This is a genomic window from Streptacidiphilus sp. EB103A (assembly GCF_041261405.1).
Lineage (GTDB): Bacteria > Actinomycetota > Actinomycetes > Streptomycetales > Streptomycetaceae > Streptacidiphilus.
This window is the reverse complement of sequence record NZ_JBGCAQ010000006.1, coordinates 284,207-341,172: the sequence shown is the minus strand read 5'-3', so window position 1 is coordinate 341,172 and position 56,966 is coordinate 284,207. Positions and strand designations below refer to the sequence as shown.

Annotated in this window: 48 protein-coding genes (2 of these 48 running past the window's edge); 9 read left to right on the top strand and 39 right to left on the bottom strand. The window is 71.5% G+C overall.

Translation table 11 applies throughout. The features are described from left to right. The 7 genes from ABH941_RS12625 to ABH941_RS12595 form a co-directional block, all read right to left on the bottom strand. A protein-coding gene (locus ABH941_RS12625) for a class II aldolase/adducin family protein (protein ID WP_370129006.1) crosses the window boundary here: on the bottom strand, nucleotides 1-753 show its 5' portion. The gene continues 39 nt to the left of window position 1, outside the view; the window shows 753 of its 792 coding nt (coding positions 1-753); it begins with the start codon at nucleotides 751-753; its stop codon lies beyond the left edge, outside the window. A 195-nt stretch (nucleotides 754-948) separates the two neighbouring features. Next, on the bottom strand, nucleotides 949-2,553 hold the full coding sequence (gene guaA / locus ABH941_RS12620; protein WP_370129005.1) for a glutamine-hydrolyzing GMP synthase: 1,605 nt from the start codon (nucleotides 2,551-2,553) through the stop codon (nucleotides 949-951). Nucleotides 2,554-2,659: 106 nt separating this feature from the next. Beyond that, complete coding sequence (locus ABH941_RS12615) at nucleotides 2,660-2,950, bottom strand: chorismate mutase (protein ID WP_370129003.1); 291 nt, start codon at nucleotides 2,948-2,950, stop codon at nucleotides 2,660-2,662. Nucleotides 2,951-3,964: 1,014 nt separating this feature from the next. Beyond that, on the bottom strand, nucleotides 3,965-4,591 hold the full coding sequence (locus ABH941_RS12610; protein ID WP_370129002.1) for a TMEM175 family protein: 627 nt from the start codon (nucleotides 4,589-4,591) through the stop codon (nucleotides 3,965-3,967). Nucleotides 4,592-4,706: 115 nt separating this feature from the next. Continuing rightward, on the bottom strand, nucleotides 4,707-5,738 hold the full coding sequence (locus tag ABH941_RS12605) for a glycosyltransferase family 2 protein (RefSeq protein ID WP_370129001.1): 1,032 nt from the start codon (nucleotides 5,736-5,738) through the stop codon (nucleotides 4,707-4,709). Between the two features lie 126 nt (nucleotides 5,739-5,864). After that, complete coding sequence (locus tag ABH941_RS12600) at nucleotides 5,865-6,323, bottom strand: NUDIX domain-containing protein (RefSeq protein WP_370129000.1); 459 nt, start codon at nucleotides 6,321-6,323, stop codon at nucleotides 5,865-5,867. An 8-nt stretch (nucleotides 6,324-6,331) separates the two neighbouring features. After that, the gene (locus ABH941_RS12595; RefSeq protein WP_370128999.1) at nucleotides 6,332-7,027 is read right to left on the bottom strand and encodes an HAD family hydrolase; all 696 of its coding nucleotides are present in this window, start codon (nucleotides 7,025-7,027) and stop codon (nucleotides 6,332-6,334) included. Between the two features lie 360 nt (nucleotides 7,028-7,387). Here ABH941_RS12595 and ABH941_RS12590 point away from each other — a divergent pair, with 360 nt between their 5' ends. The 3 genes from ABH941_RS12590 to ABH941_RS12580 are packed head-to-tail and all read left to right on the top strand — an operon-like array spanning nucleotide 7,388 to nucleotide 11,054. Continuing rightward, nucleotides 7,388-8,278, top strand: coding sequence for a hypothetical protein (locus ABH941_RS12590; RefSeq protein WP_370128998.1), 891 nt, complete (start codon nucleotides 7,388-7,390; stop codon nucleotides 8,276-8,278). 9 nt (nucleotides 8,279-8,287) lie between these two features. Further along, nucleotides 8,288-9,706: a glycosyltransferase family 2 protein gene (locus ABH941_RS12585; protein WP_370128997.1), complete on the top strand. Its 1,419-nt coding sequence runs from the start codon at nucleotides 8,288-8,290 to the stop codon at nucleotides 9,704-9,706. Nucleotides 9,707-9,734: 28 nt separating this feature from the next. Further along, the gene (locus tag ABH941_RS12580) at nucleotides 9,735-11,054 is read left to right on the top strand and encodes a hypothetical protein (RefSeq protein WP_370128996.1); all 1,320 of its coding nucleotides are present in this window, start codon (nucleotides 9,735-9,737) and stop codon (nucleotides 11,052-11,054) included. An 8-nt stretch (nucleotides 11,055-11,062) separates the two neighbouring features. Here ABH941_RS12580 and ABH941_RS12575 read toward each other — a convergent pair whose 3' ends face one another. The 3 genes from ABH941_RS12575 to ABH941_RS12565 all read right to left on the bottom strand — a co-directional run bounded on the left by ABH941_RS12575 (nucleotide 11,063) and on the right by ABH941_RS12565 (nucleotide 16,773). Beyond that, entirely contained in the window at nucleotides 11,063-13,153 is a 2,091-nt protein-coding gene (locus tag ABH941_RS12575; RefSeq protein WP_370128995.1) for a hypothetical protein, read from the bottom strand. A 147-nt stretch (nucleotides 13,154-13,300) separates the two neighbouring features. Then, a complete protein-coding gene (locus ABH941_RS12570) occupies nucleotides 13,301-15,103 on the bottom strand; it encodes a GMC family oxidoreductase N-terminal domain-containing protein (protein ID WP_370128994.1) in 1,803 nt (600 codons plus the stop codon). Between the two features lie 50 nt (nucleotides 15,104-15,153). Continuing rightward, nucleotides 15,154-16,773, bottom strand: a complete 1,620-nt coding sequence (locus ABH941_RS12565; protein WP_370128993.1) for a succinic semialdehyde dehydrogenase — start codon at nucleotides 16,771-16,773, stop codon at nucleotides 15,154-15,156. 247 nt (nucleotides 16,774-17,020) lie between these two features. Here ABH941_RS12565 and ABH941_RS12560 point away from each other — a divergent pair, with 247 nt between their 5' ends. Beyond that, complete coding sequence (locus ABH941_RS12560) at nucleotides 17,021-18,322, top strand: glycoside hydrolase family 26 protein (protein WP_370128992.1); 1,302 nt, start codon at nucleotides 17,021-17,023, stop codon at nucleotides 18,320-18,322. 1 nt (nucleotide 18,323) lies between these two features. Here the strand turns inward: ABH941_RS12560 and ABH941_RS12555 are convergent, their stop codons facing one another. The 9 genes from ABH941_RS12555 to ABH941_RS12515 form a co-directional block, all read right to left on the bottom strand. After that, nucleotides 18,324-19,706: an NAD(P)/FAD-dependent oxidoreductase gene (locus tag ABH941_RS12555; protein WP_370128991.1), complete on the bottom strand. Its 1,383-nt coding sequence runs from the start codon at nucleotides 19,704-19,706 to the stop codon at nucleotides 18,324-18,326. A gap of 104 nt (nucleotides 19,707-19,810) precedes the next feature. Beyond that, entirely contained in the window at nucleotides 19,811-21,616 is a 1,806-nt protein-coding gene (locus ABH941_RS12550; RefSeq protein WP_370128989.1) for a serine/threonine-protein kinase, read from the bottom strand. A 182-nt stretch (nucleotides 21,617-21,798) separates the two neighbouring features. Beyond that, nucleotides 21,799-23,145: a hypothetical protein gene (locus ABH941_RS12545; protein ID WP_370128988.1), complete on the bottom strand. Its 1,347-nt coding sequence runs from the start codon at nucleotides 23,143-23,145 to the stop codon at nucleotides 21,799-21,801. A gap of 91 nt (nucleotides 23,146-23,236) precedes the next feature. Next, nucleotides 23,237-24,916 carry a serine/threonine-protein kinase gene (locus tag ABH941_RS12540; protein WP_370128987.1) on the bottom strand — a complete coding sequence of 560 codons (1,680 nt, stop codon included), beginning with the start codon at nucleotides 24,914-24,916 and terminating at the stop codon, nucleotides 23,237-23,239. A gap of 80 nt (nucleotides 24,917-24,996) precedes the next feature. Beyond that, nucleotides 24,997-26,706 carry a glycerol-3-phosphate dehydrogenase/oxidase gene (locus tag ABH941_RS12535; protein WP_370128986.1) on the bottom strand — a complete coding sequence of 570 codons (1,710 nt, stop codon included), beginning with the start codon at nucleotides 26,704-26,706 and terminating at the stop codon, nucleotides 24,997-24,999. A gap of 130 nt (nucleotides 26,707-26,836) precedes the next feature. Beyond that, entirely contained in the window at nucleotides 26,837-27,961 is a 1,125-nt protein-coding gene (locus ABH941_RS12530) for a GuaB3 family IMP dehydrogenase-related protein (protein WP_134004010.1), read from the bottom strand. 94 nt (nucleotides 27,962-28,055) lie between these two features. Beyond that, nucleotides 28,056-29,558, bottom strand: a complete 1,503-nt coding sequence (gene guaB / locus ABH941_RS12525; RefSeq protein WP_370128985.1) for an IMP dehydrogenase — start codon at nucleotides 29,556-29,558, stop codon at nucleotides 28,056-28,058. 228 nt (nucleotides 29,559-29,786) lie between these two features. Beyond that, nucleotides 29,787-30,425, bottom strand: coding sequence for an RNA polymerase sigma factor ShbA (gene shbA, locus ABH941_RS12520; protein WP_370128984.1), 639 nt, complete (start codon nucleotides 30,423-30,425; stop codon nucleotides 29,787-29,789). Nucleotides 30,426-30,683: 258 nt separating this feature from the next. Next, complete coding sequence (locus ABH941_RS12515) at nucleotides 30,684-31,295, bottom strand: response regulator transcription factor (protein ID WP_030251459.1); 612 nt, start codon at nucleotides 31,293-31,295, stop codon at nucleotides 30,684-30,686. Between the two features lie 508 nt (nucleotides 31,296-31,803). Here ABH941_RS12515 and ABH941_RS12510 point away from each other — a divergent pair. After that, entirely contained in the window at nucleotides 31,804-32,175 is a 372-nt protein-coding gene (locus tag ABH941_RS12510; protein ID WP_370128983.1) for a WhiB family transcriptional regulator, read from the top strand. 59 nt (nucleotides 32,176-32,234) lie between these two features. Here the strand turns inward: ABH941_RS12510 and ABH941_RS12505 are convergent, their stop codons facing one another. The 3 genes from ABH941_RS12505 to groES form a co-directional block, all read right to left on the bottom strand. After that, nucleotides 32,235-33,233: a LysR family transcriptional regulator gene (locus ABH941_RS12505; RefSeq protein ID WP_370128982.1), complete on the bottom strand. Its 999-nt coding sequence runs from the start codon at nucleotides 33,231-33,233 to the stop codon at nucleotides 32,235-32,237. A gap of 151 nt (nucleotides 33,234-33,384) precedes the next feature. Then, entirely contained in the window at nucleotides 33,385-35,016 is a 1,632-nt protein-coding gene (gene groL, locus ABH941_RS12500; protein WP_370128981.1) for a chaperonin GroEL, read from the bottom strand. A gap of 134 nt (nucleotides 35,017-35,150) precedes the next feature. Continuing rightward, complete coding sequence (gene groES, locus ABH941_RS12495; RefSeq protein WP_134003998.1) at nucleotides 35,151-35,459, bottom strand: co-chaperone GroES; 309 nt, start codon at nucleotides 35,457-35,459, stop codon at nucleotides 35,151-35,153. 190 nt (nucleotides 35,460-35,649) lie between these two features. Between groES and ABH941_RS12490 the strand changes: the two genes are divergently transcribed. Then, on the top strand, nucleotides 35,650-36,852 hold the full coding sequence (locus ABH941_RS12490; protein WP_370128979.1) for a methyltransferase domain-containing protein: 1,203 nt from the start codon (nucleotides 35,650-35,652) through the stop codon (nucleotides 36,850-36,852). Here ABH941_RS12490 and ABH941_RS12485 read toward each other — a convergent pair. The 4 genes from ABH941_RS12485 to tsaB form a co-directional block, all read right to left on the bottom strand. Beyond that, a complete protein-coding gene (locus ABH941_RS12485; protein WP_370128978.1) occupies nucleotides 36,849-37,742 on the bottom strand; it encodes a polysaccharide deacetylase family protein in 894 nt (297 codons plus the stop codon). The two genes, ABH941_RS12490 and ABH941_RS12485, sit on opposite strands and share 4 nt — an antisense overlap. Before the next feature lie 105 nt (nucleotides 37,743-37,847). Then, a complete protein-coding gene (gene tsaD, locus ABH941_RS12480; protein WP_370128977.1) occupies nucleotides 37,848-38,930 on the bottom strand; it encodes a tRNA (adenosine(37)-N6)-threonylcarbamoyltransferase complex transferase subunit TsaD in 1,083 nt (360 codons plus the stop codon). After that, complete coding sequence (gene rimI / locus ABH941_RS12475) at nucleotides 38,923-39,438, bottom strand: ribosomal protein S18-alanine N-acetyltransferase (RefSeq protein ID WP_370128976.1); 516 nt, start codon at nucleotides 39,436-39,438, stop codon at nucleotides 38,923-38,925. The genes tsaD and rimI overlap by 8 nt, the downstream gene beginning before the upstream one ends. Further along, nucleotides 39,435-40,121 (bottom strand): tRNA (adenosine(37)-N6)-threonylcarbamoyltransferase complex dimerization subunit type 1 TsaB, encoded by a 687-nt coding sequence (tsaB, locus tag ABH941_RS12470; RefSeq protein ID WP_370128975.1) that lies wholly within the window; start codon nucleotides 40,119-40,121, stop codon nucleotides 39,435-39,437. Before tsaB ends, rimI begins: the two co-directional genes overlap by 4 nt. A 76-nt stretch (nucleotides 40,122-40,197) precedes the next feature. On the opposite strand from tsaB, the gene ABH941_RS12465 reads away from it, so the two are divergent. Then, a complete protein-coding gene (locus tag ABH941_RS12465; protein WP_370128974.1) occupies nucleotides 40,198-40,767 on the top strand; it encodes a hypothetical protein in 570 nt (189 codons plus the stop codon). 15 nt (nucleotides 40,768-40,782) lie between these two features. On the opposite strand, the gene ABH941_RS12460 is transcribed toward ABH941_RS12465, so the two are convergent. The 7 genes from ABH941_RS12460 to ABH941_RS12430 form a co-directional block, all read right to left on the bottom strand. Beyond that, the gene (locus ABH941_RS12460; protein ID WP_370128973.1) at nucleotides 40,783-40,962 is read right to left on the bottom strand and encodes a hypothetical protein; all 180 of its coding nucleotides are present in this window, start codon (nucleotides 40,960-40,962) and stop codon (nucleotides 40,783-40,785) included. A 95-nt stretch (nucleotides 40,963-41,057) separates the two neighbouring features. Beyond that, nucleotides 41,058-41,576 carry a tRNA (adenosine(37)-N6)-threonylcarbamoyltransferase complex ATPase subunit type 1 TsaE gene (gene tsaE / locus ABH941_RS12455; RefSeq protein WP_370128972.1) on the bottom strand — a complete coding sequence of 173 codons (519 nt, stop codon included), beginning with the start codon at nucleotides 41,574-41,576 and terminating at the stop codon, nucleotides 41,058-41,060. A 43-nt stretch (nucleotides 41,577-41,619) separates the two neighbouring features. Beyond that, nucleotides 41,620-43,062 carry an alpha/beta fold hydrolase gene (locus ABH941_RS12450; protein ID WP_370128971.1) on the bottom strand — a complete coding sequence of 481 codons (1,443 nt, stop codon included), beginning with the start codon at nucleotides 43,060-43,062 and terminating at the stop codon, nucleotides 41,620-41,622. Then, on the bottom strand, nucleotides 43,059-44,249 hold the full coding sequence (gene alr, locus ABH941_RS12445) for an alanine racemase (RefSeq protein ID WP_370128970.1): 1,191 nt from the start codon (nucleotides 44,247-44,249) through the stop codon (nucleotides 43,059-43,061). The genes ABH941_RS12450 and alr overlap by 4 nt, the downstream gene beginning before the upstream one ends. Nucleotides 44,250-44,315: 66 nt before the next feature. After that, on the bottom strand, nucleotides 44,316-44,813 hold the full coding sequence (locus ABH941_RS12440) for a L,D-transpeptidase (protein ID WP_370128969.1): 498 nt from the start codon (nucleotides 44,811-44,813) through the stop codon (nucleotides 44,316-44,318). A 111-nt stretch (nucleotides 44,814-44,924) separates the two neighbouring features. After that, nucleotides 44,925-46,448, bottom strand: a complete 1,524-nt coding sequence (locus ABH941_RS12435; RefSeq protein WP_370128968.1) for an NAD(P)H-hydrate dehydratase — start codon at nucleotides 46,446-46,448, stop codon at nucleotides 44,925-44,927. A 37-nt stretch (nucleotides 46,449-46,485) separates the two neighbouring features. Further along, nucleotides 46,486-46,854, bottom strand: a complete 369-nt coding sequence (locus tag ABH941_RS12430; RefSeq protein ID WP_370128967.1) for a holo-ACP synthase — start codon at nucleotides 46,852-46,854, stop codon at nucleotides 46,486-46,488. A gap of 82 nt (nucleotides 46,855-46,936) precedes the next feature. Here ABH941_RS12430 and ABH941_RS12425 point away from each other — a divergent pair, with 82 nt between their 5' ends. After that, nucleotides 46,937-50,152, top strand: a complete 3,216-nt coding sequence (locus tag ABH941_RS12425) for a BTAD domain-containing putative transcriptional regulator (protein ID WP_370128965.1) — start codon at nucleotides 46,937-46,939, stop codon at nucleotides 50,150-50,152. 16 nt (nucleotides 50,153-50,168) lie between these two features. Here ABH941_RS12425 and ABH941_RS12420 read toward each other — a convergent pair whose 3' ends face one another. After that, on the bottom strand, nucleotides 50,169-50,975 hold the full coding sequence (locus tag ABH941_RS12420; protein ID WP_370128964.1) for an ABC transporter permease: 807 nt from the start codon (nucleotides 50,973-50,975) through the stop codon (nucleotides 50,169-50,171). A gap of 2 nt (nucleotides 50,976-50,977) precedes the next feature. Then, on the bottom strand, nucleotides 50,978-51,985 hold the full coding sequence (locus ABH941_RS12415; RefSeq protein ID WP_370128963.1) for an ATP-binding cassette domain-containing protein: 1,008 nt from the start codon (nucleotides 51,983-51,985) through the stop codon (nucleotides 50,978-50,980). Between the two features lie 139 nt (nucleotides 51,986-52,124). Here ABH941_RS12415 and coaA point away from each other — a divergent pair, with 139 nt between their 5' ends. Beyond that, nucleotides 52,125-53,105, top strand: coding sequence for a type I pantothenate kinase (gene coaA / locus ABH941_RS12410; protein WP_370128961.1), 981 nt, complete (start codon nucleotides 52,125-52,127; stop codon nucleotides 53,103-53,105). A 73-nt stretch (nucleotides 53,106-53,178) separates the two neighbouring features. On the opposite strand, the gene glmM is transcribed toward coaA, so the two are convergent. The 4 genes from glmM to ABH941_RS12390 form a co-directional block, all read right to left on the bottom strand. Then, nucleotides 53,179-54,540, bottom strand: a complete 1,362-nt coding sequence (glmM, locus tag ABH941_RS12405) for a phosphoglucosamine mutase (RefSeq protein ID WP_134003968.1) — start codon at nucleotides 54,538-54,540, stop codon at nucleotides 53,179-53,181. Between the two features lie 165 nt (nucleotides 54,541-54,705). After that, entirely contained in the window at nucleotides 54,706-55,206 is a 501-nt protein-coding gene (gene rpsI, locus ABH941_RS12400) for a 30S ribosomal protein S9 (protein ID WP_030251518.1), read from the bottom strand. A 43-nt stretch (nucleotides 55,207-55,249) separates the two neighbouring features. After that, nucleotides 55,250-55,693 (bottom strand): 50S ribosomal protein L13, encoded by a 444-nt coding sequence (rplM, locus tag ABH941_RS12395; protein ID WP_030251521.1) that lies wholly within the window; start codon nucleotides 55,691-55,693, stop codon nucleotides 55,250-55,252. 274 nt (nucleotides 55,694-55,967) lie between these two features. Further along, nucleotides 55,968-56,966, bottom strand: partial view of an ABC-F family ATP-binding cassette domain-containing protein gene (locus ABH941_RS12390; protein WP_370128960.1) — the 3' portion only. 687 nt of this gene lie beyond the right edge of the window; the window shows 999 of its 1,686 coding nt (coding positions 688-1,686); its start codon lies beyond the right edge, outside the window; its stop codon occupies nucleotides 55,968-55,970.

The following is a 56,966-nucleotide window of genomic DNA, read 5'->3' as shown; positions in this document are numbered from 1 at the left end:
GACCAGCGGCTGGTAGTTGATCCAGGCCACCAGGTCGTTGCCGAGCTGGTCCCGGGTGATCACCGCGTTCTCATGGTCCACCAGAACCGGCTTGCCCGCCGCTCTGGCCATCAACTGCACCTGGCAGGACCGCTCCATGGTGATGAACCACCAGGCGGCCGCGTCCACCGAGTCGCCCACGGTCAGCAGCCCGTGGTTGCGCAGGATGACGGCCTTGTGGCCGGCCAGCGCGGCGGCTATCCGGCGGCCCTCCTCCCGGTCCAGGACGACGCCCGTGTAGTCGTCGAACAGCGCGTGGTTCTCGTAGAAGGCGCAGACGTCCTGGGTGATCGGCTCCAGCAGCTCGCCCAGCGCGGACAGCGTCTTGCCGTGGATGGAGTGGCTGTGCGCCGCCGCGACCACCTCCGGACGGGCGGCGTGCACCTGCGAGTGGATCGCGAAGGCGGCGGCGTTCACATGGTGGCGGCCCTGCACGACCTGTCCGTCGTGGTTCACCAGGATCAGATCGCTGACCGTGATCCGCTTGAACGACATCCCGAACGGGTTCACCCAGAAGTGGTCGGTCCACTCGGGATCGCGAGCGGTGATGTGCCCGGCCACGCCCTCCTCGAAGCCGAACTTCCCGAACAGCCGCAGCGCCACCACCAGCCGCTCCTTGCGGTGCTGCCGCTCCTCCTCGACGGTCTCGAACTTCTGCGGCAGCGCGAACTGCAACTGGTCCAGGGGCACGGGGGACGGAGGCGGGTTGGTCATCGCGGGCTCTCCTAGCGGGGTGGATTCCTCGCAGGGAAGCTACCCCCCGGTAGGTGGAATGACCAGGGCCTTCGTCCGACAACCTGATGCGGGATCAGCCGGCCGGGAACACCCAACCGGGATGCCCGAAAACAACCCTGCCGCCACCCGAACGAATGTCGAGTGGCGGCAGCGTTGACGATGCGTTCGAGTGGGCTACTCCCACTCGATGGTGCCCGGGGGCTTGCTGGTCACGTCCAGTACGACCCGGTTCACGTCCGGGACCTCGTTGGTGATCCGCGTCGAGATCTTGGCCAGCACCTCGTAGGGGACCCGGGACCAATCGGCCGTCATGGCGTCCTCGGAGGAGACCGGGCGCAGCACGATCGGGTGGCCGTAGGTGCGGCCGTCGCCCTGCACGCCGACCGAGCGGACGTCGGCGAGCAGCACCACCGGGCACTGCCAGATCGAGCGGTCCAGGCCGGCCGCGGTCAGCTCGGCGCGGGCGATGGCGTCGGCCTCGCGGAGCAGGTCCAGCCGGTCCTTGGTGACCTCGCCGACGATGCGGATGCCGAGCCCCGGACCGGGGAAGGGCTGCCGCTGGACGATCTCCTCGGGCAGGCCGAGCTCGGCGCCGACCATCCGGACCTCGTCCTTGAACAGCTTGCGCAGCGGCTCGACCAGCTGGAACTGCAGGTCCTCGGGGAGGCCGCCGACATTGTGGTGCGACTTGATGTTGGCGGTGCCGGTGCCGCCGCCGGACTCCACCACGTCCGGGTAGAGGGTGCCCTGGACCAGGAACTCCACCGACTCGCCGGAGGCGCCGGCCTCGGCCACGATCTCGCTGGCGGCCTGCTCGAAGACCCGGATGAACTCCCGGCCGATGATCTTGCGCTTCTGCTCCGGGTCGGACACCCCGGCCAGCGCGGTCAGAAAGCGCTCCTCGGCGTCGACGACCTTCAGCTGCACGCCGGTGGCCGCCACGAAGTCCTTCTCGACCTGCTCGGACTCGCCCTTGCGCATCAGCCCGTGGTCGACGTACACGCAGGTCAGCTGATTGCCGACGGCCTTCTGCACCAGCGCGGCGGCGACCGCGGAGTCCACGCCGCCGGAGAGCCCGCAGATGGCGCGCTTGTCGCCGACCTGGGCGCGGATCAGCGCGACCTGCTCGTCCACCACATTGGTCGTGGTCCAGGACGGGGCGATGCCGGCGCCGCGGTAGAGGAAGTGCTCCAGGATCTGCTGGCCGTGCGTGGTGTGCAGCACCTCGGGGTGGTACTGCACGCCGTAGAGCTTACGGGCGTCGTCCTCGAACGCGGCGACCGGGACCACCTCGGTGGAGGCGGTGACGGTGAACCCGGGAGGAGCGGCGGAGCAGGCGTCGCCGTGCGACATCCACACCGACTGCTCGGCCGGGGTCCCCTCGAACAGGGTCGACCCGGGACGGGAGACGGTCAGCCCGGTCCGGCCGTACTCACGGGCGCCGCTGTTGTCGACGGTGCCGCCGAGCGCCACGGCCATCAGCTGGAAGCCGTAGCACATGCCGAAGACCGGCACCCCGGCCTCGAAGATCGCCAGCTCCAGCACCGGGGCGCCCTCGGCGTACACCGAGGAGGGCCCGCCGGAGAGGATGATCGCCGCGGGCCTCCTGGCCAGCATCTCGGCGACCGGCATGCTCGACGGGACGATCTCGCTGTAGACCCGGGCCTCGCGGACCCGGCGCGCGATGAGCTGGGCGTACTGGGCGCCGAAGTCGACGACGAGCACGGTGTCCTGCGTTTGCGGGGTCGTCGACTGATGGTCGGGGGTCGCGATTGCCACAGGGCGGCCTTCCGGCGGTGCGATGGGGGGAATCCCATCCTACCGTCGCCCGCGCACCCCTCTGCTCAGCCGTCGCCCCGCGCTCCCCCGACCCCGGCGTGACCCCTCAGGCCCGGCCCCGGCACAGCTCCAGCAACTGCATCGCGACCTCGGTACCCTGCGGGCCCAGCGCGGCACGGTAACGGGCCAGGATCTCCAGCTCGCGGTTGAGCGCGAGCCGCGGGCCGCCGGTGGTGATCCGGGCGGACTGGACCTCGGCGGACACGCCCATCCGCTGCCGGACCAGTTCGATGATGCGCTGGTCCAGCTCGTCGATGCGCCCGCGCGCCTCGGCGATCACCGCCTGGGCCTGCTCGGCAGTGAGTTCCCCGGTGCTGGTGGTGGTGATGCGGTCCATGAACTGTTCTCCCTCGGATACGACGGCGGGGGGCCGAGCATGGCGCCGGGGAGACGACAGGCGCCCCGGGCCGATGGCCCGGGGCGCCTGTGTGATGTCTGGCTGTCCTGATGTCAGACGGCATCACCATGGCGACCGGGGCTTCCGGTGCCATAGCTAAAGTTGAACGCCGCGCAGAACATGGCGGTCATCATAGCGGCTTCACTCGTTCGCCGGGTACCAGAAACCGTGACCCCTCATCAGGAGAATCGTTGTTCCCCATGACCGTACGGGGTTCACGTCCCGGCCAGTGACGTGCTCCCAGCCCCCTTCCGGGGGACGTGTACGGCGAGCAGGACCACGCGTGGAGTGTCACAACAGTCCGCCGACGCGATGAGACTCGCCCTTACCGGTGTGTCGTGGGACCTCGCGCCGACGCCTCGACCGGGCAGCAGGGGACAGCCGCCCGGTCATGACTGAAGTGATCTGTTGTGAAGGGGCGGTCGGCACCGGGGACGCTCGGCTCCGACCGCCCCGGATCAGTCCCCGTCCCCGGCGCACATCCCACTGCGCACCCCCTCGCGCTTCCCCTCGCAGAGCGTAACGTCGGCACCGCACCGCCCTCAGGGGCACCGACGCACGTCGGTTCACAGAAAACGACTATGCCGATGTGTGCCGAACCAGTTGCGCAACACCGGCCATATCCCCCACGATGCTGGTGAGGGGGTGGCATTGAGGCAGCGGATCGGCACTGGGGAACACCGCCTCCAGCAGGCCGGGAAACCGCTCCGAACGGACTCTCGCCAGTCACTCACAGTAGTTGAATCGGCCCCGTGGGCCAACCACCCACCTCGCCGTCCCTGCCCAGAGGCGCATGCCCGATGCGCGCGCCCCCTGCCCAGGTGAACCCAGAACCAACTGACAAACGGCACCCCTCCCCCGGTGCCGTTCCCGCAGCACCGGCGCTGCCCTGACGCCGGTTGCCGCAGATTGAGGGCCCCGTCTTCCCCCGCGGGGCCCTCGGTCGTTGCCCGGCTACTCCGCCGCCGAGTCCGTATCGGGCCTGGTCGGCACATGCAGCTGGTTGAAGGCGTAGTAGATCGCGACGACTCCATGGAGCGCGAGGGTCAACAGCGCGTTCACGAAGGAGAAGCCCACCAGGATCGGGTACACCACCGTCCCCAGCGCGAACCGCACCCGCGTCGCCTTGGCCCGCACCTCATCCACCCGCGCATCGAACAGATGCCCGGTCCGGGTCAGCCACCACCACAACGTCGTGAACGTCAACGCATGCACCACCATGAACCCGCCATAGAGCGCCACCGCCAACCGCGCCTCCTTCGGCTGGGTCAGATAACTCGACACCACCGACGTGGCCCACGGCAACGCCGAAACCCCCATCAACAGCAACAGGTTCAGGAACACCAGTGTCCGGTCCACCCTGGCGACAAAACTGAAGACCTGGTGGTGGTTGGCCCACATGATGCCAATGACGAGGAAACTGACCACATAGGCGTCGTACTGCGGCCACAGATGGGCCAGTTGATACGCGAGGCTCTTCCCGGAATCCTGCGACGGCGTCTTGACGTCCAGGATCAGCAACGTGATGGCAATCGCGAACACCCCGTCGCTGAACGCCTCCACCCGCCCCGACTCGTTCATACCCTCCCCCTCCGGTCTGGGGGCATCGTGCCATGTCGGCGACGACAATCACCCAGCCTCTGCGGCCCCGTCACCGGAACGCACGTCGCCCTGAGGCGAAGCGCTCGGCGTCCCCTTAGCGGCCCCCGCCGCGGAGTCGGCGGCGCGCTGCCACGTAGAAGCGGTGCAGGCGGTGGACTGCTATGAAGGCGCGCATGCGGTTCGCCAGGGTGAGGCGGTACTTGATGCGGAGGGGGCCCTTGAGGCCGGTGAGGTGTTCGGTGCCGATCGCCTGCAGTAGGCGGGTGACGTGCTGCTGGTAGGCCACTCGGTACGCCGCGTCGCCGTCCGCCACCAGCCAGAAGAACTTCGGGATCTCCTCGACCAGGGTGTTGGCGTCGTAGGAGCGCAGGTAGTCGCGGTACTCCGGCTCGGGGTGGGCGAGCAGCCACTCCCGGACCAGCTCGATCGAGCGGACCCGGTCGACCAGACTCCTGGGGTCGGTCATCTGGGTGATCGACACCTCGCCGGTCTCGCGCACGCGCCAGTGGTAGATCGGCTCGGACAGCACGTCCACCGAGGCGGCGAGGAAGTGCAGCGGGACGCTGACCGGGGCGTCCTCGTACAGGATGCCCTCGGGGTAGAGGACGCCGGCGGCGTCGAAGAAGCTGCGGCGGTAGACCTTGTTCCACGCGGTGCGGTCGGTGACCAGCGCCGGGGTCGCGGTGATGTGGGTCTTGAGCCGGGTCTCCTTGAACGGCTTGATGTGGACGCCGGACGGGGAGTACCCCTCCGAGTTGAACCGCAGTGCGTTGCCGGTGACGAAGTCCGAGCCGGTCTCGTCCAGCGTGCCGACCATCAGCTGGTAGGCGTTGGGCGGCAGGGTGTCGTCGCTGTCCACGAACGTCAGGTACTCGGTGTCGGCGCCGATGTGCCGCCAGCCGGTGTTGCGGGCCGCCCCGAGGCCCTTGTTCTCCTGCTGGACCAGCCGGAACCGCGGGTCCTTCGCGACGAAGGCCTCGGCGATCGCCGCGCTGGAGTCGGTCGAGCCGTCGTCGACCAGGACGCACTCGAAGTCCCCGAAGGTCTGGGCGGCGATCGAGTCGAGGCACTCCTCGAGGTAGCGCTCGACGTTGTAGATCGGGACGACGACGGAGAGACGGGGCATCGGCTGCGCGAGCCTTTCGTTCAGGGACGTGTTGCCAGTCACAGAATATGGACGATCGAGATGGCGTGTTCCCCTATTCCAGCACGACGGGTGGTTACGCCGCGATGGCGGAGCAATGTGCCTCTGTCACCCCGCGCCGGCGCCGCGGCCGAAGAGCGCAAGGGTCCCGGCGAGCTGGGAGTGCTGCGGCTGGGGCAGCGAGTCCAGGGTGAACCAGCCGAGGGCGTCGAACTTGTGGGGCTCGCCGATGGAGACCCGGTCCGGGTCGACCCGGACGGCGAACAGCACCGCGACCCAGTGCGAGACCGGCTCGCCGCGCAGGATGTTGCGCACGCCCAGGGTCTCGACGGCCAGGGCCTCCGCCAGGTACTCCTCGCGGACCTCGCGCCGCACCGCCGCCTCGAAGGACTCCCCGTGCTCCAGCGCCCCGGCGCCGGTGTCCCAGGTCCCCGGCTCGTCCCGCGCGCCCTCACTGCGCCGGGCCAGCAGGATCCGTCCCCGGCCGTCGTGGCAGACGAAGACACAGGACACCACGGGCTCGGTGAGCGCCCGCTCGGCCGGGCGTTCGGATGGGGTTCCAGTCATCACAACTCTCAGAAGTGGTCGAGGAGTTCGCGGAAGAAACGCAGGTGCAGCACTCCGCCGTCGGCGGGGTCCAGCTCGCTGTGCTCCAGCGCCCAGGTGTGCTCGTGGGGGATGAAGACGGCGCCCATGCCCGCCTGGCGGGCCGGCAGGATGTCCGACTTCGGCGAGTTGCCGATCATCCAGCTGTCGGCGGGCGCGAGCGCGTGCGTCTCCAGGAAGTCCCGGTAGGTCCGACTGTCCTTCTCCTGGACGATCTCGATGGCCCGGAAGTGGTGCGCCAGCCGTGAGGCGTCGATCTTGCGCCGCTGTTCCTGCGGGTCGCCCTTGGTGAGCATCAGCAGGCTGTGCCGACTGCCGAGGTCCGCGAGCGTCTCCGGGACATCCGAGATCAGCTCCACCCGGTGGTCGACCAGGACGGCGGCCAGGCTCTCGATCTCCGCGCGCTCCCCCGCCGTGGCCGGCCGACCCCGCAGCGCCTGGACGCAGTCGGCCAGACTGCGCAGCAGCATCCGGCTGCCGTACCCGTGGGCGACGGCGTTGGCCGCCTGGATCTCGTCCAGGACGGCACGCAACTGGAGCTGGTCCAGCGTGGGGTGCCGGAGCCAGCTCAGGGAGTCGGCGATGACCCGCTCGAACAGGACGTTGTTCTCCCAGAGGGTGTCGTCCGCGTCAAAGACGAGTGTCTGATGGTCATCACGCCGCATCGAAGCCCCCGGGGTGTGTCGGTCCTGGCGCGACCCTAACCGGCGTGCCGCCGGCCCTGCCCAAATTTTCGAGGGCCCGGGCATGACACCGCCCGCGCCGTCGGTTCATCCGTCGGTGCGGGCGGGTTCTGATCGGAAACCTAGCGGCCAGTGATCCCAACCAAAGCCGCTTCCAGCAAATGTGACCTACGTCGCTCAACTGGAGAGGCGGCTTTGGCCGGCGAGCACGCACGGGAGCCTGGGTGACAGTTGTGAAAACCTTGGCTCTAGAGTTTGAGCCTAGGTCTATTGTGCGACTCGCGCCGAGTGCGGTGTCCACGTACCTGCGCCAGCCGATCGGCCCGACCAGGGGGAAAGCTCATGAGTACCGATTCACATCTGTCCCCACGCCCGGCCGACGTGCCGACCCTCTACCGGGCAGCCTCCTATGTGGCCATCGGGTGGGCGGCGATTCTTCTGGTTCGTGCACTCTACAACTGCTTTGCGGTGGTCGGGCCGGGACAGTTCCTGCTGGGGATCGTCTACTACGGCTCCCACGGCGGCAGCGGTCAGGCCGAGACCTCCAGCTTCGACTACGCGATCCTCTACGCCGTCGGCGGCCTGTTCATCCTTCGCGGCAGCCACTGGGCGCGCGGGCTGGTCTGCGGAGTCGCGGCGGTCGAGGGCTACAACCGGCTGCGCAGCCTCACCGGGGCGTTGTTCGACCCCGCACAGCGTCCCTGGTTCACCGGGCAGCTCACGGGTCAACTGCTGCTGGCGACGCTGATCGTGGGAGTCCTGGTCACCATCGCCCTGGTGATCATGCTGTCGCGGCGGGTCGGCGCGCACGTCCCGTGGCAGCCGCCGCCGAGCCCGTGGACGGCGGCCGCGCAGGCCGCCATGTATCCGACGCAGCAGGGAGCACCGCAGTACGCCCCGCAGCCCGTCCCCCAGCAGCAGGCGCCGCAGCAGCACTACTACCCGCAGCAGGCGGCTCCGCAGGGGTACGCGCCGAGCGCCGCTCCGCAGCAGGCATACCAGCAACTGCCGCAGCCACAGGGGCAGCCGCCGCAGGGACCGACCCTCCCGCCCTATGTCGCACCGCCCGCGGCAGCCACTCCGCCCCCCACCCAGCTGTCCACCCCGCAGCCGCAGCAGCCTCCGCAGCAACAGCCGAAGCCGGCCGAGCCGAGCGACGCCGTTCCCCTGTCCGACGAGGCCACCACCCGGTTCCGGGCGGTACCGCCGAAGCCGACGTCTCCCACGTCGTAGAGCCGATCCATGTCCAGACAGAGCAGCAAGCTGGCCCGCCGCATCGACTACTGGCGCCCCGGCATCGTCCCCTTCGCTCTTCCGTTCACCCTGCTGACGGGATGGGGGCTGTGGACGTACCGGCCCAACGGCACCCCGCTCGGCTGGATCCTCACCATCGTCTGGTCGCTGCCGGCCATCGGTGTGCTGGTGGGGCTTCAGGGAGCGGTGCTGATCCGCCGACGGCACCGGCGCAGGCATGAGATGGCTCCGCCGGCCGAGGTCTCGAACGACCTGCTGATCGTGCTGGTGCCGACCATCGGACGGCATGACACCTACCCGGCGCTGGAACGCTCGGTGCAGTCCTATGTGGAGCACCTCCCGCTCTACTTCACCCAGTTACGCATTGACGTGCTCACCGAGGAGGGCTGCGAGGCCGAGGAGCGGATCGACCGGCTGGCGGCGACCGACCCGCTGATCCGCGTGGTCAGCGTCCCCCGGAGCTACCGCACCGCCAACGGGACCCGTTTCAAGGCGCGGGCGAACCACTACTCCCACGAGCTGCGGATCGAGGAGGGCGAGGCACGCGACGAGGTGTGGGTCCTGCACATGGACGACGACACCGGCGTGGGCCCCGACACCGCGGCGGCCCTGGCCCAGTTCATCAACCGCCAGCGCCGGGCCACGCCGGACGAGGTCAAGCACATGGCGCAGGGCATCCTCACCTATCCGCGCGAGCACGCGGCGAACCGCTTCACCTGGTTCGCCGACTCGGTGCGCCCCGCCGACGACATCGCCCGCTTCCGGGCGCTCACCGGAACCGGCACCCCCATCGCCGGAGTGCACGGCGAACTGCTGGTGCTCAGAGCCTCGGTGGAGGCCACCATCGGCTGGGACTTCGGCCCCAAAGCCATCGTCGAGGACGCACAGCTGGCGCTGACCTTCTGCAGCCGCTACCCGGGCCGCAGCGACTGGTTCAACGGCCGCTGCTACGGGGCCTCCCCGGCGACCGTGCGCGACTTCGTCAAGCAGCGCGAGCGCTGGTCCTGGGGGCTGGTCGCGCTGTGCTTCAACCGGACCATCCCGCTGCGGCACCGCTGGTTCCTCGCGGTGTGCGTGGCGACCTGGATCCTGGGACCGCTGCAGCACATCGGCATGATCCTGGCGTTCGCCTGGCTCAGCGGAAGCATGAACACCTCGCCCGTGGCGCAGTCGATCGTGCTGCTCTGGGCGCTGAACTTCGCCTATGTCATCTGGACCTACTGGGAGGGGCTGCGGCTCAACAGCCTGGTCTCGCGCGGCGGGCACCGTCACTGGTGGGAGCCGGTGGCCGTGGTCGCCCTGATACCGGTCTTCTCGGTGCTCGAAGGACTGGGCGGGTTCCGCGGCTTCCTGAAGTTCATCCGCGGCGAGGAGAACCAGTTCGTCGTCATCGCCAAACCGGTCTGACCGGTTCCGAATCGTGGAGGAACACCGCATGCCCGCTTCCGAGCAGGAGAAGCCGGCGCCGATCGAGCTGGTCTTCGCCGACGGAGAGGTGAGTCCGGCCCCGCCGCGCTCCCGGCGCGGCTGGCTCGTGGTGCTCCCCTGCACCGTGCTGGCGACGGTCATCGCGGTCCCGGTCGCCGTCGGGGTGCAGCCCCTGCACTGGACTGCCGGTGCGCTGCTGCCCCACGGGTCCTCCTCCGCGACGCCCACCGCCCGCCCCACGCCGCTCAAGCAGTTCGCGGACCCGGTGCTGAACGCGGCGCAGAGCGCCCCGCCGGTGTCCAGCGCGTCAGCCGGGCAGAAGGTACCCCGGGTGGCGAAGCCGTGGCACGCGGGAATGCCGCAGTGGGGGGTGCAGGTCTACTGGGAGGACATGAGCACGGACAGCGAGTCGGAGGTCCGCGGCAAGGCCCGCCGGGTCAGCAACTACCTGGTGTCGCTGGGCGCCAACTCGGTGGCGCTCTCGTTCCCGCTGTACGTCGACTCGATCGACTCCGACAGCGTGCACCCCGAGGCCAAGACCCCCAGCCCCGCGCGGCTGAAGCTCGCCCTGGACGCCTTCAAGGCCGCCGGAATGCGGATCACCCTGCGTCCGATCATCGACGAGCGCAGCCTGCTCCCGCAGTGGCGCGGAGCCCTGGAACCCGCAAGCCGCCAGGCCTGGTTCACCTCCTACGGCAAGCTGTTGGACCAGTACGCGGACCTGGCGCGCACGGAGGGGGCGGCCACCCTGGTGGTCGGCACCGAGTTGGTCTCGCTCGAGAACAGCTCGCAGTGGAGCTCCCTGCTCTCGTCCCTGCACGGCCGGTTTCCGGGGCAGCTGACCTACGACACCAACTGGGACAACTTCGTCACCAAGGACGTGAAGCTGCCGGTCGACCAGGTCGACGTCGACGCCTACCCCCCGGTCAAGGCGCCCGACAGCGCCTCGGTGAGCACCATCGTCAACGGCTGGCAGAAGTGGCTCGACCGCAAGAGCACCGGGCCGATGTCGGGCACCGTGCTGGCGGAGGCCGGCGTGGGAGCGCAGAACGGCGCGTTCGCCAGCCCCGGCGACTACTACCGGTACGGCACGGTCAACGCCGCCGTGCAGGCCACCTGGTACCGCGCGGTGTGCGAGGTGGTCCAGGAGCGGAAGATGGCGGGGGTGTACTGGTGGTCGCTCAACTTCCACGTCGACCCGCGGACCCCGCCCGCGGAGACCAGCTCACGCCTCGACTTCGCCGGCCGCCCGCTCACCGAGCAGGCGATCAAGCAGTGCTTCTCCTCCTCCTACGCGGGCCCGGGAACGGCGGGGTCGAAGGGCTGAGGGCCCCGCTACGAGGCCGCCTTCACTGACTTCGCCGCCTTCGCCGCCTGCCGGAGCTGCTGCTCCAGCCAGGGGGCGATCAGCGCTCGGCCCGCCGCGCTGATCCGGGTGCCGTCGACCGTTCCGTAGAAGGCGATCCCCTGGGGCGTGGCCTGTCGGCAGGCCCCGGCCGGGCACAGTTCGGCGTTGAGGTCCAGGAGCCGGACGACGCCCTTGTGCGCGTCGGTGAACTCCTGGATCCGCTGGTTGTAGCAGGCGGTCCCGATCGGCTCGGCCGCGCTGTTGTCCAGGCGCTCGTTCGCGAGCAGCACCGGCACGCCGGGATCCGACCGGTGGACCACGGCGACGGCCTGGCTCAGCAGGCCGAGGTACTCCGCGCGGTAGGCGGCGGTGCAGGTGTTCGCCGCCGGGTTCGTTCCCGCGTGCTGTGCCGCGTCCCGGCCGAGGTGCAGTACCACCAGGTCGGGGTGGGTCGAATGGAGCGCGCTCTGCCACTGCTGCTGCCAGCCCGGGCAGTCCATCAGACCGCAGTCCTCGGCGGCCGAGGAGCCGTTGCGTACACCGCTACGACCGGAGAACGGGGCGCCGCTGTGGTTCAGGGCCAGGGCGAGGTCCCCCGTCAGCTGGTCGCCCAGACCGAGGACCAGTTGCCTTCCGTCGGGGCGCAGCGCCGCCGCCGCGTGTGCGGGGAGCTTCCAGGAGCCCAGGCCGAGCAGCAGGCAGGCGGCGAGCAGCAGCGGAAGCGCCCGCAGCGGGCTCCAACTCCGCAGCGCCAGGCGCCAGGTGGGGTAGTACACGCACAGGGTCAGCAGCCAGCCGAGCCCGGTGCCCACGATCAGCAGGCCGTACCAGGGCAGCCCGGGCCAGCCCCGATGGAGCAGCCAGGTCATCAGCGCGCCGACCAGGGTGAGCAGATAGCCCATCCGACCTATCTCGACCAGCAGCGGCCGGCGCAGCCAGGCCGCGAGCAGGCCGCCGCCGAGCGTCAGCAGCAGCGCCGGGACCGCGACGATCAGCGCGTGCAGCGCCAGGCCGCGCAGGTCCGCGCCGTCGTACAGGCGGTGCAGGGGAACGGCGTCCGGCCTCAGGCCGAGACTCCGGAGCAGCGGCGACAGGGCGTCCGGCCTCCCGGCGAACCAGCCGACCACGGCGGCGAGGACCACCAGGAGTTCGGCCGAGGTCCAGAGGGCGGTACGGGCGCCGCCGGTCCGCGCGGGCGCTGCCTGCCGACGGCGCAGGACCAGGAGCACGACGCAGGCGGCAGCGGCCCCCGCGGTGAGATCGATCAGACGCTCGCCGACCGCCAGGCCGAGCGCGGACCGGAGGAAGCCGGGCAGCGAGGCCGACGGCAGCAGCGACACCGCGGCTGCGGGGGCGGCGGTGAGCAGGAGCAGCAGGGCTCCCAGCGCGGTGACGGAGCGCCGGACCAGCACGGCCAGCAGTGTCAGCAGCAGCGGCCACAGCAGCGCGTACTGTCCGACGACGCTGAGCGGCCAGAGCACCGCGAAGGGCCAGGGCGCGTGCGAGCTGCCCAGGGTGAGCGACGGCAGCACCCGGTCGGTGGAGTACCCGGCCCAGTCGGACACCTGGAAGAGCGCGCCCGGAAGCTGCCGCTGCAGCGCGGTGGCGGCGTCCAGTCCGCCGGCCAGCCAGACGGTGCCGAGCAGGGCGCCGAGCAGCAGCGGGAGCGCGGCCCCGTACTGCTTGAGCAGAAGGAGCAGTTTGCGCCCGGGGGAAAGTGATCCCGGAGTGGTCAGTCGCTGGAGCGCGGAGAGCGAGATCGTGAAGGCGCAGAGGACGAGGAGGACGTCGACCACCGGAACGGAACCTGGCAGCGGAGCGGTGGAATTGGCGGCGATCAGCCCGAGGTAGGCGACGCCCAGGAGTCCGTGACCGACGCTGGGGGGCAGCGTCGGCGAGGTGGCCGCGGGAGCCGGGGGCGCCGCTGGTTCCGGGAGTGCTGCTGGTTCCGGGAGCGCCTGGAGTTCCGCAGTGTCTGCGTCGACGGCCGTCGTCGCCTCGGCGTCCTCTTCGTAGGCGACGCCATCACGCTGCATGGTCGATACAGGTCGCGTCCGGGGGTCCGCGGAGTCGGCCATCTGCACGATCTTCATCCTGGTCGTCGGCTGCCGGCTTCGGAGCGTGCCTTTTGCGCGCTCGGCATGTGATTCGAACGCGTCTCGTTATACCAAACGGATGTGTTGGCTCTGAGTCGGACCTGTGATTGTGAACGAACCCTTACTCCGCTACTCCCCCGTGGTTTCCCGCACCGGGGGCACCACCGGCACCGCCAGCAGCGGCAGCCGCAGCTCCGCGAAGGCCCCCGCGGGCACCGCCGGGGCCTTCGGCGCCACCGCGGCGACCCGGCGGTAGGGCTCGCCCTGCTCCGGGCGGGGGTCGGCCTCGCCCTTGTTGGGCCACATCGACACCGCACGCTCCGCCTGCGCCGTGATCGTCAGCGAGGGATTCACCCCGAGGTTCGCGGAGACGGTGGAGCCGTCCGCGACGCTGATGCCCGGGTAGCCGTACAGCCGCTGGTAGGGATCGATGACGCCGCGCTCCGGCGAGTCCCCGATCACGCAGCCGCCGAGGAAGTGCGCGGTCAGGGTGCGGCCGAGCAGATCGCTGACGCCGCTCCCGGCGACGCCGCGGATCTCGGCCGCGACGGCGCGCGCCGACTCCTCAGCCGCCGGAATCCACTTGGGATTGGGCGCGCCGTGACCCTGACGCGACGTCAACTGCCCCTTGCCCAGCCCGGACTTCTTCCGGGACACGATGATGGAGTTGTCCAGCGACTGCATCACCAGGCCGATGATGACCCGCTCGGACCAGCGCCGCTTGTTCAGCATCTGCACCGTCAGGTGCGGCTTGGTGACCGCGATCCTGGCGAACCGCAGCAGCGGAACCCGGCTGCCGCCCGGCACCTGCATGACGGACAGCAGGCTCATCGCGTTGGAGCCCTTGCCGTAGCGCACCGGTTCGATGTGGGTGTGCTGGTCCGGGTGCACCGACGAGGTGATGGCGACGCCCTGGGTGAAGTCCGCCCTGCGGCCCAGGCGCCGGTCCGTGGTCATCGAGCCCACCAGCGCCTCGGAGTTGGTGCGGGTCAGCTCGCCCAGCTTCGCCGAGATCCGCGGGAGGTGGCCCTCGTCGCGCATCTCGTGCAGCAGCTTCTGGGTGCCGAAGGTCCCGGCCGAGATGACGACCTTCCGCGCCCGAATCGTCCTGAAGCCGTTCCGGGCCGGGTTCTTGGACCGTGAATCGGTGGCCCGGACGTCGACGGCGTATCCCTCTCCGTCCTCGCGGATCCGGGTGACCGTGGTCATCGGCAGGATCTGCGCGCCGTTCTTCTCCGCCAGGAACAGGTAGTTCTCGGTGAGGGTGTTCTTCGCGCCGTGCCGGCAGCCGGTCATGCACTCACCGCACTCGGTGCAGGACCGGCGGCGCGGGCCCTCCCCGCCGAAGTAGGGGTCCTCGACCTCGGTGCCGGGGGCGACCTTCGCGCCCTCGCCGCCCACGTCCTGGCCGTCGCCGAAGAACACCCCGACCGGCGCCAGATGGAAGGTGTCGCCGTAGCCGAGCTTCTCGGCGGAGGCCTTGAGCGCCACGTCCGAGGGGGTGACAGTGGGGTTGGTGCGCACCCCCAGCATCCGCTTCGCCTGGTCGTAGAAGGGGGCCAGCTCCGCCGCCCAGTCGGTGATGGACTTCCACTGCGGGTCCTGGAAGAACGCCTCCGGCGGGACGTAGAGGGTGTTGGCGTAGTTCAGCGAACCCCCGCCGACCCCCGCGCCGGCGAGCACCATCACCTCCTTCAGCACGTGGAAGCGCTGGATGCCGTACATCCCCAGGGCCGGGGCCCAGAGGTAGTTCCTGGTGTCCCAGGAGTTCTTGGGCAGCGTGGCCGGGGTGAAGCGGCGACCGGCCTCCAGCACCGCGACCGAGTAGCCCTTCTCGGTCAGCCGCAGGGCGGAGACCGATCCCCCGAACCCGGAGCCGACGACGACCACGTCGTAGTCGAAACCCGGCTCAACCGCTTCATCCGTCGCCATTGACGTAACTCCCAAATCCTGAGGCACCGTTGGTGAACTGACAGCAGCGCCTACTTGAGCCGCAGCGCCTTCATCGCCGCCAGCGCGCGGGCCTGGAACTTCGCGTATCCCTCGTCGTCCATGCCGAAGGAGGGCGACATGCTGATCAGCTTCTGCACCGCGATGGTCTGCGGCTCGGTGTACTTGAGGATCCCCTCGGAGCCGTGCCGGCGGCCGATGCCGCTGTCGCCCATGCCGCCCATCGGTGCGGCCACACTGGCATACGCCGGCGCGTAGCCCTCGTTGACGTTCACCGTGCCGGAGTGCAGCCGCTGCGCGACGGCGACGGCGCGCCTGGTGCTACGGCTCCAGACACTGGAGTTCAGACCGTACGGCGTGCCGTTGGCGCGCTCGACCGCCTCGTCCTCGCTGCCGAAGCGGTAGACCGAGACGATCGGGCCGAAGGTCTCCTCGGTGCACACGGCGCTGTCCTCGGTGACCCCGTCCAGGATCGTCGGCTCGAAGAACAGCGGACCGAGGTCCGGCCGGGCCAGGCCGCCGGCCAGCACCTTCGCGCCGTTCTTGACGGCCTCCTCGACATGCCGGGTGACCGTGTCCAACTGCCGCTGGGCGACCAGCGAGCCCATGTCGGCGCCCCAGGCCAGGGTGTTGCCCAGGCGCATCGCCCGGGTGCGGGCGGCGAACTTCTCCAGGAAGGCGTCGGCGATCTCGGCGGCGACATACAGCCGCTCGATGGAGATGCAGAGCTGGCCGGCGGAGGAGAAGCAGGCGCGGACCGCGCCCTCGGCCGCCTTGTCCAGGTCGGCGTCGGCCAGCACCAGCATGGCGTTCTTGCCGCCGAGCTCCATGGAGGCGCCGATCAGCCGGGCGGCGGCGCGCTGGGCGACGTCCCGTCCGGTCCGGGTGGAGCCGGTGAAGGAGACGTAGTCGGCGTGGGCGACCACCTCGGGGCCGACGACCGGGCCGTCCCCGACCACGATCTGCCACAGCTCGGCGGGCAGCCCGGCCTCGATCATCAGCTCGCGGGTGCGCAGCGCGGTGAGCGCGGTCTGGGTGTCGGGCTTGGTCACCACGGCGTTGCCGGCCACGAAGGCGGGGATCGCATCGCCGACGAACAGCGCCAGCGGGTAGTTCCAGGGCGAGATCTGACCGATGACGCCCTTGGGCTGACGCACCTCGCGGACCTGGGTGAGAACGGGGTACACCCCGCCGCGACGGCGCGGCCTGAGGTACTTGGCGGCCGCGCGCCCGTAGTGGCGGGCCTCCACCGCAGCGGCGCTGACCTCCTCGAACGCGTGCGCCCGGGTCTTACCGGTCTCCGACTGCACCAGGTCCAGCAGCTCGGCCTGGGCGGCGAAGAGCAGGTCGTGGAACCTCAGCAGCACCGCCGCGCGCTCCCGCAGCGGACGCAGCGCCCACGCCGCCTGGGCCACCCGGGCCCGGGCGAAGGCGTCGGCGACGGCCTCGGGAGAGGACTCGGGGAGCTCCGCGAGCACCTCCCCGGTGAACGGGCTGAAGCTCTGCGCCACCGCGGGCTCGGCGCCCGTCGTAATGCCCTTGACCAGCCGGGCGACCAGCTCCGGCGTCACAGCGTCGGCTGCGGTACGAGGCCCGGCCTCCGCGACGGGGTTGCGCTCACCGGCGGCACTGCTGGTGCTGATGTCAGTCATGACGTGCAGCGTAGGCCGTTTCCAGCCGGTTGGATACCCGTCGGTAACAGAAATGGATCTGCACCAGAGCAATCGAATACGCAAGCGGGGCGGCATTTCTGACCGCAGTCAGTCACCTACGATCTCTGTGAGACCGACCTGTGCGGAACCGACCGGGAAACCGGCGTCGTCCGATTCTGAGGGAGCAGAGCACGTGAGGCGTACTGGTGGTATAGGCCGGCGTTCAGTCCTTGCCGGAGGCGGGGCCATGGTGGGCGGAGCACTGGTCGGCGCCTACACCCTGTCCACGCCGAGCAGCGCTTCCGCGATCGCCGTCGAGACCGAGCTCTCCAAGCGCGACCCGCATGCGACGAACTCGGCCGCCGCCGTCTACCGCATGCTCGCCGGTCTGGAGAACCGGGCCAGGAGCGGCATGGAGTCGCAGACGATCATCGGCCAGCATGTGGAGCTGCAGAACGAGCTCTACAACGCCGACTACGGCGACTACCCGGGCGCGAAGCCGCCCGGGTACTACTACCGCAAGGCCGCCGACATCACCGGACGCCTGCCCGGCTTCCTGGAGGTGGACCTCGGGCCCGGGTACGGCGAGCAGGGCTGGGGGGTGGGACGCTCCCGAACGTACTCCCGGGCGGTGTGGCCGACCTGCCGCCCCGGCTGGGGCTACACCGACGACGTGGTGGACCTTTCGGTGGGGGTCTGGCGCGGACTGCCGCGCCCCGCCGACGGCTCGTACAACCCCAGCGGGACGGAGCCCCGGTGCGACGGCTCGGCGAGCTCGCTCCCCGGCACCGGCGGAGCCCCGTCGGGCCTGGTCGGCATGTCCTTCCACCAGCCCTGGCCGGGCAGCCCCACCAAGGCGTACGCGCAGACGCTCCGCAGCAGTTCCCCGGCCGCGCACGACGCCCACTGGATTGAGCGCGTACTCACCGCAGGCAGCACCGAACACCAGGCCCTGATCCAGGATCTGTCCTTCCTGGCCGACCATCTGACCTACCTGGCCTCCTGCGACGTGCCGGTGCTGCTGCGCCCGTTCCACGAGATGAACGCGATCGACACCAGGACCGGCTTCTGGTGGACGGCCGCCGACCCGGAGCAGTACCGACGGCTCTGGGGCATCGCCTACGACTACCTCGTCGGCTCGCGCGGACTGCACAATCTCCTCTTCACCTGGGCCCCGCTCGCCTGGGACGGCGTAGGCGGACGCGACCCGTGGGACTACTACCCCGGCGACGGTCTGGTGGACCTCGTCGGCGTGGACGACTACAGCGACAGCCCGGACCACCCCTTCGAGGGCGGCGCCTGGACCGCGAAGTGGTACAAGGACCTGGCCCGCTACCGCAAGCCCCGGGTGCTCGCCGAGTCCTTCTACGTTCCGCTCGGCAAGGCCCAGCCGAAGACCCTCGACCGCAGTCCCTGGGTGATGTGGACGGTCTGGGGCCAGGCACTGACCAAGAACAACGCCAGCCCGAACGTGAAGCAGACCTACGCCTCCGCGCGGGTCCTGACCGGGGGTCATGGATCGGCTGTCATGGCCCTTCTGCGCTCATAGCTCATTGCAACCCCTTCAGCGCCTCCCCCACCGCCCGGTGGAAGGTGGGGTAGGCCCAGATCGTCGCCGCCAGCTCGGCCAGCGGCAGCCTGGCCTGGACCGCGAGGGTGAGCAGGCCGAGGACCTCGCCGCCGGTGGGGCCGGCCGCGGTGGCGCCGACCAGGACGCCGCCGGCGGCGACCAGCTTGATGAAGCCGTCGTTGCCCGAGCCGTGCACAAAGCCGCGGGCGCTCGCCGCGAGGTCGGTGACCGAGGTCCGCACCGCCAGGCCCTGGGCCCGGGCCTGAGCCTCCGTCAGGCCGACCGCGCCGATCTCCGGATCGGTGAAGGTCACCCGCGGCACCGCGTGGTACTCGGCGGCCCGGCCGCCCTGACCCAGGATGCCGCGTACCGCGACGTCCGCCTGGTACATCGACATGTGCGTGAACGCGCCCTTGCCGGTGACATCGCCGATCGCCCACACCCCCGGGGCGCCCAGCACCCGCATCCGCTCGTCCACCGGCAGCGCCCGGGCGTCGGCCGGGACGCCCAGCACCGAAGCGCCCAGCCGCTCCAGGTCCACCCGCCGGCCGGCGGACACCAGCAGCCGCTCCGCGCTGAGCCGTTCGCCCCGGCGGCAGACGGCGTTGAACCGCCGCCCGTCGTAGCCGACGGAGACCAGCTCGGCCCCGGTGTGGATCTCCAGGCCCTCGGTGGCGAGCACCCGCATCAGCAGCTCCGCCGCCTCCGGCTCCTCCGGCCCCAGCAGCCGCTGCTGCGCCTCCAGCACCGTGACCTCGCAGCCGAAGCGCTGCACCGCCTGCCCGAGCTCCAGGCCGATCGCCCCGCCGCCCAGCACCAGCAGCGACGACGGCAGTTCCTCGGCCTCGATCAGCTCCCGGTTGGTCCAGTACGGCGTCCCGGCCAGCCCCGGCACCGGCGGCGCGGACGGCTTGGTGCCGACGGCGAGGACCAGGGCCCGGCGCGGGCGCAGCACGGTCTCCGAGTCGTCCGGGCCGACGACGCTGACCTCGCCCGGCCCGGTGAGCCGCCCGGTCCCGCGCAGGAAGGTGCCGCCGCGGCTGGTGAAGCGGTCCACCGCGACCTTGTCGTCCCAGTCGTCGGTGGCCTCCTGGACGTGGCGGTGGACCGGCCGCCAGTCGGTCTGCACCCGGCTGTGCCCGGCCGAGCCCGGCACCCGGTGGGCCTCCCTGACCAGGTTCCCGGCCCGGACCATGATCTTCGAGGGTATGCAGCCCCAGTACGGGCACTCCCCGCCGACCAGCCGGTCGTCGACGCCCACGACGTCCCAACCCGCGTCGGCGAGCCTGCCGGCCACCTCCTCCCCTCCGGGACCCATTCCGATGACGACTGCGTCAGGTGTGGAGACTGCGGCGGCGACCATGACCGGCTCCCTGAGTTGGGGGGATGTGGCCTGCGTTGTTCCAACGTACTAGCAGTGGGAGGTTGCGTCCTGCGGTTGCGTCCTGCGCTCCGACGGAGCCGGGCTCAGCCGCCGACGAAGCCCTCGGTGATGGCCAGGAAGCGCGCGTAACCGGTCGGCCAGTCCACCTCGGGGTAGTCGACGAGGATGCCGTACTCGGTCCCGTTGCCGTCCTTGTAGAGCTGCTCCTCGGCATGGTGCGCCACGCCGGTGGCCTTGTCGGTGAAGGTGTACTCCCAGCGGGCGCCGGTGTAGCGCTTCTGGAAGGTGTCCTGCTCCAGGCTGACCTGCTGGTAGGACTTGTCGTGCTTGAGCAGGCTCTGCTCCATCTCCTGGGCGTGCTGGAGCGGGGTGATCCCCTGCCCCGGAGTCACCCCGAAGATCACCTGGTGCACCCCGCCGTCCGGGCTGTACTTGATCGCTATGGTGCCGTTCCGCTGGTAGTTGACCCAGGGGTGGTCGGCGTCGACCGGCGGCGGCAGCGGGAAGGAGAAGCCCGAGGGGTCGTGCACCTCGGTGTAGCCGGCCGGCAGCGGCGCGGGCTGCGCCGCCGCCGTGGACGCGGGCGAGGACGGCGCGTACGACGCCGGGGGCGTGGTCGTCCCGGCTCCGGAGCCGGTGCTGTGCCGCCGGGTGAGCTCGTAGGCGGCCCCGCCGCCGACCAGCGCCGCGACCAGGCCGGCGGCCAGCAGGATCGGCCAGATCCGGCGCCGCTTCCGGCCGTGGGCACCGGTCGAGCCCGTAGCGCCGTGGGAACCATGGGAGCCGTCGTGCGGTGGCTGCGCGGGCCACTGACCCTGCACGGTGGGCCGGTACTCGTCCTCCACGAAGGTCGGCCGGATCGGCTCGGACTTCACCGTGGGCGCGTGGGTGTGCTCGGCGAGGCTGCTGCGGTCCGCCAGCGGGACGCCCGTCGTGGGGGTGTGCAGCGGGCTCTGCGCCTGCGGCGCGGACAGCGAGGTGGTGTGGCCCGCGGCCACGCTCTCCAGCATCCGGATCGCCTCGGGCGCGGACGGCCGCTCGGCCGGGTCCTTGCTCATCAGGGCGTGCAGCACCGGCGCCAGCGCCCCGGCCTTGTGGGGCTCCGGCAGCGGGTCGGTGACCACCGCCGCCAACGTTGTCAGCGGCGAGTCGCGACGGAACGGGGACTGGCCCTCCACCGCCGCGTAGAGGGTGGCGCCGAGGCCCCACAGGTCCGACTCGGGGCCGGGGCGGGAGCCGTGCACCCGTTCCGGCGCCAGGTAGTCGGGCGAGCCGATCAGGTCGCCGGTACGGGTGAGCGCGGAGTCGCCCTCGAAGGTGGCGATGCCGAAGTCGGTGAGCACCACCCGCCCGGTGCCGCGCTCCAGCAGCACATTGGCGGGCTTCACATCACGGTGGATCACCCCGGCCTGGTGCCCCCGGTACAGCGCGGCCAGCACCTGGGCGCCGATCCCGGCGGCCTCACGGGGGCTGAGCGTGCCCTCCTGCTCGACCAGCTCCGCCAGCGAGCGGCCGTCGATCAGCTCCATCACGATCCACGGCTTGCCGTCCTGCTCGACGACGTCGTGGATGGTGATCACGCCGGGGTGCTTGATCCGCGCGGCGGCGCGGGCCTCCTGCTTCATCCTGGACTGGACGATCAGCAGGTCCTCCTCGGCGAGGTGTCCCACCGAGAGCTCCTTGACCGCGACCTCGCGGTCCAGCATCCGGTCCTCGGCCCGCCAGACGGTCCCCATACCGCCCCGGCCGAGTCGGGCCCCGAGCAGATAGCGGCCGACCAGGGTCCTGGGCACCTCGCCGTCGGCCTGCGTGACGGGGCCGCGCGACGACTGTCCGTCACGCTGCCCGCCCCGTGTGGACCCGAGTACCGAGTCCTCTTCCGTACCCACCGTGCTCCCCCTCGCCAGTGTCCTGCCGTTTGCGTCCAAGCCTGCGGCGACTGGCCCGCTTGAGAATCAGCCGGTGGCACTGCACGACAACCCCAGGGTTTGCTGCACAGCCTAGGCAACACCTGGGTCGCCTGGATAGGCAGGGCCACTCATGTGACCGCCCTGTAATGGTCGACAACCGGTCAGTGGGCCACCAGAACGGTCACGACCAGGGCAATGAGGACGAAGAGAATGATGCCACTGATGAGTGTCACACCCAGTAACGCCGGGTGCCGGTGCGGCGCGGCGTGTCGGTGGTGCGAGTCGTGGGGGAAATCCGGGTGTTCCAGCACCTCGCCGCGCCGCCTGCGCGCGGGCAGCAGCGCGGCCACCGCCAGCAGCTCGTCCTGGTCGATCGGCTCCGGGGCGCGGACCAGCAGGCGGCGGATCAGCTCGGCCGCCTCGGGCAGCCCGAGCCGCTCGGCGGGGTCGGGCCGCAGCAGCGCGTGCACCAGCGGGCCGAGCGGGCCGCACTCCGGCAGCGGGGACGGCCGGGACGCCTCCAAGGCCGCACCCCTGGCCGCGATCGCCGGGCGCTGGGGGGTGACCGCGGACCGGATCTCGCCCGAGCGCGCCGCCGCGAACAGCTCCTCGGTGTCCCGCTCGGGGAACGGGGCCGCGCCGGTCACCGAGCGGTAGAGCAGCACCCCCAGCGCCCAGGCGTCCGCCTCGGGGCCGACCCCGGTGGCGGGGGCGCCGGACCCGGCCGCGATCCGGGCGGCTGCCTGGGAGTCCATCGGCGGCGGCCCGGCCTGCTCGGGCGACCAGCGCTCGGCGACGGCCCCGACGATCACCGCCCGGGCGTCCCTGGCCCGGATCCGGGCCGGCGACCAGGACGCCTCGGGCACGCCCGCGGCCGGCGTCTCCGCCCCCGGCCCCCCGCAGAGCGCCTCCTGCGCCGCCCCCACCACCAGGCCCCCGGCCAGCGCGGTGCCGTCGGCGCACACGGTCACCGTGTCGGCGGTCAGATTGCCGTGCACCAGGCCGACGGCGTGCACCGCCCGCAGCGCCATGACCAGGTCGTGCCCCATCTCGGCGACCCGGTAGGGCGAGAGCGGGCCGCGGTCGAGCAGGGTCCGCAGCGGGACGCCCGGCAGCGACTCGCCCACCACCCACAGATAGCCGTTCTCGTCGAAGACCTGGAAGACCTGGCTCAGCCTGGGGTGGTCGGGGACGATCCCGGCGACATAGGTCGCCTGCGTCAGCGCCCGTCCGGTGGTGCTGTCAGTCTGCTTGTCGAGCGCCGGCTGCTTGTCGAGCGCCACCTGGTCGTAGGGCAGCACCAGTTCGGGCAGCGGTACGGCGTCGAGCTGGACCTCGGCGCCGCTGCGCTGGTCCAGCGCCGCGACACCGGTCCCCTGAGTCCGCCCCTCCAGCCGGTAGCGCCCGGCGAGCACCCGGCTCTCGGCCGCCGCCCGGGGAGCGGGAACGGCACCCCGCGCGCCCCGGCCCGCCCTGCCTGCCCTGGCCGTTCTGGCCGTCCTGCTCATGCCGCCACCTCCCTCGTCCGCCCGTCCGCCGATCCGTACCCGAGCCGTCCGCACCCGGGTACCTCACCTCAGCGTACGTCCCGACGCGCCGTCAGCCCGCAGGCTGGAAGCTGGAGAAGAAACGGTTCAGGAGCTGCTGGTTCCTGGCGTCGTTCCAGGTCGCGTCGGGGGCGGTCCAGTAGATGGCGTAGCCGTGTTGCGCGTCGGTGACGAAGCCCCGGTTGAGCGAGTGCAGGGTGGTCCCGGCTTGGGAGTAGGTCCATTCCCAGTCGGCGGCGTCCCAACCGTCGCGGTAGACGACGGTGTGCAGGGCGATCCGCCGGTACCCCGCGAATTTGCCGGAGATCGCCGCCTCCTCGCTGCGCCAGGCGCCGACGGCGCTGCTGCCGGGGGTGCTGGTGGAGTCCAACTGCAGCGTCCCGGCGGGCCCGTGGTACTTCCAGCTGGTGGCGCTGCTGCTGACCAGGGTCCAGCCGACCGGGATCTCCACCGTGGCGCCGCCGGGGCCCTGGACCCGGCGGAACGCCCCGGACACGGCACCGCCGGAGGCTGCAGTGGAGGCGGACGCCGCCGAACCCGTGCCCGCCTTCGTGCCCGACGAGGCGGCGGCGGAGCCGGACGCCGACACCGAGGCGACCGTGCTCCCGCCCGCCGAAGTGCCCCGGGCGTTCCGTTTGCCGTGCTGGTTGACGGCCACGGCCACGGCCACCCCGATCGCCACCACCAGCAGCAGCGCCAGCAGCGCCAGCAGCGGCCGCACCCGGCGCCGCCTCGCCGTGGACACCGTCGCGGGCCCGTAGGGCACCGACTGCTGCGCGCCGGCCAGCGGCATCGGCGGGACCGGCTGCATCGTGGTGGGCGCGGGCTCCTGGACGGGCGCCGGCACCGGCTCGTCCGGCGCGTCCAGCACGGCCTCCAGCATCCGCCGGGCCTCGGCCTCGTTCAGCCGGTCGTCCGGATCCTTGCGCAGCAGTCCCTCGATCACCGGGACCAGCGCCCCGCCGCCCTTCGGCGGCGTCAGCTCCTCCGTCATCACCGCCGTCAGCGTCGACAGCGCCGAGCCCTTGTCGTACGGCGGGCGCCCCTCGACCATCGCGTACAGCGTCGCCCCGAGCGACCACAGGTCGGACGGGGCGCCGGGTATCCGGCCCCGGGCCCGCTCCGGCGAGATGTACGAGGGCGCGCCCACCAGCATCCCGGTCGAGGTCACCGAGGGGTCGCCCTCGACCCGGGCGATGCCGAAGTCGGTCAGCACCACCCTCCCGTCGTGCCCGATCAGCACATTGGACGGTTTGACGTCCCGGTGCAGGATGCCCGAGCGGTGCGCCTCGGCCAGTACGCCCAGCAGCTCCAGACCGATCTCGGCGGCCCGGCGCGGCGTCAGCACCCCGTCCTCGCGGATCACCTGGCTCAGCGCCCGCGACTCGACCAGCTCCATCACGATCCAGGGCCGGTCGTCCTCCTCGACCACGTCGTAGACCGTGACGGCGGCGGTGTGCCGGATCCGGGCGATCGCCTTGGCCTCGGTGAGGGCCCGGGCGATCAGCCGGTGCCGCTCGTCCTCGTCCACGCCGGTGAACCGCAGCTGCTTCACCGCGACGTCGCGGCCCAGCATCTCGTCCTTGGCACGCCAGACCGTGCCCATGCCGCCCTGCCCGAGCACGGACGCCAGCCGGTAGCGGCCCGCCAGCAGCCGCCCGGGCATCCCACCGCCGCTCTTCCCGACGCTCTGGGCTCCAGCATTCTGGTCGTCGGCCCGCTCGTTGGTCATCCGGATGAGGTCCCCTCCGACTTCGGTACATCAGTGATCGCCGGCTCCCCCACCCCCCGGGGAGCTGGCCCAATCCTCCCCTACCCCAGCGGGACGATGTCCTGCGCCCCCAGCCGGGCCGCGTCCGCGGTCAGGTCGTCGGGCTGCTGCTGCGACTCGCGCTCCGCCTCCACCCGCTTCCGGTAGTGCTCCACCTCCCGGTCCACCTGCCCCTTGTCCCACCCCAGTTCACTGGCCATCAGGTCGGCCGTCTCCACCATCGCGGCGGTGCCCCGGTCGAAGGTCTCGATGGAGATCCTGGTCCGCCTGGCGAGCACGTCGTCCAGGTGCCTGGCGCCCTCGAAACGCGCCGCGTAGACGACCTCGGCCCGCAGGTAGTCGTCCGACCCCGACAGTGCGTCAGCCAGGGTGGGGTCCTCCGCGATCAGGTCGAGCACCTCCTCGGCGAGCGAGCCGTAGCGGTTCAGCAGGTGCTCGATCCGGGCGATGTGCAGCCCGCTGCGCCGGGCCAGCTCGCCCCGGCCGTTCCACAGCGCCTGGTACCCCTCGGCCCCCAGCAGCGGCACCCGCTCGGTGCAGGACGGCGCGACGCGCTGGTCCAGCCCGTGCACCACCTCGTCCACAGCGTCCTTGGCCATCACCCGGTAGGTGGTGTACTTGCCGCCGGCGACCACCACCAGCCCCGGCACCGCGTGCTGCACCACGTGCTCGCGGCTGAGCTTGGAGGTGGCGTCCGACTCCCCGGCCAGCAGCGGGCGCAGCCCGGCGTAGACGCCCTCGACGTCCTCCCTGGTCAGCGGCACCGACAGGACCGAGTTCACATGGTCGAGCAGGTACTCGATGTCGGCGCTGCTGGCCGCCGGGTGGTCCTTGCCCAGGTTCCACTCGGTGTCGGTGGTGCCCACGATCCAGTGCCGGCCCCAGGGGATCACGAAGAGCACGCTCTTCTCGGTGCGCAGGATCAGCCCGGTCGAGGAGTGGATCCGGTCGCGCGGCACGACCAGGTGGATGCCCTTGGAGGCCCGGACGTGGAACTGCCCGCGCTCGCCCACCAGCGCCTGGGTCTCGTCGGTCCAGACGCCGGTCGCATTGACCACCTGCCGGGCGCGTACCTCGAACTCGCCGCCCTGCTCCAGGTCGTGCACCCGGACGCCGACCACCCGCTCCCCCTCGCGCAGGAAGCCGACCACCCGGGCCCGGTTGGCGGCCAGCGCCCCGTAGGAGGCCGCGGTGCGCACCAGCGTGGTGACGAAGCGGGCGTCGTCCATCTGCGCGTCGTAGTACTGCACCGCACCCACCAGGGCGTCCTTGCGCAGACAGGGGGCCTGCCGCAGGGCCTGGCGACGGGTCAGGTGCCGGTGCACCGGCAGCCCCCGGCCGTGGCCGCCGGTCACCGACATGGCGTCGTACAGGGCCACCCCGGAGCCGACGTAGGGACGCTCCCAGCCCCGGTGCTGCAGCGGGTAGAGGAACGGCACCGGTTTGACCAGATGCGGCGCCAGCGTGTCCAGCAGCAGCCCGCGCTCCTTCAATGCCTCCTTGACCAGCGCGAAGTCCAGCATCTCCAGATAGCGCAACCCCCCGTGGATCAGCTTGCTGGAACGGCTGGACGTCCCCGACGCCCAGTCCCTCGCCTCGACCAGACCGGTCGCGAGGCCGCGGGTCACGGCGTCCAGCGCCGTCCCCGCCCCGACCACCCCGCCGCCGACCACCAGCACGTCGAGTTCCTGCTCGGCCATTCGGGCCAGCGATTCCGCCCGCTCGGCCGGTCCCAGTTTCGCGCTACGCAAGGCTGCCTCCGTGTGCATCCGACCGGACCCGTTAAGCCCCAGTCTGCCGCTTTGCTCCAGAATCCCAGACCAAAGAAGACCACGTCCCCGGCACAGGAACGTGCCAGGGACGTGGATGGGAGAACAACGGTCAGTGGTGCGCGGTGGGCGCCACGGTGACCTCCACCCGCTGGAACTCCTTGAGCTCGGAGTAGCCGGTGGTGGCCATCGCCCGGCGCAGCGCGCCGAACAGGTTCATGGTGCCGTCCGGGGTGTGCGAGGGGCCGTGCAGGATCTCGGCGGTGCTGCCGACCGTGCCCAGGTCGACCCGCTTTCCGCGCGGCAGTTCCTCGTGCACGGCCTCCATGCCCCAGTGGAAGCCCTTGCCGGGCGCGTCGTTGGCCCGGGCCAGCGCCGCCCCGATCATCACCGCGTCGGCGCCGCAGGCGACGGCCTTGGCCAGGTCCCCGCTGTAGCCGACACCGCCGTCCGCGATGACGTGCACGTACCGGCCGCCGGACTCGTCCATGTAGTCGCGCCGGGCCGCCGCGACATCGGCCACCGCGGTCGCCATCGGCACCTGGATGCCGAGCACCGTCCGGGTGGTGTGCGCCGCGCCGCCGCCGAAGCCGACCAGCACCCCGGCCGCGCCGGTGCGCATCAGGTGCAGCGCTGCGGTGTAGGTGGCGCAGCCGCCGACGATCACCGGGACGTCCAGCTCGTAGATGAACTGCTTGAGGTTGAGCGGCTCGGCCGCGCCGGAGACGTGCTCGGCGGAGACGGTGGTGCCGCGGATCACGAAGATGTCCACCCCGGCGTCCACGACGGCCTTGGAGAACTCGGCGGTCCGCTGCGGCGACAGCGCGGCGGCGGTGACCACGCCGGAGTCGCGGATCTCCTTGAGCCGACGGCCGATCAGCTCGGCCTTGATCGGCTCGCGGTAGATCTCCTGGAGGCGGCGGGTGGCCACGGCCTCATCCTTGACCTCGGTGATCTCCTCCAGCAGCGGCTGCGGGTCCTCGTAGCGGGTCCACAACCCTTCGAGGTTGAGCACGCCGAGGCCGCCCATCTGACCGAAGGCGATGGCCTGCTCCGGGGAGACCACGCTGTCCATCGGCGCGGCCAGGAACGGGAGCTCAAAGCGGTAGGCGTCGATCTGCCAGGCGATCGAGACCTCCTTCGGGTCCCGGGTCCGCCGGCTCGGTACGACGGCGATGTCGTCGAAGGCGTACGCCCGTCGGCCCCGCTTGCCCCGCCCGATCTCGATCTCGGTCACGTCCAGCCCTTCGCTCAACCTGTTACTGCCAGGCCCCAGTATCCCGTACAACGACGGGAGGGCCGCCGGGCGGCCCTCCCGTCGGAACGTGCGGCTACTTGCCGTGGTAGTTCGGTGCCTCGACGGTCATCTGGATGTCGTGCGGGTGGCTCTCCTTGAGCCCCGCCGAGGTGATCCGGACGAAGCGGCCCTTGGACTCCATCTCGGCGACGGTGGCGGCGCCGACATAGCCCATGGTCTGCCGCAGGCCGCCGACCAGCTGGTACAGCACCGCGGACAGCGGGCCGCGGTAGGGCACCTGGCCCTCGATGCCCTCGGCGATCAGCTTCTCGTCGGAGCTGACGTCGCCCTGGAAGTAGCGGTCCTTGGAGAAGGACTTGGCCTGGCCGCGGGACTGCATCGCGCCCAGCGAGCCCATGCCCCGGTAGGACTTGAACTGCTTGCCGTTGATGAACAGCAGCTCGCCCGGCGACTCCTCGCAACCAGCGAGCAGGCTGCCCAGCATCACCGTGTCGGCGCCGGCCGCCAGGGCCTTGCCGATGTCGCCGGAGTACTGCAGGCCGCCGTCCCCGATGACCGGAACGCCGGCCTCGCGGCAGGCCAGCGCCGCCTCGTAGATCGCGGTGACCTGGGGGACGCCGATGCCGGCGACCACCCGGGTGGTGCAGATCGAGCCGGGGCCCACGCCGACCTTGACGCCGTCCACGCCGGCGTCGATCAGCGCCTGGGCGCCGTCACGGGTGGCGACGTTGCCGCCGATCACATCGACGTCCACCGACGACTTGATCTTGGCCATCCAGCTCAGCGCATTGCTGTTGTGGCCGTGCGAGGTGTCCACCACCAGGAAGTCCACGCCCACGGCGGCCAGCGCCTGGGCCCGCTCCAGCGACTCCGCGCTGGCGCCGACCGCGGCGCCGACCAGCAGCCGGCCCTCGCCGTCCTTCGCGGCCAGCGGGTACTTCTCGGCCTTGACGAAGTCCTTGACCGTGATCAGGCCCTTGAGCCTGCCCTCCGCGTCCACCAGCGGCAGCTTCTCGATCTTGTGGCGGCGCAGCCGGGCGATGGCGTCCTCACCGCTTATCCCGACCTCGCCGGTGATCAGCGGCATCGGGGTCATCACCTCGCGCACCTGGCGGCTGCGGTCCGACTCGAAGGCCATGTCGCGGTTGGTGACGATGCCCATCAGCCGGCCCGACGGGTCGGTCACCGGCACGCCGCTGATCCGGAACTTGGCGCAGAGCGCGTCCGCCTCGGCCAGCGTGGCCTCGGGGCTGACCGTGATCGGGTCGGTGACCATGCCGGACTCGGACCGCTTCACCAGGTCGACCTGGTTGACCTGGTCCTCGATGGATAGATTCCGGTGCAGCACACCGACGCCGCCCTGACGGGCCATCGCGATCGCCATCCGCGACTCGGTGACCTTGTCCATCGCGGCGGACAGCAGGGGAATGTTCACCCGGACGTTCCGCGAGACCCGTGACGAGGTGTCCACCATGTTCGGCAGCACCTCGGAGGCTCCGGGGAGCAGCAGGACGTCGTCGTAGGTGAGCCCGAGCATCGCAAACTTCTCGGGGACACCTGCGGCATTCAAAGACATTGGGGCACCTTCCCGTACCGACCCGATCAACCACTCGACGTCGGCGCCACCGGGGGCCTTCCAGCAAGGCAGCTTAGGCACCGATACTTGAGTCTACCGGTACACAGAAAGCCCTCTTGCGCCACAACCACCCCATGTGCTTAGCGCCACACACTCTCTGCGCGCCCCGCCATGCAGCACCTCAGGGGCGCGAGGAACTGCGCGGCCAACCACGCACAACCCGCACCCCTACGCGGACAGTCCCTCCGGCCCGCCCAAAGCCAACGCACGCAACCTGCTCAGAGCCCGATGCTGAGCCACCCGCACCGCCCCCGCGGACATCCCCAGCACCTCCCCGGTCTCCTCAGCCGTGAGCCCCGCAGCCACCCGCAGCAGAACGAGTTCCCGCTGCCGCGCCGGCAGACAAGCCAACAGCTCCCGCGCCCACGCGGCGTCGCTGCTCAGCAGCGCCCGCTCCTCCGGCCCGAGCGCGTCGTCAGGGGTCTCCGGCAAATCCTCCGCCAGAAACACCGACTGACCGGGCCCCTTCATCGCCGCCCGCTGCAGATCGGCCACCTTGTGCGCGGCGATCCCGTACACGAACGCCTCGAAGGGACGCCCCTGGTCGCGGTAGCGCGGCAGCGCGCACAGCACGGCGAGGCAGACCTCCTGGGCCACGTCGTCCACATGGTGCCGGGCGCCCCCGGGCAGCCGGACCAGCCGGGCCCGGCAGTAGCGGAGCACCAGCGGGTGAACCCGGGCCAACAGCTCGTCGGTGGCCTCGGCGTCCCCGCCGACCGCACGGACCACGAGTTCACCAATGGGAACAGCGGCCCCACCGGTGGTCTGGACGCCGCCTGCGGCAGCCGTCACTTCGTCGTCACGCACCGGTCCATGGTGCCTGGTCGCGGAGGAAAACGCGGCACCGCACCCCGACTTGTGCATCGGAACGTTATGCGCCACCACTGACCCCTCCCGCCCACCGGCCGCCGCACTCCGCATTGGGTCCATGTACTCCATGGTGCGCCCTCGGCCGGGATTCCCCGCGCTCCGATCCTCCGGTGGCAGGCGTGCAAGGGCTGGAGCCTACCCGGCGGACCTGAGCAACCCCTCCCCCGCCCGTCGGGCGGGGGCTGCGCACCACCGTCAGCGCACCAGGCCCCAGCGGAAGCCGAGGGCGACGGCATGGGCCCGGTCCGAGGCGCCGAGCTTCTTGAAGAGGCGCCGGGCGTGGGTCTTGACGGTGTCCTCGGAGAGGAACAGCTCGCGGCCGATCTCGGCGTTGCTGCGACCGTGGCTCATCCCCTCCAGGACCTGGATCTCACGCGCCGTCAGTGTCGGCGCCGCCCCCATCTCGGCACAGCGCAGCCGCCTGGGCGCGAGTCGCCAGGTCGGGTCGGCGAGTGCCTGGGTGACCGTGGCGCGCAGCTCCGCCCGTGAGGCGTCCTTGTGCAGGTAGCCCCGCGCACCGGCGGCCACCGCGAGTGCCACACCGTCGAGGTCCTCGGCGACGGTGAGCATGATGATGCGGGCGCCCGGGTCGGCGGACAGCAGCCGCCGAACGGTCTCGACACCGCCGAGGCCGGGCATCCGCACGTCCATGAGGACGAGGTCGGACCGGTCGGCCACCCATCGGCGGAGCACCTCCTCACCGTTGGTAGCGGTGGTCACCCGGTCGACACCGGGCACGGTCGCGACCGCACGGCGGAGCGCCTCCCGGGCAAGCGGTGAATCGTCACAGACGAGAACGGAAGTCATGACCGTCCTCCGCAGCTGATCCGCGTCACGTTGAGCCTCCTGGCTGGTACGAGCTGGTACAAAGCGTCACCGGCACGGCCGTGGTGTACAGACGTCTTCCCCGACGTCCGACCCGTTGACCGCCTCCGCACAACCAACGACCGTCACCCGAATGAGTTACGGGCCCGACGATCGCCTCCACCACTCTATGTGGTCGACCCGTTACGGATCATCCACCGCGCAGTGCACTCCGGCGCACAGGCGCCGCGCGCACAGCGCACGCACGTCGCACACGGCTACGCAGTCGTCGGCAGACCCCGGCGTGGCGGCCGCATTCGGCCTACCTCCAGCCCCAACGAGTACCCCCAGTCGCAGGACACGCCACTGCTCCCTTCGTCCGTTTTATGAGAGTTTCAGAACTTCAGACCTATATGCAACGCTGATGGCCTCTTGTCCGATTAGATCTATGTGAGTCATATTTTCATCTACTAGGACCGGACCGCACAACAACTTGAGGGAATGAGCAGCAATGGCAGACTTCTCACGCCTCCCCGGCCCCAACGCCGATCTATGGGACTGGCAGCTCTCCGCCGCCTGCCGCGGTGTCGACAGCTCCCTCTTCTTCCACCCCGAGGGCGAGCGAGGGGCGGCACGCAGCTCCCGCGAGCAGTCCGCCAAGGAGGTCTGCTCCCGCTGCCCGGTGCGCACCGAGTGCGCCACACACGCCCTGGCCGTACGCGAGCCGTACGGGGTCTGGGGCGGGCTGACCGAGGACGACCGCGAGGAACTGCTGGGCCGGACCCGGCACCGCCCGAGCGCCGGCACCGACAGGGACACCGAAGCGGACGGGGAGGCGGAGGTGGACCTCGACGCCGACATCTTCGAACCGATCCGGCACTGACCGCGGGAGATGCGAAGAAGAATCGTTTCTTCGACTGCCCGGGTTCCCCTCCGAGCGCGTCAGCGGGACGGGACGGGGACCCGGGCCAGCCGGTCCAGCATCAGCTCCACCGCCGGCACCTGCGCCAGATCAGGCAGCGTCAGCGCGACGACCTCGCGGAACACCCCCGAGGCCAGTGGCACCACGGCCACCCCCGCCGAACGCACCGACGCCAGCGCCAGCTCCGGCAGCACGGTGACGCCCAGCCCCGCGCCGACCAGGCCCAGCACCGCCGGGTAGTCGTCGGTCGCGAAGTCGATCCGGGGCGCGAAGCCCTCCTCGGCGCACATGTCCACCAGATGGCCACGGCACTGCGGACACCCGGCGATCCACTGCTCGTCGGCCAGCTCGGCCAGCGCCACCGGGTCCTCCGTGCCGCGCCCGGCCAACGGATGCCCGGCCGCGACCACGCCCACCAGCCGGTCCTTCAGCAACGGCCGGACCACCAGATCGGACCAGTCGCAGGCGGCGGCCGAGGCGGATGCCTCCACCACGGCCTCGGCCCGCGCCTGCCGCCGCGACCCGCCCTCGTCGTCCAGCGGCAGATGCAGTTCGGTCACCCGTCCCGGATAGCGGAAGGCCACCGCCACCTCGCAGTCCCCGCCGCGCAGCATCGCCAGCGACTCGGGCGGCTCGGCCTCGGTCAGCGACACCCTCACGCCCGGCTGCGCCTCGCGCACCCCGGCCACAGCCGCAGGGACCAGCGTCGCGCTCGCCGTGGGGAACGACACCAGCCGCACCCGACCCGCACGCAGCCCGGCGATCGCCGCCAGCTCCTCCTCCGCCGCAGTCAGCCCGGCCAGGATCCCGGCGGCATGCCGCACCAGCACCTCGCCCGCCTCGCTGAGCCGCACCCCGCGCCCGACCCGGACCACCAGCGGCGTCCCCACCGACTTCTCCAGCGCCTTCATCTGCTGACTCACCGCCGGCTGGGTATACCCCAGCTCCCGCGCCGCAGCCGAGAAGGACCCGGTCCGAGCAACAGCCCGGAGCACTCGAAGATGACGCGCCTCAATCATGCGGCCAGCATAAGCGTCTCTTTGACCCGGAACGGAAAGCTGTGCACAGGCTTATGCATGCAGAAGGGGCGCGGGGAACTGCGCGACAAGCCACCCGCAAGGGTGCAACTCGCCGCAGACAGTTCCCCGCGCCCCGGGTAGCAAGAACTACCTAGTGGCTGTGCCCGTGCCCACCATGGCTGTGCCCAGCGTCGCCCTCGTCCTCAGCCGGCTTCTCGACAACCAGCGTCTCGGTCGTGAGCAGCAGCGAAGCGATCGACGCCGCGTTCTGCAGCGCGGAGCGCGTCACCTTGACCGGGTCGATGACGCCGGCCTTGAGCAGGTCGCCGTACTCGCCGGTCGCGGCGTTGTAGCCCTGGCCCTCCTCCAGCTCCGCCACCTTGCTGGTGATGACGTAGCCCTCGAGGCCCGCGTTCTGGGCGATCCAGCGCAGCGGCTCGACCAGCGCGCGGCGGACGACGGCGACACCGGTCGCCTCGTCGCCGACCAGGCCGAGCCCGCCGTCGAGCACCTTCTGCGCGTGCACGAGGGAGGCGCCGCCACCGGCGACAATGCCCTCCTCGACCGCCGCGCGGGTCGCCGAGATGGCGTCCTCGAGACGGTGCTTCTTCTCCTTGAGCTCGACCTCGGTGGCAGCGCCGACCTTGATCACGCAGACTCCGCCGGCCAGCTTGGCCAGCCGCTCCTGCAGCTTCTCGCGGTCCCAGTCCGAGTCGGTGTTCTCGATCTCGGCCTTGATCTGCGCGACGCGACCGACGACCTCGGAGGAGTCACCGGCGCCGTCGACGACGGTGGTGTTGTCCTTGGAGACGGTGACGCGACGGGCGGAGCCCAGGGACTCCAGACCGGCCTGGTCGAGCTTGAGGCCGACCTCCTCGGCGATGACGGTGGCACCGGTCAGGGTGGCCAGGTCGCCGAGCATCGCCTTGCGGCGGTCGCCAAAGCCGGGGGCCTTCACCGCGACGGCGTTGAACGTGCCGCGGATCTTGTTCACCACGAGAGTGGACAGCGCCTCGCCGTCGACGTCCTCGGCGATGATCAGCAGGGGCTTGCTGGAGCCGCCCTGGAGGATCTTCTCCAGCAGCGGGAGCAGGTCCTGGATCGAGGAGATCTTGCCCTGGTGGATCAGGATGTAGGGGTCCTCCAGGACCGCCTCCATCCGCTCCTGGTCGGTGACCATGTAGGGCGACAGGTAGCCCTTGTCGAACTGCATGCCCTCGGTGAACTCGAGCTCCAGGCCGAAGGTGTTCGACTCCTCGACGGTGATGACACCGTCCTTGCCGACCTTGTCCATGGCCTCGGCGATGAGGTCACCGACCTGCTGGTCCTGCGCGGAGAGCGCGGCGACAGCGGCGATGTCCTCCTTGCCGTCGATCTCACGGGCGACCGAGAGCAGGTGGTCCGACACGGCCTTGACGGCGGCGTCGATGCCCTTCTTCAGCCCGGAGGGGCCGGCGCCGGCGGCGACGTTGCGCAGACCCTCGTTGACCAGGGCCTGGGCCAGCACGGTCGCGGTGGTGGTGCCGTCGCCCGCGATGTCGTTGGTCTTGGTCGCGACCTCCTTGACCAGCTGCGCGCCAAGGTTCTCGTACGGGTCGTCGAGCTCGACCTCACGGGCGATGGTGACACCGTCGTTGGTGATGGTCGGAGCGCCGAACTTCTTGTCGATGACGACGTTGCGGCCCTTGGGGCCGAGCGTCACCTTCACGGTGTCGGCCAGCTTGTTGACGCCACGCTCGAGCGAGCGGCGGGCGTCCTCGTCGAACTTCAGGATCTTCGCCATGCTTAGGGTTTCCCTCTCAAACAACCGAGCCCGGACACCCGGTCTCACACAGTGAAGACTGGGGGCCCGGGCGGGGTCACGACTCTGCGGTCAGCGTCAGCTGGTGCTGCAGTAGTGCGGTGGTGCGGTGGTGCTTACTTCTCGATGATGGCGAGCACGTCGCGGGCCGAGAGGACCAGGTACTCCTGGCCGTTGTACTTGACCTCGGTGCCGCCGTACTTGCTGTACAGCACGATGTCGCCGACGGCGACGTCGAGCGGCAGACGCTGGCCGTCCTCGAAGCGACCCGGGCCCACGGCCAGGACAACGCCCTCCTGGGGCTTCTCCTTGGCAGTGTCCGGGATGACCAGGCCAGAGGCCGTGGTCTGCTCGGCCTCGAGCGGCTGGACCACAATGCGGTCCTCGAGCGGCTTGATGGCAACCTTGGAGCTGGTGGTCGTCACGTTCCGACCTCCCCCTTCGGAGATCACGGGGTGATACATGTCTTGGGTGCCAGAGGTGTGGTGCAAGCCCGTCGTCGCGGTGCCGGACCTGCCCTCTCGCGGTTAGCGCTCTCCGGGGGAGAGTGCCAACGACGACACTAGGCCGCGGTTAGCACTCAGTCAACCAGAGTGCCAACGACGCGCTTATTCGATGGATGATGGTGCGGTGGAGATCGAATCGTTCCGTGCCCTGCTGACCGACGAGGGCCAGGCCCTGCTGGCCGAGCTGGCGGACTTCCGGCCGGGGCAGGAGCTCGCGGTCGCGACCAGGCTGCGGCGCAGCCACGACGCGGAGCTGGTGTCGGCGGCGATCGGCCAGGCCGGGCTGCGGCAGCGGGCCGCGGCGAAGTTCGGCGCGGCGGACGCGGCCCGGATGTACTTCACCCCGGACGGGGTCGAGCAGGCGACCCGGAGCAGCGTCGCCGACTGGCGCGCGGCCCGGTTCAAGGCGCTGGGCGTACGCCGCCTCGCCGACCTGTGCTCGGGCATCGGCGGCGACGCGATCGCGCTGGCGCGGGCCGGCATCGAGGTGCTCGCCGTCGACCGCTCTCCGCTCACGTGCGCGGTCGCCGAGGCCAACGCCGCGGCGCTGGGGCTGGACGGGCTGATCCATCAGCGGTGCGGCGACGTGGAGGACGTGGCGCTCAAGGACTTTGACGCCGTGTTCGTCGATCCGGCACGGCGCAGCGGCCGGGGCAGGATCTTCGATCCTGAGGCCTACTCGCCTCCGCTGAGCTGGGCCGTCACCGCCGCACGGCAGGCCCCGTTCGCCGCCCTCAAGGTGGCCCCCGGCATCCCGCACCAATCCGTCCCCGAGGGCGCCGAGGCCGAGTGGGTCTCGGACGCCGGAGACGTCAAGGAGGCCGTGCTCTGGTTCGGCACCGGCGCCGCCCAGGAACACCCCCATCGGGCGACCCTGCTGCCCGGCGGCGTCACCCTCACGGGTGGTCGACTGCCGGACCCGGAGGCCGGACCGGTCCGCCGCTACCTCTACGAGCCGGACGGCGCGGTGATCCGCGCCCACCTCGTCGCCGAGGTCGCCGAGCAGTTGGACGCCGGCCTGATCGATCCCACCATCGCCTACCTGACGGCCGACGAGCTCCGCCCCACGCCCTTCGCCACCGCCTACGAGATCACCGACGTGCTGCCCTTCGGCCTGAAGAAGCTCAAGGCGCTGCTGCGCGAGCGCCGGGTCGGCACCGTGGTGGTCAAGAAGCGCGGCTCGGCGATCGAGCCCGAGGAACTGCGCCGCAAGCTCAAGCCGGAGGGGCCGAACTCCTGCACGGTCTTCCTGACCCGCGCGTCCGGCGCCCCGACGATGCTGCTGGGGCAGCCCGTGCGGGCTGCCCGCTAGGGCTTCTGGATGTAGTCCTCCAGGCGGGCGACCGTGAAGCCCTGCTCCTGGATCCGCTTGAGCAGGTTGGCGAACATCGCGGTCATGGTCTCGCCCTTGAGCTCCGAGGGGCCGCGGAAGTGGGCCAGGATGATGTCGCCGTCCTGGAGCTTGTTCCCGCTCTGGTACTGCAGACCCGTTATCTGCATCGTCTCCTTCCAGTAGACGATGGCGCGCGGGCCGCAGGCCTGGACCGAGGCGTTGAGGGTCGACGAGTAGGCGCCGTCGCCGTAGGGCGGGCGGAACAGGAAGGGCGCGACGCCGTACTCGGTGCTGAGGAGCTTCTGGTCGCCGCAGACCTCCTCCCGCTGCCGGGCCGCCGAGACCGTGCTCATCGCCGGGTGGTGCAGGGTGTGGTTCTGGATGCTGTCGCCGAGCGCCTGCAGCGGCTTGAAGTAGCCGTAGTCGCTCTTGATGGCGTCGTCCATCAGGAACATGGTGAAAGGGACCCTGAGGTCGCGCATCATTGCGACGAAGCGGGGGTCCTTCTCGGCGCCGTCGTCGAGGGTGATGAAGACGACCTTCTGCGTGGTCGGCACCGAGCGGAAGACCGGGACCTTGCCGGTTCTGGTCAGCTTGATCGGCTTGTCCGCGGGCGGGGCCGGGGTGGGGTTCAGCGGGGTGAGGCCCCACGTGGACCAGAGCGCGGCATCGGTGGACATCCCGCCGGTGGTCGCGGAGGTGGCGGCGGCCGAAGCGCCGGCACCCACCGCCCCCTCGGTCGTCCCCGCGGTCGTCCCGGGCGTCGGGGTCGCGCCGCCGCCGCAGGCCGTCGCGAGCGCCGCCAGGGCCAAGGCCCCCGCCGTCGTACCCAGAGCCCTGCCGCTCCAGCTTCCCAGAACGTGAACCACCGTCTACCGCTCCCTGCCTGACGTGCCCGTTCGTACGCATGCGCATACGTACGAACAGGACGCTAGCGATTCCCAGGCAGTTCCCAGTGGTCAATCAGGTAAGGATTACTCGGACATCCGGTGCAGCTGGTCGTGGGAGTCCGGAGCGGCCGGGACATGGGTCTCGGTCACCGGCAGCGACGAGTCCGCCGACAGGTCGAAGGCGGACGGGCGGCGGTTGCGCCGGACCATCTCCGAGCCGAGCGCGGCCACCATCGCGCCGTTGTCCGTGCAGAGCTTCATCCGGGGCACCCGGAGCTCGATGCCCGCGCGCTCGCAGCGCTCCTGCGCCATGGCCCGCAGCCGGGAGTTGGCGGCCACCCCGCCGCCGATCATCAGATGCTCCACGCCGTGGTCCTTGCAGGCCCGGACCGCCTTCCGGGTCAGCACATCGGTGACCGCCTCCTGGAAGGACGCGGCGACGTCCCGGACCGGCACCTCCTCGCCGGCCCGCCGCCTGGCCTCGATCCAGCGGGCGACGGCGGTCTTCAGGCCGGAGAACGAGAAGTCGTACGCGGCGTCGCGGGGACCGCTGAGCCCGCGCGGGAACCTGATCGCCTCCGGGTCGCCCTCGGCCGCGTAACGGTCGATCACCGGGCCGCCGGGGAACCCGAGGCCGAGCACCCGGGCGACCTTGTCGAAGGCCTCGCCGGCCGCGTCGTCGATGGTCGCGCCCAGCGAGCGGACGTCGCTGGTGATGTCGGAGGTCAGCAGCAGCGAGGAGTGTCCGCCGGAGACCAGCAGCGCCATCGTCGGCTCGGGCAGCCGTCCGTGCTCCAGCTGGTCCACGCAGATGTGCGACGCCAGGTGGTTCACCCCGTACAGCGGCTTGTCCAGGGCGTAGGCGTAGGCCTTGGCCGCCGAGACGCCCACCAGCAGCGCGCCGGCCAGGCCGGGTCCCGCGGTGACGGCGATGCCGTCCAGGTCGCTCGCCTTGATCCCGGCCTCGTCCAGGGCGCGCTGGACGGTGGGGACCATCGCCTCCAGATGCGCCCGGCTGGCGATCTCCGGGACGACGCCGCCGAAGCGGCCGTGCTCCTCGACGCTGGTGGCGACCGCGTCGGCGAGCAGGGTGGTGCCCCGGACGATGCCGACGCCGGTCTCGTCGCAGGAGGTCTCGATGCCGAGGACCAGCGGTTCGTCAGCCATCCTGGCTCAGTGCTCCTACGTTGTCGTGGTTGTTCGCAGCGGGATCGTCGAGCCGCATCACCAGGGCGTCGACCCCGGAGGGCTGGTAGTACTTGGGCCGGATCCCGATCGGCCGGAATCCGAAGCGCTCGTAGAGCCGCTGGGCGCGCGGGTTGTCGACCCTGACCTCCAGCAGCAGCTCACCGCAGCCGGCCGCGGCGGCCTGCCCGATCAGCCGGGCCAGCAGCCGGCCGCCGAGGCCACTGCCCCAGTAGCTCCTGGCCGAGGCGATGGTCTGCACGTCCCCGCTGCCGGCCACCGCCATCAGTCCCGCATAGCCGACGACCGCCCCCTGGGCGTCCTCGGCGACGGTGTACCAGCGGGTGGCGCGGGGGTGCCGGGTGTCGGCGAGCTCGGACCAGAACATCCCGGCGGACCATGCGTCCTCCGGGAACAGCTCGCCCTCCAGCTCCAGCACCGGGGCGATGTCCCACCAGCGCATCTCCCGCAGATTCGGGACCTGACTCATGCGGGAAGCACCGTCTTGTAGTTCTTGGGCACCTCGGCGTCCGGACGGCGCAGGTACAGCGGGGTCGGCGGGAGCAACGGGCGCCCGGCGGCGAGTTCGGCGGCCGCGTACTTCGCCAGCGCCGCCGCCGACTGGTGCACGGGCATGCCGGCGGGCACGTCGCGGAACACCTCCGGGTACAGCAGCGCGCCCGCGCCCACCGCCGGCAGCTGCCCGAGCCGCTCGGCGACCTCGGCCGGACGGTCCACGTGCGGACCGTCCACACGGGCCCCTGCGGCGTCGTAGGAGGCCCAGTACACCTCTTTGCGGCGGGCGTCCGTCGCGGCCGTGAAGGCGCCCTGCAGGCCCGCCTCGCGGGCGGCGTGGGCGATGCCGTCGAGCGTGCAGACGCCGTGCACCGGAATGCCGAGGGCGTGGCCCAGCGCCGCGGCCGTCGCCAGCCCCACCCGCAGCCCGGTGTACGGGCCAGGGCCGACACCGACCACCAGCGCACCGAGCTGCTCCTTGCCGACGCCGGCGGTGCGCAGCACCCGGTCGACGGCGGGAAGCAGCAGCTCGCCGTGGCGCCGGGCGTCGACCTGGTCGGCGGAGGCGAGGACCGTCCCGCTGTCCGTGTCGCTGTCCGTGTCGAGGAGCGCGGCGGTGACGGCGGGGGTCGCGGTGTCGAACGCAAGCAGAAGCACGGCACCAGGTTAGACGTTCACGGGATTCGGGATGAGAAGCTGGGACTTCACAGGCATTCCACCGCTGGAGGATCGAGTGGCAAGGATCGGTACGGGCGCTGTCGTCACCACACTGACGGCGTCCGCGCTCGCGCTGGTCACCGTGCTGGCGCTGCAGGCCAAGAGCTCGGCCAATGTGACCTCGGCCGCTTCCGGCAAGCCCGGCGCCTCGGTCTCCGCCTCGACGGGGACCTCCGCCAAGGCCAGCGCCTCGCCCAAGCCGGCCGCCGTCCCGGCGCACTCGGGGACGGGCAAGCGGGTGGTGTACTCGCTGGGCGCCAAGCGGGTCTGGCTGGTGGACGCGTCCGGCACCGCGACCCGGACCTTCACGGTGCAGCCCAGCACGCTCAGCCCCACCGTCGGGACCTACAACGTGAACAGCCGCAGATCCGGCCCCCGGGCCGGTTCGGACGGCGTGGAGATCAAGAACATCGTCGTCTTCGCTCAGCGCGGCACCACCGTGTTCGGCTTCAGCTCCGCGACGGACGGCACCACTCCCGCCCCCGACCCGGCGAAGAAGACCGGTGGCATCAGGGAGACCCTGGGCGACGGACAGGCGCTCTACGAATTCACCGTGGTCGGCAGCACGGTCGTCGTCGTCGCCTGACAGCGACTGCGCAGGTCAGGCGGCTTCGCGCGACTCCAGGACGATCAGCCCGGGCTCCTCGCACTCCTGCTCCCGCTCCGCTTCGGGCTCCGCCGGCGGTGTGCTCACCGCCGCGGCCGCGCCGGTCGCGGCGAGCAGGGCGGCCACGCCGACGGGCGGCTCCTCCCCACCACGGCGGGGGGTCGTTCCGGACATGTCGCCTCCCGTGACTGGTTTCCCACGCGCTGACTTGCACCATCTTCCCGACAGCGCGTCGGAATAACAACCAGGGACAAGGATCTTGTCGCGACTCAGGCGCGCACGGGTTGCAGCAGGGCCCAGTCGGTGCCGGTCCAGCGGTCGCCCAGACCCGTGAGGGTGACGCGTCGCTCGTCGTCGCCCTCGTCCGGCGCCTCGTCGCCGAGGGCGCGCTCGATCCGTACCTCCAGGCGGGAGTCGGACAGCTCCTCGACCCTGCCCTCGCCCCACTCCACGACGACCACCGAGTCCTGCAGCGAGACGTCCAGGTCCAGGTCCTCCATCTGGTCCAGGCCGCCGCCCAGACGGTAGGCGTCGACATGGACCAGGGCCGGGCCGCCGGTCAGCGAGGGGTGCACCCGGGCGATGACGAAGGTCGGCGAGGTGACCGCGCCGCGGACGCCCAGGCCCGCGCCGAGGCCCCGGGCGAGGGTGGTCTTGCCCGCGCCCAGCTCGCCGGAGAGCAGCACCAGGTCGCCCGGGCGCAGCAGCGAGGCCAGCCCGCGGCCGAGGTCCTGCATGGCCGCGGCGTCGGGCACGGTGACGGCGGTGACGGTCGGGGTGTCGTCCATGTGCGGTCGGGTCCTTTCGGTAGCGGTAGGGGATTCCCGGCGGTCAGGTCAGGGACTCGTCGACGGCGACGGCCGGAGCGGTGCCGAGCGCGAGGTCCCGCACCGGCTGCGGCAGCGGTGCGCCCGAGCCCCTGGCGGCCTGCTCCAGCAGCAGCGCGAGCTGGGTGTTGACCAGGTCGGGCAGCTCCAGCATGAGCAGGTGCCCGGCGTCGGGGACGATGATCAGCTCGGCGTCCGGGAGTTCGGCGGCGATGGCCTGGCTGTGCCGGGGCGGGGTGAGCAGATCCTTGTCCCCGCCCATGACCAGGGTGGGGATGTCGCGGAAGGCCGCCAGCGCCGCGGTCTTCTCGTGCAGGTCGAAGGCGGGGAAGAACTCGGCGACGACGTCGATCGGGGTGGCCTCCAGCAGCCGCTGGGCGAAGCGCTCCACGGCCGGGTCCACGTCCTCCCGGCCGAAGGAGAACTTGCGGTAGACCACCGAGGTGAGGTCGCTGCCCAGGCGGCGGCTGCGCTCCACCAGGTCGCGCTGCCGGCCGAGCGCCTTCAGCACCCCGGGGGCGACCCGGTGCAGCATCCTGGCCCCGTAGGCGGGCAGGCCCAGGGTGACGCCGGACCAGCTGCCGGCCGTGGTGCCGAGCAGGGCGACGGCGGCCACCCGCTCGCGGAACAGCTCGGGGTGCTGGTCGGCGAGGGCCATCACGGTCATGCCGCCCATCGAGTGGCCGACCAGGACCAGCGGCCCGGTGGGGGCGACGGCGTCGATCACGGCCTTGAGGTCGCCGCCGAGCTGGTCGATGCTGGCGGGTTCGCCGGCCAGATGGCTGCGGCTGCGCTCGGAGCGGCCGTGGCTGCGCTGGTCCCAGAACACCAGCCGAAGGCCCTCGCGGAAGGCGGCCCGCTGGAAGTGCCAGCAGTCCTGGTTGAGGCAGTAGCCATGGCAGAAGACGACGGTCAGCGGCGGCGTGGGCACCATGCCGAGCATGCTGCCGACGCCGGAGAGCACCCCCCCGAGTGGGCCGCCGGAGGCCGTGCCGCCGCCGGGACGGAACCGGCCGAGCCAGCCCTTGCGGGGCGCGGAGGACCCGGCATCGACGGAGGACCCGGCGGCGCCGGCTGCCGGAGGAGTCTGCGGTGCGTCCTGCCAGCCGCTGCCGTCCAGTTCCACATACAGCTCGGTGCCGTCGGGAGCGGCGACGGTCCGCGGTCGGCCGCGCAGCGAGCCGAACGGCGCGGCGGCCTCGACCTCGGCGCCGGCCCGGCGGCGCATGTCCCGTCCTATGGTGAGCCGCTCGACGGCGACGCCGGCGGCGGCGCCCGCGGCGACCACGCCCAGGGAGAGCCCGACCAGCCCGGCCCGGCGCCAGCGGCCGGCCGCGACATCGCTGGCGACCGACCCCGCCACCGCCTTCACCTGCTGGACCGCCTCGACCGCGGCTCCGGCGGCCGCGCCGGTGACAGCGGAGAGGCCGCTCTCCTCGCTGCTCATCCGGCCTCCACGGCTCCGACGTAACGTCGGGGGACCCTTGCCCCGATCCGGGTGACGATCTCGTAGGAGATCGTCCCGCAGGCCCTGGCCCAGTCCTCGGCGGTGGGCTCGCCGCGGTCGCCGGGGCCGAACAGCACCGCGAGGTCGCCGACCTCGGCGTGGTCGCCGCCCAGGTCCAGAATGAACTGGTCCATCGCGACCCGGCCGGCGATGGTGCGCCACTTGCCGGCGAGCCAGACCGGGCCGGTGCCGCTGGCGTGCCGGGGGACGCCGTCCGCGTAGCCGACCGGGACCAGCGCGAGCGTGGTGTCGCCGGACGTCGTGTAGGTGTGGCCGTAGCTGACGCCGTGTCCGGCCGGGACCGTCTTGACCTGGGCCAGCCGGGCCTGCAGGGTCATCACCGGCCGCAGCCCGAAGTCGGCGGGGCCGCCCAGCTCCGGGACCGGGGAGAGGCCGTACTGGGCCAGGCCGGCCCGGACCAGGTCGAAGTGGGCCTCCGGCATCAGCAGGGTGGCCGGGGAGTTGGCGAGGTGGCGCACCTCGGGACGCAGCCCGGCGGCCTCGGCGACCGCCAGGGCCTCGCGGAAGGCGGCGAGTTGGGCGTCGTTCGCGGGATGGCCCGGCTCGTCGGCGCAGGCGAAGTGGGACCAGACCCCGGCGACGGTGAGCAGCCCCTCGGCCTCGGCCGCACGGGCGGCGGCGACCAGGTCGGGCCAGTCGTGCGGCTGGGCGCCGTTGCGGCCGAGCCCGGTGTCGGCCTTGAGGTGGATCCTGGCCGTACGGCCGGTGGCCCGTACCGCGGCCAGGACCCGGCGCAGCGCCCACTCACCGCTGACCGAGATGTCGATGTCGGCCGCGACGGACTGCTCCCAGGGGCCCGCCGGGGTCCACAGCCAGCAGAGCACCCTGGCCCGGTCGGCGGTGATCCCGGCCGCCCGCAGCGTCAGCGCCTCCTCGGGGGTGGCCGTGCCCAACCAGGTCACCCCGGCGTCCAGCGCCGCCAGGGCGCAGGGCACCAGCCCGTGGCCGTAGGCGTCGGCCTTGACCACGGACATGACCTCGGCCGGCCCGGTACGGGCGCGCAGGGCACCGAGGTTCCCGCGCAGCGCCGCCAGGTCGATCAGAGCTTCGGCACGCATCGCCGGCTGGGGGTCCGGGGGGTTGCTCCCCGGGAGGTTGGAGTCCATTGCCGGACATTCTCCCAGACCGCGCGGTACTCAAGGGAAACCGGTCGGGCTGCGAGCTGCTGCGGATCAGGTGCCGCGCTTGCGGCCGAAGACCGCGACCGGGTCGTGCAGCCTGAGCACGCCCCACAGCGCCCGGGCGTCATGGTTGTTCAGGTTGACGCAGCCGTGCGAGCCGGGCGGGGTGGAGATCGGTTCGAGGACGGCGTGGAACGCCTCGCCGCCGGAGAAGAACTGGCTGTACGGCATGGCGACGTAGCCGTAGAGGGAGGACCGGTGGTGGGCGTCGCGCCAGAACACATGCCACAGCCCGGTGCGGGTCACATGGCCCCGGCGGCCGCTCCTGACCGGGACCGGGCCGAAGACCACTCTGGAGCCGACCTGCACCCACATCCGCTGGTGGGTGAGGTCCACGCAGGCGATCCGGCCCATCGTGGTGGGACACCGGCCGACGGCGTGCGGCCTGGCGGCGGCCTGGGCCTGCGCTCCGCCGAATGAGACGATCCCGGCCGCCACCGTCCCCGCCGCGAGCAGCACCGCCGCACGCCGCACCCTGGTCAGCTGCACCCTGCCCTCACCGTTCCCTTCCCACTGTCCGTCAGATACGGCTGTCCGTCGGAGCCGGCACACCGTCACGCTCCGACAGCGGGACAGGTGTTCTGCTTCGGACAGTACGTATCAGTCCACCCCGGTCACCCCGCGCCACGCCGCCGGAAGCGCCGCGGCCACCCCTGCGGCGGTGACCGGAGCGTCGCCGAGCGTCCGCGCCGCCAGACCGTGCAGATAGGCCGCGACCGAACCGGCGTCGATCGGCGCAAGCCCGGCCGCCAGCAGCGAGCCGGCCAGCCCGGAGAGCACGTCGCCGCTCCCTGCGGTGGCCAGCCAGGGCGTTCCGGTCGGATTCACCCGTACCGGCGCCGCCGGATCCGGACCGGCGACCACCGTGGTCGAGCCCTTGAGCAGCACCGTGCAGCCGTACAGCTCCGCGATCCGGCGCGCACAGCTGATGCGCGCCCCCTCGACCTGCTCCCGGGTCGCCTCGACCCCGGCCCCGGCCAGCAGCGCCACCGCCTCCCCCGCGTGCGGGGTCAGCAGCAGGTCGATCGCCCCCGCATTGCTCAGCGCCGCGCCGCGGCGGGCCAGCAGCCGCAGCCCGTCCGCGTCCACCAGCACCGGCGCGCCCGCCGCCAGTGCCTCCTCCAGAGTGCGCTGCGCCTGGTCATCGTCCGACAGACCCGGACCGACCACCCAGGCCTGCACCCGCCCGGCCGCCTTCGGCCCCCCGTTCGTCACCAGTACCTCCGGATGGGCCCGGACCACCTCGGTCGCCGCCGAGCCCGCGTAGCGCACCGCGCCGGCGCCGCCGTTCAGCGCGGACGAGACCGCGAGCACGGCCGCCCCGGGGTAGCGGTCGGAGCCGGCCGCGATGCCGACCACGCCGCGCCGGTACTTGTCGCTCTCGGCCGAGGGCCGCGGCAGCAGCGCGGCGACGTCCGCGTGCTGCAGTGCCTGCACCGCCGCGGGCCCGGGCTCGATCCCGATCTCCACCAGCCGCACCACGCCCGCGTACTGCGCCCCCGGGTCCACCAGCAGACCCGGCTTGTGCGTCCCGAACGTCACCGTCACCGTCGCGCGCACGGCGGCGCCGGCGACCTCCCCGGTGTCCGCGTCCACCCCGCTGGGCAGGTCCACGGCCACCACCGGCACGCCGGACCGCTCCACCGCCTGCACATACGGCAGCGCCGAATCGCGCAGTCCGCCCCGGCCACCGATCCCCACGATCCCGTCCACCACCAGGCCGGCCCGCCCAATCTCCGCCAGCCCCTCGGCCTGATCCTCCGTCACCACGCCGCCGGCGCCCAGCAGGGCCGCCAGCCCGGCGCCATGGGTCCGCTCCCCCGCCAGCAGCACCGCGCTCACCCGGGCCCCGCGCGCCGCCAGCCGCGCACCGGCGAACAGGGCGTCACCGCCGTTGTCCCCGCTGCCGACCAGCAGCACGACCCGGCTGCCGTAGACCCTGTGGCTGCTCCGTACGGTACGGCGGGCCACTGACATTCCCCGGTCCGCGCCCCCCGCCAGCAGTTCTTTGCAGGTGGCCGCCAGGCCGGCCGCCGCCCGCTGCATCAGCGCGCCTTCGGGCAGCCGCCGCATCAGCGACTCCTCCGCCGCCCGTACCCGCTCCACCGTGTGCGCATACCGCATGGCCCGCTCCTCAGCCGCTGAAGACCCGGATCGCGGCTCAGCCCTCCGCGATCACCACCGCCGACGCTACGCCCGCGTCATGGCTCAGCGAGAGATGCCACGACCGCACGCCCAGCTGCTCCGCCCGCGCCGCCACCGTGCCGCGTACGGCCAGCAGCGGACGGCCGGAGGGCTCCGTGCTCACCTCCGCGTCCGTCCAGGCCATCCCGCCCGGCGCCCCGAGCGCCTTGGCCAGCGCCTCCTTGGCCGCGAACCGGGCCGCCAGCGAGGCGGCACCGCGCCGCTCCCCGCTCGGCAGCAGCAGCTCGGCCTCGGTGAACAGCCGCTCGGCCAGGTTCGGCGTCCGCAGCAGCGACGCCTCGAAGCGGGCGATCTCCGCCACATCGATGCCGACCCCGATGATCATTCTCAGCTCCCTCGTCCCCCGCCCGGTGGCAGGGTCACCCCATCGTGCCCCAGCCCCGCCGGATTGCCTGGACAATGGGCTGGTGCGGATACAGCTGCTCGGACCCTTCCAGGTCACCGACCCGGCCGGTGATCCCGTCGAGGTCGTCGGCGCCCGGGTGCGCGTCCTGCTGACCGCATTGGCGCTGGAGGCGGGGCGGTCCGTGTCCGCGGCCGCGCTGACCGAGGCGCTCTGGCCCGACGGCGCCGCCCCGGCCAACCCGGCCAACGCCCTGCAGGCCCTGGTCTCCCGGCTGCGCGCGGTCCTCGGCCGCGAACTGGTGGTCGCGGCCCCGCAGGGCTACCGGCTGGCCCTGGACCCCGCGCAGGTGGACGCGCTCCGCTTCGAACAGCTGCTCAGGGCGAATGCGTCCACCGAGCACGCGTCCGCCGAGCAGCTGGCCGCCGCCCTCGACCTGTGGCGCGGCCCCGCGCTCGCCGACGTCCCCGGCTTCGACGACATCGCCGCCCGGCTGGAGTCGCTGCGGGCCAACGCCCGCGAGGACCTCTTCGAGGCCCGCATCGCCGAGGGCAGGGGCCCGGAGGTCGTCGCCGAGCTGGACGCCCTCAGCGCCGCGGCACCGCTGCGGGACCGGCCCCGCGCCCTGCTGATGCGCGCCCTGCACCAGGCCGGCCGCAGCGCCGACGCCCTCACCGTCTACGAGCAGGGCCGCGCGCTGCTCGCCGACGAGCTGGGGGCCGACCCGTCGCCGCTGCTCAGGGCCGCCCACCAGGCGGTCCTCGCCGCCGCCGACCCGACTCCCACGCCGGTCAGGGCCGCCCCACGGCTCCCCGCTCAGCTCACCAGTTTCCTCGGCCGCGAGAGCGACCTCGCAGCCGTCGCCGACGCCCTGCTCCACACCCGGTTGGTCACCCTCACCGGTCCCGGCGGGGCCGGCAAGACCAGGCTCTCCCTCGAAGTCGCCGCCCGGCACCAGGCCCCGGTCCGGCTGGTGGAACTCGCCCCGGTCGCCAACCCCGGCGACCTCCCGTCCGCCCTGCTCACCGCGCTGCAGCTGCGCGAGTCCTCCGGCACCCAGCGGCCCAGCGCGCGGGCCCATCCGCTGGGCGAGACGGTGGACCGGATCGTCGACTCGCTCGGAGTGCGCGAACTGCTGATCGTCCTGGACAACTGCGAGCACCTGGTCACGGCCGCCGCCGACCTCTCCGCACGGCTGCTGGCCGGCTGTCCGGGCCTGCGCATCCTCGCCACCAGCCGGGAGCCGCTGGGCATCACCGGCGAGCAGCAGTACCCGGTGCTGCCGCTGGGATTCCCCGCCGACCCGCATCAGGACCAGGACCTGACGGTGGACCAGGCCCTCGCCTTCCCCGCCGTACGGCTGTTCCAGGAGCGCGCCGCGGCGGTCCGCCCCGGCTTCCGGCCGACCACCGCCGACCTGCCGCCGGTCCTCGCCATCTGCCGGGCCCTGGACGGACAGCCGCTCGCCCTGGAACTCGCCGCCGCCCGGATCCGCAGCCTCTCCCCCGCGCAGATCTCCGAGCGGCTGGCCCGACGCTTCCAGCTGCTCACCGGGGGAAGCCGGACCGCGCTGCCGCGGCACCGCACCCTGCGGGCGGTGGTGGACTGGAGCTGGGACCTGCTGGAGAAGCCCGAGCGCTCGCTGCTGGCCCGGATGTCCGTCTTCTCCGGCGGCGCCGAGCTGGAGACCGTCGAACAGGTCTGCGCCTCGGACGAGCTGAGCTCGGGTCAGGTCTTGGACGCGCTCGCCTCACTGGTCGACAAGTCACTGGTGGTGCACGCTTCCTCGGGCCGCTACCGACTGCTGGAGACGATCAAGGTCTACGCGGCCGAGCGGCTCGCCGAGGACGACGGCGCGGCAGCCGCGACCCGCACCGCGCACGCGGCGCACTTCACCGCGCTCGCCGAGACCGGCGAGCCCGAGCTCTACGGTCCCGGGCAGATCCGCTGGCTGGCCCGCTTCCTGGCCGAGCACGAGAACCTGATCTCGGCACTGCGCTGGGCAGTGGAGCAGCGCGACGCCGCCACCGCGGTGCGCCTGGTCGCCGGGATCGGCTGGTACCTGTGGCGGCGCGGCGAGCGCGGCGAGAGCCTGCCGTTGGTGCACGCCGCGCTGGAACTGCCCGCCGACGGCGTCCCGCTGCTGCCGCGCACGGTCGCCCACGGCATCACCGCGCTCTACAGCCTGGACACCAACTGGGAGCCCGAGCCGGCGCTCAGCCTGATGCACACAGCCATGGACCTGCGCACCGAACTGGGCGACCCCTTCGCCCATCCGCTGCTGCCGATGATGGACATCATGGACGCGATGTTCAGCCACCAGGACTGGGCCGTCGCCGGCATCGCCGAGCCGCTGTTCGGGGCGCCGGACCCCTGGGTCCGGGCCACCGCGCACCTCTTCATGGGCTATGCCCGGCAGAACGAGGGCCGCCCGGAGCAGGCCGAGGAGCACCTCCGGGAGGCCACCGAGCGCTTCGAGGCCGTCGGCGACCTGTGGGGGCAGTCCTTCGCCAGCGCCGGCCGCGCCGAGCTGGCCCAGTGGCGCGGCGACGGCGCGGAGGCCGTGCGGCTGTGGGAGCTGGCCATCAGCCTGGAGGAGCGGATGGGCGTCAGCGCCGACTCCGCCGACTACCGGGCCCACCTGCTCACGGCCCGGCGGGTGGGAAAGCCGTTGGACCCGCAGGTGCTGGCCGCCATGGAGGCGGAGGCCGAGACCTCCCTGCGGGACAGTTCCTGGTCGGGCGTGCTGATGACGCAGATGACCCTGGCCGAGGCCTACCGGAGTCTCGGTCGCCCCGAAGCGGCCCGTGCGACCATGGCCAAGGTCGTCGCCATGGTCGGCTCCCGGCCCCGGACCGTCCCGCAGATGACCATGCTGCTGCACACGGCGCTGGCCCAGGTCGAGATCGCCGACAGCGCGTTCGCCGTCGCCGAGGAGCATCTGCGTACCGCCTCCGCAGCCGTCCTGCACTTCTACGACGGCCCGGTGGTGGCCTTCACCCTGCACGGCTGGGCCGATCTGGCCCTGCAACGCGGCGACGCCGTCCGGGCGGCGGAGCTGCTGGGCGCGGCGCACACCCGGCGGGGTGTGCCGGACCTCTCCTCGCCGGACCTCGCCCGGATCTCCCAGCAGGCCTTGGCCGAGCTGGGCGAGGAGGCGTACGCCCGGGCCTACGCACGCGGACGGGCCATCCCGGACCAGGAGCTGTTCTCCTGGTTCGGGGTGGCCGTCGAAGGCTCGTTGCTCGGTCCCCAGCGCGAGCGCCGAGCCGGGCAGTGACCAGGGGTCCGCAGGTTCAGCTGCGCCGCTGGTAGGCGCGCAGCGCCAGCGGGAAGAACACCACGGCGATGGCCGCCGCCCACAGCAGGGTGTGCACCACGGGACCCTGCACCGGACCGCCGTCCAGCAGCGCCCGCATGGCGTCCACCAGCGAGGTGACCGGATTGATCTTCACCCAGGCCTGCAGCCAACCCGGCATCGAGGAGACGCTGACGAAGGCGCTGGAGGAGAAGGTCAACGGGAACATCACCACGAAGCCCAGCATCTGGACCTTCTCCGCGTTCTCGGCGACCATCCCGACCAGCACCATCATCCAGGACATGGCCAGCGCGAAGACCACCATCAGCGCCATCGCGCCGAGCACCCCGGCCACCCCGGCCGGCCGGAAGCCGAGCGCCAGGCCGAGACCCAGCATCAGCGCCATCGACCAGACCTGCTTGCCCAGGTCGGCCGCCACCCGCCCGGCCAGTGGCGCGGACCGGGCGATCGGCAGGCTGCGGAGCCGGTCGAAGACGCCCTTCTGGATGTCGCTGTTCAACCCGACCGCGGTGGTCAGCGTTGCGAACAGCCCGTTCTGGACCATGATCCCGGCCAGCGCGAACTGCAGGTAGGCATGGGTGGACCCGGACATCTGGCCGCCGAACACATAGGTGAACAGCAGCAGGAACATGACCGGCTGGACGCTGAGGTCCATCAGTTCCATCGGGTTGTGCTTGATCTGCACCAGATTGCGCCAGGTCAGCGTGGCGGTGTGCTGCAGACCGGCGAGGAGGCCGACCCGGCCCGCCGGGGCGGGGGGTGCGGTGAGCGTTGCGGTGGCCATGGTCAGACTCCTGCCTTCAGGGTGGCGGCCTCGGATTCGGCCTCGTTCTCGGGCTCGTTCTCGGTCTTGTCGGTCACCGCGGCGCGGTGGCCGGTCAGGGTGAGGAACACCTCGTCCAGGCTGGAGCCGCGAAGCGACAGCTCGCTGACGACCAGTCCGGCCTGTTCCAGCCGCGCGACCACGGCCGGCATCAGCGCGACGTCCCGGACCGGGGCGCTGACCAGACCGTTGGGGGTCATCTCGGTCCCGGACCCGGCGAGCGAGGCGACCACCCCGTAGACCAGCTCCAGCTGCTCGGCGCGCTGCGGCCGCAGCTCCAGGACCTGCCCGCCGACCTGGGCCTTCAGCGCGTCCGGAGTGCCCCCGGCGATCACCCGGCCCTTGTCGATCACCACGATCTCGTCGGCCAGCTGGTCCGCCTCCTCCAGGTACTGCGTGGTCAGCAGGACGGTGACGCCCTCGCTCACCAGCCCGCGGACGATGTCCCAGAGCTCATTGCGGCTGTGCGGGTCGAGTCCGGTGGTGGGCTCGTCCAGGAACAGCACCTGGGGACGCCCCACCAGCGAGGCCGCGAGGTCGAGCCGCCGCCGCATCCCGCCGGAGAACGTCCCGGCCGCCCTGCCCCCCGCCTCGGTGAGCGCGAAGCGCTCCAGCAGCTCCGCCGCGCGCTTCCTGGCATCCGGCCGGGACAGTCCCAGCAGGCGGCCGATCATCAGCAGGTTCTCGAACCCGGTGAGCATCTCGTCCACCGCGGCGTACTGCCCGGTGAGCCCGATCTGCGCCCGCACGGCCGGCGCCTGCCGCACCACGTCGAGCCCGCCGACCAGCGCCCGGCCCGCGTCGGGACGCAGCAGCGTCGCCAGCACCCGCACCGTGGTGGTCTTGCCGGACCCGTTGGGCCCGAGCAGCCCGAGCACCGTCCCGGTGCGGGCCGCGAGGTCCACCCCGTCCAGTGCCCGGGTTTCCTTGAAGGTCTTCACCAGGCCCTCGGCCTGGAACGCGTAAGTCATCGGGTCTCCCCCGTCGTCGTACCGTCTGTCGTCAGGACCGACGATGCACCCGGGCACTGACAAACGGCTGAGACGAATCTCTCCCGGCTGACAGGCCGCTGACACGCACATGAACCCCACCCGCACCGACAATGGACGGGTGCCGACAACGCTCGAAGCCCAACGCCGCGCTGACGCGTCCCCCTTTGTCGACCTCGCACGGTCGGAGTGGAGCGCGCTCCATGAGCGCACGCCCCTGCCGCTGACCGCAGCCGAGGTGGAGCGCGTGCGGGGTCTCGGCGACGTCATCGACCTCCAGGAGGTCAAGGACGTCTACCTCCCGCTGTCGCGCCTGCTCAACCTGTACGTCACCGCGACCGGACGGCTGCGCGGCGCGCTCAACAACTTCCTGGACAGCAACGAGCACACCCACACCCAGCCGGGCACCCCGTTCGTCATCGGCGTCGCCGGCAGCGTCGCCGTCGGCAAGTCCACGACGGCCCGGCTGCTCCAGGCGATGCTGGCCCGCTGGCCCGAGCACCCCCGGGTCGAGCTGGTCACCACCGACGGCTTCCTGCTCCCCAACTCCGAGCTGCGCAGCCGCGGGCTGATGGCCCGCAAGGGCTTCCCCGAGTCCTACGACCGCAGGGCGCTGACCCGCTTCGTCGCCGACGTGAAGTCGGGCAAGGAGGAGGTCACCGCGCCGGTCTACTCGCACCTGGTCTACGACATCGTCGAGGGCGAGCGGCTGACGGTGCACCGCCCCGACATCCTCATCGTCGAGGGCCTCAACGTCCTCCAGCCCGCGCTGCCCGGCCTGGACGGCCGGACCCGGGTGGCGGTCGCGGACTTCTTCGACTTCTCGATCTACGTGGACGCCCGCGTGGACGACATCGAGCGGTGGTACCTGGAACGGTTCCGCAAGCTCCGGGAGACCGCGTTCCAGGACCCCACCTCCTACTTCCGCCGCTACGCGGAGGTCCCCGAGGACGAGGCCATCGACTATGCCCGCCAGCTCTGGCGCACCATCAACCGCCCCAACCTGGTCGAGAACGTCGCCCCCACAAGGGGCCGCGCCAGCTTGATCCTGCGGAAGGGCGCAGACCACAAGGTGCAACGGGTTCGCTTGCGGAAACTGTGACCGTCGCGGACGGTTGCCGTTCGCGCAGTTCCCCGCGCCCCTGTAGGGGCGCGGGGAACTGCGCGAGGACCATCTACAGCGGTAGAGCCGTCCGCACGACCTCGGCCAACCGCTCCGCAACGGCATGAACCTGCTCAATGTCCGCAGCCTCGACCATCACCCGCACCAACGGCTCCGTCCCCGAAGGCCGCAGCAGCACCCGCCCCGTGGAGCCGAGCTCGGCCTCGGCCGCGGCCACCGCCCTGCGCAGGGTCTCGTCGGTGGACGCCCGTCCCTTGTCCACGCCCTTGACGTTGATCAGCACCTGCGGCAGGCAGGTCATCACCCCCGCCAGCTCCGCCAGCGACTGCTTGGTCGCGGCGACCCGGGCCGCCAGCATCAACCCGGTGAGCGTCCCGTCCCCGGTCGTCGCGTGGTCCAGGAAGATCACGTGACCGGACTGCTCGCCGCCCAGGTTGTACCCGTGCTGCTTCATCGACTCCAGCACATAGCGGTCGCCCACCGCGGTCTGGATCAGGTCGATCCCCTCCCGCTCCATGGCCAGCTTGAAGCCGAGGTTGGACATCACCGTGGCCACCACGGTGTTCTTGGTCAGCGTCCCGGCCTCCCGCATCGCGCAGGCCAGCACCGCGAGGATCTGGTCGCCGTCGATCTCGTTGCCCTCGGCGTCCACCGCGAGGCAGCGGTCGGCGTCGCCGTCGTGCGCGATGCCGAGGTCGGCCCCGTGCTCGACCACCGCCGCCCGCAGCGGCGCGAGGTGGGTGGAGCCGATCCCGTCGTTGATGTTGAGCCCGGTCGGGTCGTCCCCGATGGTGTGCACCACCTCGGCCCCGGCCCGGCGGAACGCCTCCGGGGAGACCTTCGCCGCCGCGCCGTGCGCACCGTCGATGACGACCTTCAGGCCGTCCAGACGGTTGGGCAGCACCGAGAGCAGATGCTGCAGGTACTGCTCGAAGCCCTCCTCGTGGCTGCGGACCCTGCCCACGGCCTCGCCGGTGGGGCGGGTCCAGTCGTGGCCCTCGAAGCGCTCGTACTCGGCCTCTATGGCGTCCTCGACCGCGTCGTCGATCTTCTGCCCGCCGCGCGCCAGGAACTTGATGCCGTTGTCCGGCATCGGGTTGTGGCTGGCCGACAGCATCACGCCCAGGTCGGCGTCCAGCAGGTCGGTGAGGTAGGCCACGGCGGGTGTCGGCAGCACGCCGACCTTCAGCACGTCCACCCCGGAGCTGGCCAGGCCGGCGATCACGGCGGCCTCCAGGAACTCCCCCGAGGCACGCGGGTCACGGCCGACCACGGCGACCGGACGGTGTCCCTCGAACGCGCCGGCGTCCCCCAACACGTGCGCCGCGGCTACGGAAAGGCCCAGCGCCAGCTCGGCGGTGAGGTCCACGTTCGCAAGTCCGCGCACGCCGTCCGTGCCAAACAGTCGTCCCACTGCTTCATCCTCCGCGGCTCAGTCAACCAGGTTCGAAGTCCATCAACGCAGTCCATCAACGCAGCACGCCCCGGGAGCACATGGTGTGCTCCCGGGGCGTGACAGTCCAGCTTCGGCCGCAGGCTCCAGGGTGTGGGGGAGCAAAACGCGGCGAGGCGGGGAGGCTTAGCGCTTGCTGTACTGCGGCGCCTTGCGGGCCTTCTTCAGACCGGCCTTCTTGCGCTCGACGGCGCGCGGGTCACGGGTCAGGAAGCCGGCCTTCTTCAGGGCCGGGCGGTTCGCGTCGACGTCGACCTCGTTCAGCGCGCGGGCGACGCCCAGGCGCAGGGCGTAGGCCTGACCCGAGATGCCGCCGCCGTTGATGCGGGCGATGATGTCGTAACGGCCGTCCAGCTCAAGGAGCTTGAAGGGCTCGTTCACGATCTGCTGGTGCACCTTGTTGGGGAGGTACTCCTCCAGGGTGCGACCGTTGATCTTCCAGACACCGGTGCCGGGGACGATGCGCACGCGGGCGATCGCCTCCTTGCGACGGCCCAGGCCGGCGGCCGGGACGGCCTCGGCGAAGCGGCCGACAAGGGACTCGGTGGTGTACTCGGTGGGCTCCTCGACCTCAACCTCGAAGGTCTCGTCGACCTCGAGCGGGGTCTCGGCAGTGGTCTCGGCCACGGTTCTCCTCAGCTGCGTTTCTGTTTTCGGGGTGTGGCCGGTGTTACTGCGCGACCTGGGTGATCTCGAACGGCACCGGACGCTGGGCAGCGTGCGGGTGCTGGTCGCCCGAGTAGACCTTCAGCTTGGAGAGCATCTGACGGCCCAGGGAGTTCTTGGGGATCATGCCCTTGATGGCCTTCTCGACGGCCTTCTCCGGGTTCTTCTCCAGGAGGTCGTCGTAGCGCACGGAGCGCAGGCCACCCGGGTAACCGGAGTGGCGGTAGGCCAGCTTCTGGGTCTTCTTGTTCCCGGACAGGTGCACCTTGTCCGCGTTGATGATGATGACGAAGTCACCCATGTCAACGTGCGGCGCGTACACCGGCTTGTGCTTACCCCGGAGGAGGTTCGCGGCCTGAGAGGCCAGGCGGCCGAGAACGACGTCTTGGGCGTCGATAACGAGCCACTGACGCTGGACGTCGCCGGGCTTGGGGCTGTACGTACGCACGGTCGTAGCCTTCGCTTTTCAGTGAGTGTGTCCTGACAGGACCACCCGGACGATCGGAAGCAGCCGAGACGCACTTCCCCGGACGCAATCGGATGGGCGCGTCGCTGCTTATCGGCCCGGTGGACCGGCGTACCGACCTCTCACGTGAGATGGAGCGAGCCAATACGCACAACGAACTCGCAGGATACCGGGACGGAGCCGTACGGGTCAAAATCGCCCGTCCGGAACCGCGGTACCCCGCAAGCCGTCGTTCAGTCTACGTCCTCTATCAAGGTCATCGGTCCCGTGTCACCCGGCTCTCGTCCCAGACCGGCTCAGGAGCCTCATAGACGCGACCGTCCGAGCCGAAGACCACGTACCGGTCGAAGCTCCGCGCGAACCAGCGGTCGTGGGTCACCGCGACCACCGTTCCCTCGAAGCTCTCCAACCCCTCCTGGAGCGCCTCCGCGCTGTCCAGGTCCAGGTTGTCGGTGGGCTCGTCCAGCAGCAGCGCGGTGGCCCCGGAGAGCTCCAGCCGCAGGATCATCAGCCGGGCCTGCTGCCCGCCGGAGAGGTCCTGGAACCGGATCTCCTCCTGGTGATGCAACTCATAGCGGCGCAGCACGCTCATCGCCGCCTTGCGGTCCATCGCGTGCTCGGACTCCAGGATCTCCCTGGTGGTCCGCCCGAAGAGCTCGGGGTGGGCATGGGTCTGCGCGAAGTGGCCGGGCACCACCCTGGCGCCGAGCTTCCAGCTGCCGGTGTGGGCGACCTGCTCGCCGGCGAGCAGCCGCAGGAAGTGCGACTTGCCGGAGCCGTTGGAGCCCAGCACCGCGACCCGCTCGCCGTAGAAGACCTCCAGGTCGAACGGTTTCATCAGGCCGGTGAGCTCCAGCCGCTCGCAGGTCAGCGAGCGCACCCCGGTCCTTCCGCCGCGCAGCCGCATGGCGATGTTCTGCTTGCGCGGCGGCTCCGGCGGCGGACCGATCTCCTCGAACTTCTTCAGCCGGGTGACCGAGGCCGCATAGCGCGAGGCCATCTTCGGACTGCGGGCCGCGTAGTCGCGCATGTCCAGCACCAGCTTCTTCAACTGGTCGTGCTTCTCGTCCCAGCGGCGGAGCAGTTCGTCGAAGCGGGCGAAGCGCTCCTCGCGAGCGGCGTGGAAGGTGGCGAAGCCGCCGCCGTGCACCCAGACCTCGCTGCCGCCGACGCCGGTCTCCACGCTGACGATCTTCTCGGCGCTGGACGCGAGCAGCTCGCGGTCGTGCGAGATGAACAGCACCGTCTTGGAGGT

Bases quoted from the DNA above. Each gene is read 5' to 3' on its own strand.
- alr (WP_370128970.1), bottom strand. From the start codon at position 44,249: ATGGACTCCAACCTCCCGGGGAGCAACCCCCCGGACCCCCAGCCGGCG.
- ABH941_RS12505 (WP_370128982.1), bottom strand. From the start codon at position 33,233: ATGATTGAGGCGCGTCATCTTCGAGTGCTCCGGGCTGTTGCTCGGACC.
- ABH941_RS12430 (WP_370128967.1), bottom strand. From the start codon at position 46,854: ATGATCATCGGGGTCGGCATCGATGTGGCGGAGATCGCCCGCTTCGAG.
- ABH941_RS12415 (WP_370128963.1), bottom strand. From the start codon at position 51,985: ATGACTTACGCGTTCCAGGCCGAGGGCCTGGTGAAGACCTTCAAGGAA.
- ABH941_RS12420 (WP_370128964.1), bottom strand. From the start codon at position 50,975: ATGGCCACCGCAACGCTCACCGCACCCCCCGCCCCGGCGGGCCGGGTC.
- ABH941_RS12570 (WP_370128994.1), bottom strand. From the start codon at position 15,103: ATGGCGACGGATGAAGCGGTTGAGCCGGGTTTCGACTACGACGTGGTC.
- ABH941_RS12610 (WP_370129002.1), bottom strand. From the start codon at position 4,591: ATGAACGAGTCGGGGCGGGTGGAGGCGTTCAGCGACGGGGTGTTCGCG.
- guaB (WP_370128985.1), bottom strand. From the start codon at position 29,558: ATGTCTTTGAATGCCGCAGGTGTCCCCGAGAAGTTTGCGATGCTCGGG.
- ABH941_RS12595 (WP_370128999.1), bottom strand. From the start codon at position 7,027: ATGCGGCGTGATGACCATCAGACACTCGTCTTTGACGCGGACGACACC.
- ABH941_RS12560 (WP_370128992.1), top strand. From the start codon at position 17,021: ATGGTGGGCGGAGCACTGGTCGGCGCCTACACCCTGTCCACGCCGAGC.
- ABH941_RS12590 (WP_370128998.1), top strand. From the start codon at position 7,388: ATGAGTACCGATTCACATCTGTCCCCACGCCCGGCCGACGTGCCGACC.
- groL (WP_370128981.1), bottom strand. From the start codon at position 35,016: ATGGCGAAGATCCTGAAGTTCGACGAGGACGCCCGCCGCTCGCTCGAG.
- rimI (WP_370128976.1), bottom strand. From the start codon at position 39,438: ATGAGTCAGGTCCCGAATCTGCGGGAGATGCGCTGGTGGGACATCGCC.
- ABH941_RS12510 (WP_370128983.1), top strand. From the start codon at position 31,804: ATGGCAGACTTCTCACGCCTCCCCGGCCCCAACGCCGATCTATGGGAC.
- ABH941_RS12460 (WP_370128973.1), bottom strand. From the start codon at position 40,962: ATGTCCGGAACGACCCCCCGCCGTGGTGGGGAGGAGCCGCCCGTCGGC.
- ABH941_RS12580 (WP_370128996.1), top strand. From the start codon at position 9,735: ATGCCCGCTTCCGAGCAGGAGAAGCCGGCGCCGATCGAGCTGGTCTTC.
- ABH941_RS12545 (WP_370128988.1), bottom strand. From the start codon at position 23,145: ATGAGCAGGACGGCCAGAACGGCCAGGGCAGGCAGGGCGGGCCGGGGC.
- ABH941_RS12585 (WP_370128997.1), top strand. From the start codon at position 8,288: ATGTCCAGACAGAGCAGCAAGCTGGCCCGCCGCATCGACTACTGGCGC.
- ABH941_RS12605 (WP_370129001.1), bottom strand. From the start codon at position 5,738: ATGCCCCGTCTCTCCGTCGTCGTCCCGATCTACAACGTCGAGCGCTAC.
- ABH941_RS12540 (WP_370128987.1), bottom strand. From the start codon at position 24,916: ATGACCAACGAGCGGGCCGACGACCAGAATGCTGGAGCCCAGAGCGTC.
- ABH941_RS12615 (WP_370129003.1), bottom strand. From the start codon at position 2,950: ATGGACCGCATCACCACCACCAGCACCGGGGAACTCACTGCCGAGCAG.
- ABH941_RS12600 (WP_370129000.1), bottom strand. From the start codon at position 6,323: ATGACTGGAACCCCATCCGAACGCCCGGCCGAGCGGGCGCTCACCGAG.
- ABH941_RS12435 (WP_370128968.1), bottom strand. From the start codon at position 46,448: ATGCGGTATGCGCACACGGTGGAGCGGGTACGGGCGGCGGAGGAGTCG.
- ABH941_RS12565 (WP_370128993.1), bottom strand. From the start codon at position 16,773: ATGACTGACATCAGCACCAGCAGTGCCGCCGGTGAGCGCAACCCCGTC.
- tsaE (WP_370128972.1), bottom strand. From the start codon at position 41,576: ATGGACGACACCCCGACCGTCACCGCCGTCACCGTGCCCGACGCCGCG.
- ABH941_RS12515 (WP_030251459.1), bottom strand. From the start codon at position 31,295: ATGACTTCCGTTCTCGTCTGTGACGATTCACCGCTTGCCCGGGAGGCG.
- ABH941_RS12490 (WP_370128979.1), top strand. From the start codon at position 35,650: ATGGATGATGGTGCGGTGGAGATCGAATCGTTCCGTGCCCTGCTGACC.
- ABH941_RS12555 (WP_370128991.1), bottom strand. From the start codon at position 19,706: ATGGTCGCCGCCGCAGTCTCCACACCTGACGCAGTCGTCATCGGAATG.
- tsaD (WP_370128977.1), bottom strand. From the start codon at position 38,930: ATGGCTGACGAACCGCTGGTCCTCGGCATCGAGACCTCCTGCGACGAG.
- ABH941_RS12575 (WP_370128995.1), bottom strand. From the start codon at position 13,153: ATGGCCGACTCCGCGGACCCCCGGACGCGACCTGTATCGACCATGCAG.
- ABH941_RS12450 (WP_370128971.1), bottom strand. From the start codon at position 43,062: ATGAGCAGCGAGGAGAGCGGCCTCTCCGCTGTCACCGGCGCGGCCGCC.